Origin of the sequence: Streptomyces sp. NPDC048057, from assembly GCF_040653095.1 — a bacterium.
Classification (GTDB): Bacteria; Actinomycetota; Actinomycetes; order Streptomycetales; family Streptomycetaceae; genus Streptomyces.
Genome location: NZ_JBEZNF010000008.1, coordinates 221,030 through 273,199, shown reverse-complemented (window position 1 = coordinate 273,199; position 52,170 = coordinate 221,030). Strand labels below are relative to the sequence as shown.

The following is a 52,170-nucleotide window of genomic DNA, read 5'->3' as shown; positions in this document are numbered from 1 at the left end:
TTACATTCCGAACCCGGAAGCTAAGCCTCACAGCGCCGATGGTACTGCAGGGGGGACCCTGTGGGAGAGTAGGACGCCGCCGAACAATATTTGAGGAGAGGGCCCCACACTTCGGTGTGGGGCCCTTTTCGCATTTCCGGAGACTTTTTCGGACCGCAGTCCGAAGACGGCCCGGCCAGGGACGAGCCACGGGTCAGGCCGGGCGGACCATTTTTGTGTCGTACGCCAGGATGACGGCCTGGACCCGGTCACGGGCTCCCGTCTTTGCCAGGATCCTCGAAACGTGGGTCTTCACGGTGGATTCGGCGAGGTGGAGGCGGGTGGCGATCTCGGTGTTCGTCCAACCCTGGCCGATGACCGTCAGGATTTCCTTCTCCCGCTCCGTGAGGGTGGCGATGCGCTGGTCGGGCGCGGGGGTCTCCCCCGGATCCGTCGTCGGGAGGTGGTGGGCGAAGGTGTCCAGCAGCCGGCGGGTCAGGCTCGGAGCGACCACGGCGTCGCCCGTGGCGACCGCGCGGATGCCGGCCAGCAGCTCCTCGGGGAAGGCGTCCTTGACGAGGAAGCCGGACGCGCCCGCGCGCAGGCCGTCGTAGGCGTACTCGTCCAGGTCGAACGTGGTCAGGATGAGGACGCGGGTGCGGTCGCCGGCCGCGACGATGCGGCGGGTGGCCTCGATGCCGTCCAGTCCGGGCATGCGGATGTCCATCAGCACGACGTCGGGGTGGAGTTGGGAGACGAGGCGGACCGCCTCGGCGCCGTTCGCCGCCTCGCCGACGACCGTCATGTCGTCCTGGCTCTCCACGAGCATGCGGAAGCCGAAGCGCTGCATGGGCTGGTCGTCGGTGATGAGCACGGTCGTCACGGGGTGGTGTCCTCGGGTATGGGGAGGTGGAGGTGGACGCGCCAGCCGCCCCGCGGGTCCGGGGCGGCTTCGAGGCTGCCGTCGTAGAGCGCGGTGCGTTCGCGCATGCCGGTGATGCCGCGACCGCCCGCCCGCGACGGCTCCTTCAGGGGCGGGCCGGTGTTCGTGACCGTGGCGGTCAGCGAACCGGGGGCGTGGGTGAGCCGGACGGTGGCGGTGGCGTCCGGGCCGGCGTGCTTGAGGGTGTTGGTCAGGGCTTCCTGGATGACGCGGTACACGGTGAGCTGCTGTCCGGGTGGCAGCGGCTGCGGGCGCCCGTGGGCGACCAGGCGGACCGGGAGGCCGGCGGCGCGTACTCCGTCGACGAGCTGGTTCAGGTCGCTGAGCGCGGGCTGGGGCGCACGGGGCGTGGACTGCGGCTCCCAGGGGCCGGCGCCCGCCGTGGCCGCGACGTCCTCACGGAGGACGCCCAGCAGCCGACGGAGTTCGGTCAGGGCGGTGCGGCTGGTGGTGGAGATCGCGTCCAGGGCTTCCACGGCGCGCTCGGGGGACTTGGCCGCCGCGTAGCGACCGCCGTCGGCGAGGCCGGTGATGACGGAGAGGTTGTGGCCGATGATGTCGTGCATCTCCCGGGCGATCCGGGTGCGTTCGGCTGCCGCGGCGAGCTGGGCCTGCTGGTCGCGTTCGACTTCGAGGCGCTGGGCCCGCTCCATGAGGGAGGCGGTGTACTCCTGGCGGGAGCGCACGGCGATGCCGAAGAGCGCGACGATCGTGAAGGCGTACAGCATGGGGACGACCTGCATGTCCCAACTGCCCACGGGGTACCGGAAGGTGCCGACCACGGGAGGCACGATGATCGCGCCCAGGACCATGACCAGGATCCTCAGCCGGAGCCGGAGGGCGATGCCGAAGACGAAGACCAGCTGGAGCAGGGCGGCTTGCAGATTGGCTCCGGTCCAGGCGCTCAGCAGCGCGAACGGGAGCACCAGCAGCAGGGCCGCGAGCGGCCGGCGGCGGCGCACGTAGAGCGGGAGGGCGAGGCCGAAGGACATCACCCACACCAGCCACAGGGGTGTGTCGTCGTTGTTGTGCGGGATGCGCTGCCAGCCGCCGCTGGTGACGTCGATCAGGGCCGCCAACAGCCAGAAGCCGGTGACGGCGCCGTCCCACATCCAAGGGCGGCGGGAGTCCGCGGCGCGGATCCGACGGGTGAGGACGGTGAGCCGGTGGGTGAGCGGATGGGCGTCCGCGGACTGTGCGCCCGCCTGCTGTGGCACGTTCTCCACCCGCTCCCCCTCTCCGTCGTTCACGCTCGGCCCCCGGGCTCCTGCTGCCGCCTGCTTGCGGCCCTTCATCCTCGTACGCAGGACGGTCACACGTCACGCCTCTTCAGCAGGAACCCCGCCAGGACCAGGGATCCCGCCGCCCACAGGACGAGGGAGAGCAGCGCCGTGCCGGGGGAGGCCGCGTCCGTGAGGGGCTGGGCGGTGTTGAGCGAGGCGAAGGCGCGGGCCGGGAAGTAGTCGACGACGTCGTCCAGGACGTCGAACGGCAGCATCATCAGGACCTCGGGAAGGATCAGCAGGAGGCCGATGAAGGCGCCTATGGCACCGGGGACGGAGCGCACGAGGGCCCCGAGGCCGAGGGCCAGCACGCCCAACAGGGTCAGCCCGGCGGCGCTGCCGAGGACGCCGCGCAGGATCCCGGTGTCCCCCAGGGCCGCCTCCTGGTCGGTGCCGGAGAAGAAGACCTGGGCGGCGAGGAAGGTGACGAAGGTGGTCGCGAGGGTGACGGCGAAGGTCGCGGCGCCGTAGACCGCCGCCTTGGACCACAGGACGGGGGTGCGGCGGGGGACCGCGGTCATGGAGGCGCGGACCATGCCGGTCGCGTACTCCCCGGCGGTGACGAGGACGCCGAGGACGGCGATGGCGACCTGGGCGAACTGGAAGCCGATGAGGCTGAGCGTGAGGACGTCCATGTCGGCGTCGCCGCCGCCGTCCTCGTAGGTGGCGCCCATCGTGATGCCGAGGCCCAGGGTGAGGGCGACGGCGACCAGCAGCGTGATCCAGGTGGACCGCAGGGTCCACAGCTTGTGCCACTCGGAGCGCAGCAGGCCCGTCGTGCTGAGGCGGTACGCGGTGCTCATGCGGCGGCTCCTTGCGGGGTGGGGGCGGACGCCTGGTACTCCACGGAGCTGTGGGTGAGGTCCATGAACGCCTGCTCCAGGGAGGCGGTCCGGGGCGTCAGCTCGAACAGGGGGAGGGCGTGGGCGGCGGCGGTGCGGCCGATCTCCCGGCTGTCGACGCCCTGGACCTCCAGGGCGCCGGGGACGTCGGAGGTGATCTGGATGCCGGGGCCGGCGAGCAGCTCCGCGAGCCGGCCGGCCTCGGGGGTGACGACGCGGACGGAGGTGGCGCCGGCGGAGCGGATGAACGCGTCGACCGTGGTGTCCGCCAGCAGTCGGCCGCGGCCGATGATGACGAGGTGGTCCGCGGTCAGCGCCATCTCGCTCATCAGATGGGAGGAGACGAGGACCGTGCGCCCCTCGTCGGCGAGGGACTTGAGCAGGGTGCGGATCCACAGCACGCCCTCCGGATCGAGGCCGTTCACCGGCTCGTCGAGGATGACGGCGGCGGGGTCGCCGAGGAGGGCGGCGGCGATGCCCAGGCGCTGGCCCATGCCGAGGCTGAAGCCCTTGACGCGGCGGTGTGCGACCTCGGTCAGGCCGGTGAGGTCCAGGACGTGGGCGACGCGGCTGCGGGGGATGCGGTGGGTGTGGGCGATGGCCGTCAGATGCTGGTGGGCGCTGCGGCCGGGATGGACCGAGCGGGCCTCCAGGAGGGCACCGACCTCGTGCAGCGGGGCGCCGTGCGCGGCGTACGACCGGCCGCCGACGGTGGAGTGGCCGCGGGTGGGGGCGTCCAGGCCGAGGATCATGCGCATGGTGGTCGACTTGCCGGCGCCGTTCGGCCCGAGGAAGCCGGTGACGGAGCCGGGCTGGACGGTGAAGCTCAGGTCGTCGACGACGGTCTTGCCGCCGCGGCGCCCGCCCTTGCCGCCTTTGCCCTCGGCTGCGTCCCCGCTCTTTCCGGCGCCGCGTGTGCGACCTGGACCGTACCTCTTCGTGAGTCCGTGTGCTTCGATCATGCAATCGATGGTGATGCCGCGGCTCCGACGGATCGTCCGCCCACGGATGACACCTGATCCCCCGCACGTACAACCCGGGTACTACGTGCCGTAATCGCTTTGCCTCAGCGTTCGGGCATCGGACAGTATCCGTGGATGGAGCATGTGATTCGGGCCGTGCGGGCCGACGAGTGGGCGAAGGTCAAGGACATCAGGCTGGCGTCCCTCCGGGACCCCGTGGCGCACCTGGCCTTCCTGGAGACGTACGACACGGCGGCGGCGCGGCCGGACTCGTTCTGGCAGGAGCGGGCGGCGCGGGCGGCCGAGGGGGTCGCGGTGCGGCAGTTCGTCGCGGAGGCGCCCGCCGGCCGGTGGGACGGCACGGTGACCGTGCTGGTGGAACGGCCGGGTGAGGACTCGGTGTTCGGCGAGCCGACGACGATGGACCAGACGCACGTCGTGGCGGTGTTCGTCCGTCCCGAGGCCCGCGGTGCCGGCCTCGCGGACGAGTTGTTCCGTATGGCCCTGGAGTGGTCGTGGGAGCTGGCGGGGCCGCCCGTCCGACGCGTACGGCTGTACGTCCACGAGAAGAACGAACGGGCCGACGCCTTCTACCGGAAGTTCGGCTTCTTGGCGACGGGCCGCCGGGTCGACGAGCCCGGGCAGCCGGGCGTACAGGACCTGGAGTACGAAGTGCGGCGTCCCGCGTCCCGATCCGCCTGATCCGGCCGCCATCGGTCGACTGCCCGCTCAGGGGCCGCTACTGGGGGAGCGGCTCCTGCCAGCGCGCGCGGGCCTGTTCCATCGAGCGGAGCAGGACGAACGTCGACAGGCCCTGGTCCGGGCCGGTGGTCAGCAACTGGGGCAGGCGGGGGAGCGGGGCGACGGCTGCCGCGTCGTCGAGGACGAGCGTCATTGGTGGGTCGAGCCGGCCGGCGGATGACCGTGCGGCCATGCGGCGGCCGTGCTCGACCACGTCTGACGCCAGTGCGGTGAGCAGCGGCATCGCTCCGGGGTGGGCCTTGGGATCCTCGATGGGTTCGCCCACCAGATACAGGGTTCCCCCTTCGTTGATAAATGATTCCAAGGCGAGCGCATCAGTTCGGTTCGGAGTGCACGCCTCGCGGATGTGGATCGAGGAGAGCGAGGACAGCGCGCGGGCGACCAACTGCTGGGCGATCTCCCGCCGTTCCGGGTACGCGGTCAGGGCTGCTTCGAGCAGCCCGGCGAGCCCGCTGGTGGCCTTGGCGTGGGTGCGGAGTATCCGTACGGACTCCTGCGCGTTGATGCCCTGGGCCCAGCGGTGCACCTGCTTGAAGGGCCGGCCGGCCACGGCGGCGGCGTGCAGCCAGCAGCGCAGCAGGGTCTCCGCGGTGTCGACCATCGCCGCGTCGATGCGGGCGTGCGGGCGCACGGGCGCGAGGAGGGCGACGGCCCGCTCCTGGGCGCGGGCCACGTCCTCGCAGCCGACCGTCGGGTTCCAGTGCAGACGGGCGGGGGTGTCGCAGAGGTGGCCCGGGTCGTACACCAGCACAGGGCCGTACTTCGCGCGGGCGTCCTTGGTGTCTGCCCAGACCGTGGGGTCGGAGGTGACGACGAGGGCGGGGCCGGCCGCGTCCTGGAGGGCCTGGAGGGCGGCGGGGCGGCGCGCGGTGGGGTCGCCGAAGAAGACGCGGGGGGTGCGGCGGGGGGCCGGCACGGACCCGACCGGAGACGGGGCGGGGGCGTCCGCGCCGTCCACGGGGGCGGTGGGTTCCTGGTCGGCCGTGCTCGGCGTCTCCTGGGGCGGGTACGCGACGGGTTCGTGGACGGGTGCGGAGGCAGGTCCGTGCGGGTCTCGGGAGGGCTGGACCGGGATGCCGCCGGGGGTGGCCCTGTGGTGCACCGGGGGCTCCTGAGGCACGGGTTGAGGTGCCTCGTACTCCGGGGGAACCTCCTGCCGCGCCCCCGTCGCCCGCTCCGCCTTCCGCGCCGCGCGCACCGTCTTCCAGCGCGCCAACGTCCCCACGACGAAGACCGTCAGCACGGCGAGGACCATCAGCAGCCCGATCGCCAGACCCCAGAACAGCCCGTACTCCGACAGGTGGTCGGCCGGGGTGTTCGGCCAGGCCGCGGGGAGGTCCTTCGGATCGCCCGCGAGCGAGCGCAGCGCCTGCGGCGTCCTGCCGAACGTGACGCCGTCGGGCCAGGAGCCCTGGGCGAACAGACCCGCGAGGCCCGTGGCCGCCCAGACCACGAACAACAGGCAGAGGCCGAGCCCGAAGACTCCGACGATCAGCCCGTCCGGGACGCCGCCGCCCGAACGGCGCGGACCGGGGCGCCCGCCGTTCGGCCCGTACCCCTGTCCGTAACCGTGGTCGTTCCGCACGTCAGGCGACCGTGGACTCGGAGGAGTCGTTGTAGCGCTGTCGCTCGATGAGCGCGGCCCGCTGCTCGGCCTCCCACTCCGCCGCCTCGATCTCCGCCGGGAGCGGATGGGACGATTCCGTCATGGCGCGGTCGGTGAAGACCAGGGGCCGTTCGGCCTCCGTGACCAGGTGTTTGACGACCTGTACGTTGCCGTTGACGTCCCAGACCGCGATGCCGGGGGTGAGCGTCGGAATGATCTCCACGGCCCACCGCGGCAGCCCGAGCACCCGCCCCGTCGCCCGTGCCTCGTCGGCCTTCTGGGCGTAGATCGTGCGCGTGGACGCCATCTTCAGGATCGCCGCGGCCTCCTTCGCCGCCGCCCCGTCCACGACGTCCGACAGGTGGTGGACGACCGCGACGAAGGAGAGGCCGAGCCGTCGGCCGAACTTCAGCAGCCGCTGGAAGAGTTGGGCCACGAACGGGCTGTTGATGATGTGCCACGCCTCCTCGACCAGGAAGATGCGCTTCTTCCGGTCGGGGCGGATCCAGGTGTGCTCCAGCCAGACGCCCACGATCGCCATCAGGATGGGCATGGCGATGGAGTTGCGGTCGATGTGCGAGAGGTCGAAGACGATCAGCGGGGCGTCCAGGTCGATGCCGACGGTCGTCGGCCCGTCGAACATCCCGCGCAGGTCACCGTCGACGAGCCGGTCCAGCACCAGGGCGACGTCGAGCCCCCAGGCCCGTACGTCGTCTATGTCGACGTTCATCGACTCGGCGGACTCCGCCTCCGGGTGGCGCAGTTGCTCGACGATGTCGGTGAGGACGGGCTGCCGGTCGGTGATGCACTCGTTGACGTACGCGTGGGCGACCTTCAGCGCGAAGCCGGAGCGCTCGTCGAGGCCGTGCCCCATGGCGACTTCGATGATCGTGCGGAGCAGCGCGAGCTGGCCCGTGGTGGTGATCGACGGGTCGAGGGGGTTGAGGCGGATGCCGCCGTCGAGCGCGGTCATCGGGTCGAGTCGGATGGGCGTGATGCCCAACTGCTCGGCGACCAGGTTCCACTCGCCGACGCCGTCCTCGCCCTGCGCGTCCAACACGACGACCTGGCGGTCGCGGAACCGGAGCTGGCGCAGGACGTACGTCTTCTCCAGCGCCGACTTGCCGTTGCCGGACTCGCCGAGCACCAGCCAGTGGGGGGCGGGGAGCTGTTGTCCGTACAGCTGGAACGGGTCGTAGATGTAGCCCTTTCCGCTGTAGACCTCACGGCCGATGATCACGCCGGAGTCGCCGAGGCCGGGGGCCGCGGTGGGCAGGTAGACGGCCTGCGCCTGGCCCGTGGAGGTGCGCACGGGCAGTCGGGTCGTCTCGACCTTGCCGAGGACGAAGGACGTGAACGCCTCGGTGACGGCGGACAGCGGATCTCGCACGGTGGCCCCTAACGGCGGATGCCGGTCGCGAACGGCAAGGTGTTCACAAAGGCCCGGTGGTGCTCCCGGTCGCACCATTCGAGCTTCAGATACGACTTGCCGGCCGAGGCCCGGATCGTCCGCTTGTCCCTGGCCAGGGCCTCGGGCGTACGGGACGACACAGTGATGTACCCGACGAGGTTGACGCCGGCCGCACCGCTGGCGAGATCTTCACCCCGCTGGTCGAGGCGGCCGTGGGCGGCGACGTCGCGCGGGTCGACGGTGCGGTTCATCTTGGCGGCGCGGCTGGCGTCGGCCTCGTCGTTGGTCTTCTCGGTGAGCATGCGCTCGATGGCGACCTCGGTGGGTTCGAGGTCCATGGTGACCGCGACGGTGCGGATCACGTCCGGGGTGTGGACGAGCAGCGGGGCGAGGAAGTTGACGCCGACGGGGGTCATCGGCCACTCCTTCACCCAGGCCGTGGCGTGGCACCAGGGCGCGCGGGTGGCGGACTCGCGGGTCTTGGCCTGGAGGTACGTGGGCTCCACGGCGTCGAGTTCCGCGGGCCAGGCGTTGCGCTTGGTCATCGCCTGGATGTGGTCGATGGGGTGGTCCGGGTCGTACATCGAGTGCACCAGGGACGCGAGCCGGCCCTGGCCCAGCGGCTGGCGGACCCGGATGTCGGCCTCGGCGAGGCGGGCGCAGATGTCGGTGAGTTCGCGGGCCATCACGATCGCGAGGCCGGCGTCCTTGTCGAGGCGGCGGACCTTGGTGGCCTGTCGGGTGGCGCGGGCCATGGCGTTGGCCTCGGCGGCGAGTTCGCGCGTGTAGTGCATGCAGGCGACGAGGTACGCGCGGTGCTGCTCGCTGGAGGTGGAGACCATGGACTGGAGCTGCTCGTAGGAGTCACGCAGCCAGCCGGGGGCGCGCTCGTCGCCGCGCTGGGCGACGTCCTTGGCGTGCGCGTCGGGGTCCGCCGGCAGGGTGCGGGCGAGCATCTGGATGCGGGTGACGAAGCCGTCGCCGTTGGCGACGTGCTTGAGGAGGGTGCCGAAGCGGTCGACGAGCGCTTCCTGGTCCTCACTGTCGCGCAGGCCGACGCCGGGGCCCTCGATCTCGATCGCGGCGGTGACGGTGCGCCGGTCGGCGTGGAGCAGTACGGCGATCTCGTCGGGGCCGAAGGGCGCGGCGAGCCAGCTGATCCGGCCGATGCCCGGCGGCGGGCCGATCTCCACCTCGCGCCCGTCGAGGCGGGTGCCGGCCTCGGCGGCGGAGGAGCGGTAGGCGGCGTTGGAGCGCACGGTGCGCTTGAAGCTGCGGTTGATCTCGAACCACCGGTAGAAGGTGCGCTGTTTGTACGGGAGGTAGACGGCGGCGAGCGCGAGCATCGGGAAGCCCGCGAGCAGCACAATCCGCGGTACGAGGTAGGGCACCAGCAGGCCGCTCATCATGCCGAAGAACGCGCCGGCGACGATCAGGGCGATCTCGCCCGTCTCGCGGTTCTTGCCGATGATCGCGTTCGGCCGGGCCCGGCCGATGAGGTACGTGCGGCGGGGCGCGATGGGATGGGACTGGGTGGTCAACGCCCTCCACCTCCTGTGCTCTTGCGGTTGCCGTGCGGGGTGCTGCTGCCAGCCACGCCGGAGGGGCTGCTACGGGGCGGGGGAGCGGCGGCCGGCGCCGCGCCGCCCGTGCCGCCGCCGGTGGGGCGGCTGCCGTGGGCGGCGACGCCGGTGCCGACGGGGTTGGCGGGGCGGGGCGTCGAGCTGCCGCCCTCGGCCTGGGCGCCGCCCGCGCCGCCGCGGGCGCTGTGGGTCTTGATGCCCTGGGAGACGAGGGCCGCGGGGGAGCTGATGACCGCGGCGGCGCGGCCTTCGACGGCTCCTTGGATGCGGTTGTTGCGGGAGGCCACGATCTCGTCGCCGAAGCCGGGCACGAAGCGGTAGATCATCGCGGAGGCGACGATCGCCAGGATGATGATGGCGAGTCCGGAGACGACGGCGGAGACGGAGTCGGGGCCGTCCTGGCCGGCGAGCGCGCCGGCGAGTCCGAGCACGATCAGGATGACCGGTTTGACCAGGATGATCGCGATCATGAGGCCGGCCCAGCGGCGGACGTGTCCCCACATGTTCTTGTCGACGAGGCCGGCGTAGACGACGACGCCGAGGAGCGCGCCGACGTACAGCAGCACGGCGCGGATGAACAGCTCCAGGTAGAGCACGCCGGCGGCGATGATCGTGACGAGGGAGACGACGATCAGCATGATCGGGCCGCCGCCGATGCCGGTGCCCTTCTCCAGCGCTTCGGAGAAGGTGCCGAAGAACTGGTCCGTCTGGTCCTTGGTGCCGCCGGCGACGACGTTGGAGATGCTGTCGGTGGCGGAGACCAGGGTGTAGAGGATCAGCGGGGTGAAGGCGGAGGCGAGGACCGTCAGCCAGAGGAAGCCGACGGCCTCGGAGATCGCGGTGAGCAGGGGGACGCCGCGGATGGCCCGCTTGGCGACCGCCAGCAGCCAGATGATCAGCGTCAGGACGGTGGAGGCGGCGAAGACGACCGCGTACTGGGAGAGGAACGTCGTGTTGGTGAAGTCGACCGTGGCGGTGGACTTCACGGCCTTGGCGAGGGTGTCGACGGTCCACGACGCGGCGTCGGCGCAGCCGCGGGCCAGCACGGTCAGCGGGGTGAGTTCGTCGACAGGGTTGTTGGTGGTGCTGGCGCCGCCTTCGCCGGAGCCGTTCTCGCACAGGTCCCTGGCCTGGCCCTGGATGAGGCCGCACTGGTCGTTGCCGCCGCTGGGGCGGGGGCTCGGGGAGTTGCTGGGGGGCGGCGTCGGCTCCGCGGCGGCGGACGGCGCGAGCACGACGGCCGCGACGACGGACGTGTGGAGGGCCGCGAGGCCGACCAGCGCGCGCGCGTGGGTGCGGCGGAGCAGTTGGGGGGTGCGGCTACCGGGCATGGGTGAAGCCTCCGTATCCCGCGACGGCACTGGCGATCTCCTCGGCCGTGGAGGCGCGGTTGTCGCCGTTGACCGGCGTCGGACCTTCCTTCTGGGAGGACGAGGTGATCTTCCAGTCGCCGTCGACCCACTTCAGGTTCTGGGTGAGGGTGAAGTAGGAGGAGGTGACCGGCTTGGTGGACTCCGGTCCCGCGAGTCCGATGAGTCCGGTGCACCACACCTCGACCGTGACCGTGTCGTCCTTCTGGTCGGTCACCTTGGTCCCGATGGGGATGGTGCGGGAGACGAAGGCGAGGCCGTCCGGGGCGGTGCCGTCCTGCGCGAGGCCGACGGCGCCGAGGAACTCGGTGGAGTACGCCTTCGCCAGGTTCGTCAGCAGTTCCTCGGCGACGGCCGGATCGTGCACGGTCCGCACGATGTCGCCGCGGCTCTTCGCCTGGAACATGCCGTCGGAGCCGAGGGCGACGGAGTAGTTGGCCGCCGCGCTCTGTGCGCCCTGGGCGTCCTTCGCGTACCCCGTGGGGATGCCCGTGCCCTCCGCCTTGCCCTTCACGGGCTTGACGCCCGTCGGTGCGGTGGGGGCCGCCTCCCGGCCCTTGGCGCTGCCGCCGTCGCCGTCCCCGCCGTCGTCCCCGCCCCGGTTGGCGAAGGCGATCGCGGCGATGAGCAGCACGACGACGCCGACGACGGTGATGAGGGAGCGGGAGGTGCGGACGGGGCGGCGGGCGGTGCCGTAGCCGTCGTCCCCCGTGCCGGGCAGGCGGGTGCGGGTCTGGCCCGTCCCGCCGTAGGAGTCGTCCGGGTCGCTCCCGCCGGTGCGGTACCCGTGATCGTCGCCGTGGTTCATGGCGCGGCCTCTCCCTCGTGTCCCTCGTGCTCGCCCGCGCGTCCGGGGACGCCGTCGTGCCCGGTGCGCGCTCCGTGCCCGAGGTGGGACGTCGTACGGCACGGTTCGGTGCCCGTGCCGCCGTCGTACGACGCCGGTGGTCGTACGACGGTGCGCGCGGGCGCGCTGTGGTGACTCGACGTCAAGCGCAACGGGGACGTCGGCTCGGACGTCGGCTGGGACATCGGCTGGGACATCGGGGGGACGCAACCTCTGAGGGTGGGCCGGGCTCGCTCGGGGAGGAGTGCGGATGGGGGAGTGCGGTCTGGGTCTACGGACTGATGGGGAGTGAGGTCACACGGCCATCCCGTAGACGATGGTGAACAGGGTCCCCAGGGAGCCGATGATGAAGACGCCGGCCAGTCCCGCGACGATCAGGCCCTTGCCCTGCTCCGCGCTGAACGTGTCCCGGAGCGCGGTCGCGCCGATGCGCTGCTTGGCCGCCCCCCAGATCGCGATGCCGAGGCAGATCAGGATGGCCACGGCCATCACCACCTCGATCATCACCCGTGCTTCGTTGCCCAGACTCCCGAACGGGCCCCAGTTCGGGGCGATACCGCCGATGATGGTGTTGATGTCGCCCTTTTCGGCTGCCAGGATCATGTGTAACTCACCGCCCCTGTCGGGTCTTTCGCCGCCCGTGCCCCTCGGCATGGGCCATCGCTCTATCTTCGCTGATGAAACCGCCCGCGTATGCCGACTTGGCGGGTCTCTTTACCCGATCTCCGCACGTATGACCGATGATCGCCGCTCTGACCTGCGGCGCAGCGGATCGGAGCGGGTCGAGGTCATGGCGAGGAGCCCGTATTGTCACTCTGTGTATCACGCTGCGTGACTCCGGGCAATGACTGTCGTTGTTCCACCTTTGGGGCGCTCCTCACGTTTCGGACGGGCGGTGTCCGCTTTGGTTGCCGTGCTGGCGCACGGTCATGTGGTGAACGGGCCGGGGGCGGTACGGGTGCCCGGGGGTGCAGCGGTGCCCATGGTCGCGCCGCCCCGGTGGCCGGGACAGGGCGCACGGGGAGCGCAGGGTGGGAGGCGGCGGGCGGGCGCCGCCGGACGGGAGCGGGGCGAGGTGGTCGGCGTGCGAAGGCGCGCTTCCCCGGCCGCCTCCTGAAAGCCCGGCCGCCGACCTACACTGGCGCGGAGCGTACTCCGGTGGCGGGAAGGGCGGTTGACGGTGCGTAAGGCATGGGTTGTCGCGGGCCTCTCCATCGGGGTGTGCATGGCCTTCCTCGCGCTGCTCTTCGTCGGCACCTTCACCATCGCGGGCGGGGCCTTCGGGGCCGGCGCCGGAGCGCAGGGCAAGTCCGTCGCCCTCGCGAAGGGCGCCGTCCCGGCGCGGTACCAGGCCCTGGTGCAGAAGTGGGGCAACCTGTGCCCCGCGATCAATCCGGCGCTGCTGGCCGCGCAGCTGTACCAGGAGAGCGGGTGGAACCCCCGGGCGCAGAGCCACGCGGCGGCCCAGGGCATCGCCCAGTTCATCCCGGGCACGTGGGCGGCGCACGGCATGGACGGCGACGGGGACGGGGACCGGGACGTCTGGGACCCGGCCGACGCGATCCCGTCCGCCGCTTCGTACGACTGCAAGCTGGCCGGGTACGTGAAGAAGGCGCCCGGCGACCCGACGGCGAACATGCTCGCCGCGTACAACGCGGGCGCGTACGCCGTCATCAAGTATGGCGGGGTGCCGCCGTACAAGGAGACCCAGCACTACGTCAAGATCATCCGCACCTTGGAGAAGAGCTTCGCGAAGCCGGTCGGGCGGGTGGATCCGTCCCGGCAGGCCGCGGGGGCGATCAACTTCGCGCAGCAGAAGCTCGGCACCAAGTACCTGTGGGGCGGCAACGGCACGCCCGAGCAAGACGGGCGGTTCGACTGCTCGGGGCTGACCCAGGCGGCGTACCGGACGGTGGACATCGAGCTGCCGCGGGTGGCGAACGACCAGTACAACGCCGGTCCGCACCCCTCGCGGGACGAACTGCTCCCGGGCGACCTGGTGTTCTTCTCGGACGACTTGACCAATTCGCGTGCCATCCGGCACGTGGGGCTCTACGTCGGTGGCGGGTACATGATCAATGCACCGCGACCGGGGGCCGTGATCCGCTTCGACAAGATCGACACTCCGGACTACTTCGGGGCCACCCGGGTCACCGAGGAGGGCGCGAAAGCGCTGCCCAAGCACCCACCGGCGGCCTGACGGCCTGACGGGGCGTCCGCCGTGGCCGGAAGTCGCCCGAGGGGCACGGTCCTGAGCTGCGGCGATCTATCTCTCTTCGGTAACGTCATGGTGATCGTTCGGTGGAGAGTGGAACGCGGGCGGCCGGTCGACCGTTCCCTGGGAACGGAGGCACCGCAAAAGACGGTGCAGGATCCGCGACGGACGTGCGACCGTCACCACACGCTGATCACGGGGGTGCAGGGCGAGCGGCGCGCGCGGGCGCGCCGCCGTTCAGGACACAGGGCAATTCAAGGCCGGTAGAAGGCCGAGACAAGGCAAGGGGCCGCATCAGATGGCTGGACTCGCCCCGGGGTTCTCCCCGGCGGAGTCGGAGGTGGGTTTCTCCCTCGCGGAGTCGAGTGGGGCCTCGGGGCCCGACGTCGACCTGCTCCACGGCATCAACGACCTCGCGAAGGCCGCTCCGCCGTGGTTCGACCGGATCATGGGCTTCGTCGGCGAGTTCGGCATCATGTTCGGGCTCGTCGCCCTCGGCTTCTGGGCCTGGTGGCTGCTGCGCTCCCGCGGCACGGTCGAGGACTCGATCTCGGGCGCCGCCGCGGTGGTGTGGGCGCCGCTGGCCGCCGCGGTCGCCCTGGTGATCAACATCCCCATCCGCGAGTTGGTGGAGCGACCACGGCCGTTCGTGAACGACAAGTCCCTCGAAGTCCTCGTCGAGGGCAAGACGGACTTCTCCTTCGTCAGCGACCACTCGACGATGGCGATGGCCATCGCCGTCGGCATCTTCCTCGCCCACCGCAAGCTCGGCTTCGTCGCGCTCGGGCTCGGCTTCCTGGAGGGCTTCCTCCGGATCTACATGGGCGTGCACTACCCGACCGACGTGATCGGCGGCTTCGCGCTCGGCACGGCGGTCACCCTGCTCCTCGCGCCCCTCGCGCAGCTCCTGCTGACGCCGGTGACGCGGGCGATCGCCGGGTCGAACAAGGCGGGCTGGATGGTGCGCTCCAAGAAGGCGGCGGCCGGCTCGGACGGCCGACGCCAGGCGGAGCCGCTCGGCATCCCGGAGCCCCGGACGGACGGCCCGCGCGACAAGGGCCTCGCGGCGTAGCCGCCTGCGGCGGGCTCGGCCGGGGCGCCTCGGGGTGCCCCCGCAATGCCCCGCCCGGCTGGCCGGGGCTGGCACCGCGCCTCTTCTCTGTGGCCTCCCCGGGAGGGCCGTCGCCCTGCCTTCGCGGGCACGGGAGCGCCGTGAGGCGCGTGCGGTGACGGCGCCTGCGGCAGGTGCGTGGCCGGTGAGGCTGCAGCGAAGCTGCCGCTGCCCTCGGGTGGCGCGGTTTCGCCGTGCGGCGGGCCGTGCCGTCGCGTCTGCAGGCCGTCTGTGGCTGTTCGCGCAGTTCCCCGCGCCCCTGATGTGCTTCCCCCGTCGTTTGCCTGCGGGCTGGGGGCGGGGGCTTTTAGGGGCGCGGGGAACTGCGCGAACAGCCCACCACCGGGCCGCGGAGACCAACGCTCCCGCAGGGGAACGGCGGCTACGTCCAGAGGCCCAGAAAATCAGCGGCGGTTGCGGTGGCGGCGGATGATGTAGACCGCGCCGGCCGCGCCGAGGATCCCCGTCGCGCCGACCGAGAGCGAGCTCTCTATCGGACCCTCCGGCTTGGACGCGAGCGGCGCCGTGGCGTCGCCGCGGTCGGCGGGCGGCCGGCGCTCGACCGCGGTGGCGGTGCCGGTCAGCAGGGGAAGGGCGAGCGCGGTGGAGGCGGCGGCGATGGCTATTCGACCGGCCGTGGCCAGGGGTGCGGGCATGGGGCGTCCTTAGAACGACGTGACGGTACGAGGGAGCGGGACGGACCGGGGGTACGGGGCGTGAACGGCCCCGTCATCCAGATGTCCCCGTAATCCAGAGCACCCGCCCCCGCCCCGCCCGGCCATCCAGCCGCGCCCGTCCGGGCGATGGAGCGCCGTCCGCGCCCCCGGTCAGAGCGACTGGGGGTGGGCGAAGACGCCCTCGGGGTCGTACTCCTTGCGCAACCGCCCCAACCGGTCCGCCGCCGGACCGTAGTACGCCGTGCGCCAGCCGGTCAGCGCCGCGTCGGCATAGTTCTGGTACGCCGCCCCGGAGACGTGCCGTCGCATCGCGCCGTGGGCGTCCCGCAGCCAGGAGCGTTCGGCGGTGCCCGCCGTCCCCGGCGCCCACGAGGCGAGGTACTGCACCACCACCCGCGAACGCCGGTGGACGAAGGCCGTGGCCAGCGGATCCACCCGGTTGACCGCGCCGCCGAGCGCCGTCAGCTGGATCGACCCCTCGCCGCGCCCCGCCGGGAGCCGGGTGAACCGCTCGGTCCGCGCGACCAGTTCCCGTACCGCCGCGGTCGACACCGCGCGGTCGAAGAAGTCGGAGGCGGCGGCGTACGTCTCACGGCCGAGCGCGCCCGCCCGGCTGCGGCCCGGCACCGCCCCCGGCAGCGCGCACTCCTCCGCGCTGCGGGTGGAGCAGCCCGCGTACCCGAGCATCGCGGCGAGGTGCGGTCGGGTGCGCAGCGACACGGACGACGCGCTGGAGCCCGCGGCGTCGGCGAGCCGGTCGACCGCGTTGCGCACGACGTCCTCCGTCCCGAAGGAGCACACCGCCACCGACAGCCGCGGCGCCGCCCCGCCCGAACTGCCCGCCGTCAGGTGCGCCGAGGACCACGTCTCGTCCGGCTGGTCGGGTCCCCAGCGCTGCCAGGCCGTCAGCACGGCCGCCGCCGAGCGCCACGGCCAGCTGAGCAGGGCGACGACGAGCGGCGGCGCCGGATGCGTACGGAACCGCAGCTCCGTCACGACGCCGAAGGAGCCGTGGCCCGCGCCGCGCAGCGCCCAGAAGAGGTCCGCGTCCCGGTCGGTGCCGGTCCGCCGCACCTGCCCGTCGGCGGTGACGACCGTGGCCCCGGTGAGGCTGTCGCAGGTCAGCCCGTACGCCCGGGAGGTCACCCCGTGCCCGCCGCCGAGGGCGAGCCCGGCCACGCCGACGGACGCGCAGGAGCCGGCGGGCAGGGTGCGGCCCCGGGCGCCCAGCGTGCGGTAGACGGAGACGAGCCGTGCGCCGGCGCCGATCGTCGCGGTGTCGGAGCCTGCGACGGTGATGCGGTCCAGCGATGAGACGTCGATGACGAGCCGGCCGTTGCCCGAGGAGTGGCCGGCGTAGGAGTGGCCGCCGCTGCGGACGGAGACGGGGACGCGGTGGGTACGGGCGTAGCGCAGGCACTCCTGGACGTCGGCGGGGCCGGACACGTACGCGACGGCCGCGGGCCGCAGGGAGTCGAAGCGGGTGTTGTAGAGCTGGCGCGCGGTCGGGTAGTCGGCGTCGTCGGGGAGTACCAGCCGGCCGTCGAGGCCGCGGCCGAGCGCCCGCAGGTCGCGGGCGGGGGACGGGGAGGGGCGGGAGCCCTGAGGCGGGGACGGGGACGCGCGGGGCGACGGCACGGCGGTCGCGGGGGTGGACCCCGACGGGGGCGCGCCGGCGCCGGCGCGCTCCTTGGTGCAGGCGGCGGTCGTCGCGAGGGCGACCGCGGTCGTGAGCAGCGCACGCCGATCCATCGGACCTCCTGGGCGTCCCGGGCGTTCTGGTGGTGCTCTTCGTGACCAGACGCACCGAGGGCGCCGTGAGGTTTCGCGGTCCGGCCACGGGCGTCTGGCCGGACGTCTTCCGGCCGGACGTCTTCCGGCCGGAGGTGTTCCGGGCCGGAGCGTCCGGGCGGAAGCCGTCGATCCGGATGTCAGGCGGTGAGCTGGGCTGCGGCGTGCGCGGTGGCGTCCGTACGGGCCCGTTCCCGCGAGCGGCGGGCCGGCCCGCTCCAACCGCAGTCGCAGCGGGCGAGCGCGAAGGAGCCGCGTTCCGTCGTCGTGGTGCGGTGGGGGGACGTGGAGGTGGGGGCGGGGCCGTCTTCCGTGGGGGCATGCGGTGGCACGGTTCCACCGTACTGGCCGCCGGCGCCCGGCAGACAGGGGAGTGCCGGTGGCGCCGCCGGCGTGACGGCGGCCCCGCGCGGTCGTTAGGGAGGACGGGTGGAGGTCTCTCGCAAACGAACGTGTCGAATCAGCGATCAGCGGTTCCGGTGTTGGTTGGGGGTCACAGACCATGGTGGAGCAGCGGCAGGGGCGCAAGGGCGGGGCGGTCGTCGTCTCCGCGGTCGTCTTGGGAGCGTTCGCCGTCACCGGCTGCGCGGGCGGCGGCGGTGCTTCGGGCCAGGCCGTGGCGGACGACAGGCCCAGCTCGCGCACGGTCAGCGACGACGCGGTGCTCGGCGCCGCCGACGCCCTCGTCGCGGCGGGCAGCGCCCGGGCGCGCACCTCGATGGAGACGGCGTCCGGCGGCACCCGGGTCACGATCCAGGGCGAGGGCGGCTACGACTTCCGCCGGTTGGTGGGACAGCTCACGGTGGTGTTGCCCAAGGACCCGGCCGGCACGGAGGAGCACCGCCCGGTCACCGAGCTGATGACCCCGGACGCGCTCTACATGAAGAACCGCGGTGCGGGGGTCCCCGCCGACAAGTGGGTGCGGATCGACACCGCGACCCTCCAGGACGGGAACCTGGTCACGGGCGGTGCGACGGATCCGCTGGCGGCGGCGGAGCTGCTGCGGGGCGCGCGCGAGGTGTCGTACGTGGGCAGCGAGCGCATCGAGGGCGTGTCGGTGCGGCACTTCCGGGGGCGTACGGACATCGCGGAGGCGGCGCGGGCGGCCAGGTCGCCGGTGCGCACGGCGCTGGAGGCGGCGGCGAAAGGGTTCACCACGGTGACCGTGCCGTTCGACGCGTACGTGGACGAGGAGGGGCGGCTGCGGAAGGTGAAGCACCGCTTCAGCTTCAGCAACGGCAGGACGACGGTGGCCGTGACGTCGACCACCGTGCTGTTCGACTTCGGCGCGCCGGTGGCCGTGCGGCTGCCCGACCAACGGGACATTTATGCGGGAAGAATCAGGGCCTAAATGGTCCGGACGTGCCATGCGCGGTCCGTGCATCGCTCCCTACGCTAGGAAGTCGACACCGGAGGAAGAGGTGAATGCACGTGGCTCCGCCCAGTACGACGTTGGTCCAGGACCACGTGGCCCTCGCCGAGATCGACCTGTGTGGTGAGTTGATCATCGCGGCGTCCGCCGCGGACGGGGAGCGGCTGAGCCCGGCCCGTATCGACGAGGTGCTGAAGGTCGCCACCGAGCGGGCGGCGCTCGGCCGACAGGACTGACGGCGACCGGAACTGACGACCGGAACGGCTGATGGGCGGGGACGCACTGCGTCCCCGCCCATCGGTGCGTGCGGGCCCCGCCGGTGCGGGCCCCTTCCGTGCGTACGGCCCCGTCGGTCCGGGCGTACGGAGGCGTCAGGTGCGCATCATCCGCGCGATCGCCTTGGTGGCCTCCTCGACCTTCGCCTCGATCTCGTCGCCCCCCTTGACCGCCGCGTCGGCGACGCAGTGGCGCAGGTGCTCCTCAAGGAGCTGGAGGGCGAAGGACTGGAGGGCCTTCGTGGACGCCGAGACCTGGGTGAGTATGTCGATGCAGTAGACGTCCTCGTCGACCATGCGCTGGAGGCCGCGGATCTGGCCCTCGATCCGGCGCAGCCGCTTGAGGTGCTCGTCCTTCTGCTTGTGGTAGCCGTGGATGCCGCGGTCGTGGTCGGTGACCGGGGCGTCGGCGGCAAGGGTCTCGGTGACCGGGGGGCCGGCCGCCTCGGTGGTCGTCATCGGGTCCTCCCGTTGTCCTGGCGTGCTTCGTGTGCTGCTGCTGCGGGTGCGGGCTGGTGTGTGGTGTCTCCGACTGTTCCGTCGGATGCGCCGCATACGTCGCCCGCATCGGGGTTCGTATACCCCTCATGGGTATATGGTACCGGGTTGTGCGTGATCACGGAGGAAAGCGTTTCACGAGCCGCCGGCCCGGCGTGCGGCTTCGTGACCTGCTCGGTGGAGTGCTTCGGGGGTCGATGGGGAAGGTGCCACGGGGGGCCGTGCCGGTCGGGGCCGCCCATCGGCGACACTGAAGAACGCCGGTTGGCCGCGGCCGGATGAATGCGCCTAGCATCAGCCTGTCCGAATCCAGCGCACCACAGGGACCTCACGTGCGATTTCGTCTGACCCCACGGGAGACGAGCTTCTACGACATGTTCGCGGCCTCCGCGGACAACATCGTGACGGGCTCCAAGCTCCTGATGGAACTGCTCGGGGCCGACGCTTCCTCCCGGAGTGAGATCGCGGAGCGGATGCGGGCCGCGGAACACGCGGGTGACGACGCCACCCATGCCATCTTCCACCAGCTCAACTCCTCCTTCATCACGCCGTTCGACCGTGAGGACATCTACGCCCTCGCATCGTCCCTCGACGACATCATGGACTTCATGGAGGAGGCCGTCGACCTGGTCGTCCTCTATCAGGTCGAGGAACTCCCCAAGGGCGTCGAGCAGCAGATCGAGGTGCTGGCCCGGGCCGCCGAACTGACGGCCGAGGCGATGCCGCACCTGCGGACCATGGAGAACCTCACCGAGTACTGGATCGAGGTCAACCGGCTGGAGAACCAGGCGGACCAGATCCACCGCAAGCTCCTGGCCACGCTCTTCAACGGCAAGTACGACGCCATCGAGGTGCTGAAGCTGAAGCAGATCGTGGACGTCCTGGAGGAGGCGGCGGACGCCTTCGAGCACGTCGCGAACACCGTGGAGACCATCGCGGTCAAGGAGTCCTGAGCTCCGTGGACACCTTCGCGCTGGTCGTGACGATCGCCGTCGCGCTCGGCTTCACCTACACCAACGGCTTCCACGACTCCGCGAACGCCATCGCGACCTCCGTCTCCACGCGCGCGCTGACCCCGCGCGTCGCGCTGGTGATGGCCGCGCTGATGAACCTCGCGGGGGCGTTCCTCGGGCAGGGCGTGGCCAAGACCGTCAGCGAGGGGCTGATCGAGACCCCGCAGGGCAGCAAGGGGATGGGCATCCTCTTCGCCGCCCTCCTCGGCGCCATTGTGTGGAACCTCGTCACCTGGTACTTCGGGCTGCCGTCGTCGTCCTCGCACGCCTTGTTCGGCGGCATGGTCGGGGCGGCCCTCGCCGGTGGCACGGAGGTGATCTGGTCCGGTGTGCTGGAGAAGATCGTCATCCCGATGTTCGTCTCTCCGCTGGTCGGGCTGGTGGTGGGGTACCTGGTGATGGTCGCCATCCTGTGGATCTTCCGCCGGGCGAACCCGAACAAGGCCCGGCGCGGTTTCCGGATCGCCCAGACCGTCTCCGCCGCGGCGATGGCCCTCGGGCACGGCCTCCAGGACGCCCAGAAGACGATGGGCATCGTGGTGATGGCGCTGGTCATCGCGGACGTCCAGCAGTCCGGCGACGAGATCCCGGTCTGGGTCAAGATCGCCTGTGCGGTGATGCTGTCGCTGGGCACGTACGCCGGTGGCTGGCGGATCATGCGGACGCTGGGGCGCAAGATCATCGAGCTGGACCCGCCGCAGGGCTTCGCCGCGGAGACGACGGGCGCCTCGATCATGTTCGGATCGGCGTTCCTCTTCCACGCGCCGATCTCCACGACGCACGTCATCACCTCGGCGATCATGGGCGCGGGCGCCACGAAGCGGGTGAACGCGGTGCGCTGGGGCGTTGCCAAGAACATCGTCATGGGGTGGTTCATCACCATGCCGGCCGCGGCGGCGGTCGCCGCGCTGAGCTACGGCGTGGTGTGGCTGGTGTTCGGCTGAGGCGGAGCCCGGAGCCCCGGGGCTGGGGCCTGGCGCGCGCGGAGGCGTACGTACGGGCGTACGGGCCTGGCCGGGGCGTACAGGCCGGGGCGTACGACATTCCGGGGACGCGTGCGAGGCGCGCAACCGGCGCGTACGGATCGAGCCACGCCCCCTGAAGACGCAAGTGGGCCCGCCCCCGGGAAGGAAGTGGGGGCGGGCCCTTCGTCGTGCGGTGGCACCGCCATGCAGCACCGCAGGACGGCTGGAGCGGCTGGCGCGCACGGCCCCGCGGATGCGTCGACCGCGTCCGCGGGCCCCACGCGCCGGGGCAGCCGGAGCTTGCCCGGGCCGGGGCCGGCTCAGCCGAAGCGGCCGGAGATGTAGTCCTCGGTGGCCTGGACGGACGGGTTGGCGAAGATCCGCTCCGTGTCGTCGATCTCGATCAGCTTGCCGGGCTGGCCCACGGCCGCCAGGTTGAAGAAGGCGGTGCGGTCGGAGACCCGGGCCGCCTGCTGCATGTTGTGGGTGACGATGACGATGGTGAAACGCTCCTTCAGCTCCCCGATCAGGTCCTCGATCGCGAGGGTCGAGATCGGGTCCAGCGCCGAGCAGGGCTCGTCCATCAGCAGCACCTCGGGCTCGACCGCGATGGCGCGGGCGATGCACAGCCGCTGCTGCTGACCGCCGGAGAGGCCGGAGCCCGGCTTGTTGAGCCGGTCCTTGACCTCGTTCCAGAGGTTCGCGCCCCGCAGCGACTTCTCCACCACGTCCGCGAGCTGGTTCTTCTTGTACGAGCCGTTCAGGCGCAGCCCCGCCGCGACGTTGTCGAAGATCGACATGGTCGGGAACGGGTTCGGGCGCTGGAAGACCATGCCGACCGTGCGGCGCACGGCGACCGGGTCCACGGAGGAGGCGTACAGGTTCTCGTCGTCGAGCATCACCTTGCCCTCGACCCGGCCGCCGGGGGTGACCTCGTGCATCCGGTTGAGGGTGCGCAGGAACGTCGACTTGCCGCAGCCGGAGGGGCCGATGAAGGCCGTCACCGAGCGGGGCTCCACGGTCATCGAGATGTCCTCGATCGCCTTGTGGGAGCCGTAGTAGGCGGTCAGTCCGCTGACGTCGATTCGCTTGGCCATGAGTTCAGTTCACTTCCCAGTTGCCGCGCGTCAGCGGCCGGTCTTCGGGGCCTTCCAGCGGGCGATGCCGCGGGCCACCAGGTTGAGGATCATGACGAAGGCGATCAGGACCAGGGCGGCGGCCCAGGCGCGGTCGTACGACGCCTCGCTGCCGACCCGGTACTGCTCCCAGATGTAGAACGGGAGCGAGGACTGGGCCCCTTCGAACGGGTTGGTGTTGATCAGCTGGCTGCCGAAGACCAGCAGCATGATCGGGGCGGTCTCGCCGGCGATGCGGGCCACCGCGAGCATCACGCCGGTGGTGATGCCGCCGAGCGCGGTCGGGATGACCACCTTCACGATGGTGCGCCACTTCGGGACGCCGAGGGCCAGGGACGCCTCGCGCAGCTCGTTCGGCACGAGCTTCAGCATCTCCTCCGTGGAGCGGACGACGACCGGGATCATCAGGATCGCCAGCGCCAGCGCGCCCATCAGGCCGGACGGGCTCAGCTCGAACATCAGCATGATGGAGAGGAGGAAGAGGCCGGCGACGATCGACGGGATGCCCGTCATGACGTCGACGAAGAACGTCACGGCCTTGGCGAGCGCGCCCTTGCCGTACTCGACCAGGTAGATCGCGGTCAGCAGGCCGATCGGCACCGAGATGAGGGTGGCGAGGCCGACCTGCTGGAGGGTGCCGACGATGGCGTGGTACACGCCGCCGCCCGCCTCGAAGCCGGGCACGCCGGCCATGGAGTGGGTCAGGAAGTACCCGTCGAGGACCTTCACGCCCCGGCTGACCGTCACCCAGATCAGGGAGAACAGCGGGATGACGGCGAGGATGAAGCAGACCCAGACGACGCTGGTCGCCAGCTTGTCCTTGGCCTGTCGCTTGTTCTCCACCACGGAGGTCGCCACGTAGGAGATGGCCACGAAGAAGAGCGCGGAGAGCAGACCCCACTGGATCTTGCTGTGCCAGCCGGCGACCGCGCCGAGGCCGCAGCCCAGGACGATGCCGGCGACGGCGAAGCCGGCCGGGGCCCAGCGGGGGAGCGACCGTCCGGTGAGGCGGGCCGGGGCGATCGCGGTGGCGGGCGCCGGCGTGCTGTCGTGCAGTGCTGTCTGGCTCATGCGTTGGCCCCCGAGTACTCCTTGCGGCGGGCGATGATCATGCGGGCCCCGCCGTTGACCAGCAGGGTGAGGATGAAGAGGACGAGACCGGAGGCGATCAGGGCGTCCCGACCGAGTTCGTTGGCCTCGTCGAACTTCGCGGCGATGTTCTGGGCGAAGGTGCCGCCGCCGGGGTTGAGCAGGTGCCCGGAGATGATGAAGCTCGGCGACAGCACGGTCGCCACCGCCATCGTCTCGCCGAGCGCCCGGCCGAGGCCCAGCATCGAGGCCGAGATCACGCCGGAGCGGCCGAAGGGCAGCACCGACATCCGGATGACCTCCCAGCGGGTGGCTCCGAGCGCCAGTGCGGCCTCCTCGTGCATCTTCGGGACCTGGAGGAAGACCTCGCGGCTGACGCTGGTCACGATCGGCAGGATCATGATCGCGAGCAGGATGCCCACGGTGAACAGCGAGCGGGCGACGCCGATCTCGGTCTTCTCGAAGACGTACGTCCAACCGAAGTACGCGTCCAGCCAGAGGTTGAGCCCCTCCAGGTACGGCACCAGGAAGAGCGCGCCCCAGATGCCGTAGATGATCGACGGCACGGCGGCGAGCAGGTCGACGACGTACGCGAGGGGCGCGGCGAGCTTGCGGGGCGCGTAGTGCGAGATGAAGAGCGCGATGCCGACGGCGATCGGGACCGCGATCACCATCGCGACGATCGAGCTGACGACCGTGCCGAAGAGCAGCACCGCGATGCCGAACACCGGCGGGTTGCCCGCGGGGTTCCAGTCGAACGTGGTGAGGAAGTTGCCCTCGTTCTCGGAGAGCGCGATGGCGGCGCGGTAGGTGAGGAACGCCGCGATCGACGCCATGATCACCAGGAGCAGGATGCCCGAGCCGCGGGACAGGGCGAGGAACACCTTGTCGCCGGCGCGCCCGGTCGATGAGCTCTTCGCGGCGAGGGAGCCGGCGGGGCCGGTGCCGGACGGGCCGGCATGGCCGGGGGGCAGGGGGTCCTGGGGTTCTATGGGTGTCGTGGAAGCCATGGTCTTTCCGGTCTGTGTGGGGGAGCGGGCTCCCCTGGCGGCGGTGCACCGGATGGGCGGACGGGTGCGGAGGCGGACACGGAGCGGGTGGGGGCGGACGGTGGGTGGGGGGCGTCGTACGGGCGGGGCTCCGTCGGCCGGCGCGGGTGCGGGGCTTCGTGGCGGCCCGGCGGGCGCGGACAGGCGGAGGGTGGTCGAGCCCTCCCCCCGCCTGCGCTCTCTCGTTGTGGTCCTGCGCGGTCCTGCCCGGCCGGCGGGTCCGCGGCGTCCGGCCTACGGCCCGTCGGTCCGGGTCAGTTCAGGCCGGCGACGGTCTCGCGGACCTTCGCGTTGATCTCGGCCGGGATGGGGGCGTAGCCCGCGTTCGACAGGACCTTCTGGCCCTCCTCGCTCGCGGTGTACGTCAGGAAGGACTTGACCGTGCTGAGGGTCTCGGGCTTGTTGCCGGTGTCGCAGACGACCTCGTACGTGACCAGGATGATCGGGTAGGCGCCGTCGGCCTTGGTGGCGTAGTCCAGCTCCAGGGCGAGGTCCTTGCCGGTGCCCTTGACCTTGGCGGCGGCGATGGCCTTGGAGGCGTTCTCCGAGGTGGCCTTGACGGGGGCCGCGGCGCCCGTCGAGATGTCGACCGTCGGGATGGACTGCGAGGTGGCGTACGAGAGCTCGAAGTAGCCGATCGCGCCGTCGACCTGCTTGACCTGGGCCGCGACGCCGGAGGAGCCGGAGGCGGCCTGGCCGCCGGGCGCGGGCCACTTCTTCTCGGCCTCGTACGGCCAGTCGGCCTTGGCGGTGGCGCCCAGGTACTTGCCGAGGTTCTGGGTGGTGCCGGAGTCCTCGGAGCGGTGGAACGCCTGGATCGCCTTGTCCGGCAGCGACTTGCCCTCGTTGAGCTTGACGATCGCCGGGTCGTTCCACTTGGTGATCTTGCCGTTGAAGATCTTGGCGACGGCGGAGGCGTCCAGGGTCAGGTCGTCGACGCCGGGCAGGTTGTAGCCGATCGCGATCGGGCCGCCGACCATGGGCAGGTTGATGCCCTGGCCGTCCTTGCACATCTTCTTGGACTCGGCGACCTCTTCGGGCTTGAGCGCCGAGTCGGAGCCGGCGAAGCCGACGGTGCCCTGGTTGAAGGCGACGATGCCCTCGCCGGAGGAGGAGGACTTGTAGTTGATCTCCACGCCGGAGCAGGCGGCCATGTAGTTCTTCACCCACAGGTCCATGGCGTTCTTCTGCGCGCTGGAACCGGAAGCGAGGAGCTTGCCCTTGGCGCCGTCGCACGAGATGTTCGACGCCGCGTTGCTCTTGCTGCCGCTGCCGCCCGTGCTGGCCGAGTTGTCGTCCGAACCACACGCCGTGAGGACCAGGGCACCGGTCACAGCGAGGGCACCGAGCGCGGTGGCGCGAAGCCCGTTCTTGCGCTGAAGCTTCACTTTCGGGTGTTTCCTTCCAGGAGCCGCCTGGACGCTGGCCGGGGCCGGGACGTTGGGCGGCGTGTGTCGGGGGATGGGGTTCCCGGCCCTGTGCCGGTCACCTCGTAGGGCCGAAATTAAGCAGATCAGGTGAAGTGCCCCAAGGTGGAGAGTGAACGGGAGGTGAACCGTGTCGGGCGGCTGGGTAATCGTGCCGAGCCACCTTGAAAGGGGGCGGTTCCCGCCTGTGGCCTGGGGTGTTGTCGGGCTACGGGTAAGTGCATGGTTCACGCGGTTCGTACGGGGCAGCGGGTGCCGGAGGTGTCACCGAGCGCAACCTAGCGCGCTGCGGGGGGTGTCGTGCCGGCCGTTACCCGTACGAGTGGCGGGCGTTCGGGCGAGGCGCTCGCACGTGTTGACGCGGCGTTTGGGTGGGGGCTGCGCGGGATGGTACGGCGCGGTGCGCGGGTGGGGGAGGGCCTGCGCGGTCAGGCGTGTACGGCGGAGGGCCTGCGGTCAGGCGTGTACGACGCACAGCAGGGCCGTGACCAGTTCCCGGTCCCGCTCCTGCGTGAGCTGCGCCCGGGCCTCGTCCGGGGTGAGCCAGACCAACAGGTCCACCTCGCGGTTGGGCGCGAAGGCGCCGCCCGTCGCCTCGGCGGCCCAGTAGCGCACCTCTTTGGGGCGTCCTTCGACCGGGTAGTACGCGGTCGGCAGCGCGGGGCCGAGTGCGCACGTCATCCCGGTCTCCTCCAGGACCTCCCGGCGTGCGCCGTCGTGCGGGGACTCACCGCGCTTGAGCTTGCCCTTGGGGTGCGACCAGTCGTCGTACTTGGGGCGGTGGACGACGCAGACCTCCAGGTCGTGGGCGGTGCCGCGGGGCGCGCGGCGCCACAGCACGCAGCCGGCGGCGAGGATCGGCGCGCTCCGGGCGGGGCCGTCGGCTCCGGTCACGGGAGCCGTGCCCGGAGTGCGACGGTGCCCGGCCAGACGTGCTGGAAGGCGAACCGCGCCGCTTCGACCTCGTGGCGCTGGTCGGCGTGGAGCACCCCGAGGGCGTACGCCGTGGCCGGGGAGATGCGCGGGGTGCGCGCTGCCGCCGCGGCGGCTTCGGCCGCCTCCGCCGCGTCGCGGTGCCGGTCGAGCAGCCGCCCGGCGCGGACGAGGACGTCCGCGGTGGGGTTCGGGCGCAGCGGCACCAGCACCTCCAGCGCGTAGCGGTGCAGCCGGAGCAGTCGGCGGACCTGGTGCCAGGGGGCGTCCTGGGCCTCCCCGGCGGGCGCCGGTGCCAGGCCGTACACCAGCGCGTCCGCGTTGTACGGGTGGCCGGCGCGGCTGAGGGGGAGCGTGGTCACCGCCTCCAGGAGCCGGCGCTCGGTCGTCTCGGCGGCGGGGAAGAGGGAGTCCTCGGCGCGGGCGGTGGCGACCGGTCCGAGGGGGAGTTCGGAGGCGAGTACGGCGACGGCGTCGGCGACGGCGTGGAAGCGGGCGGAGCCGAGGGCGTGCAGGGCGGCGGAGTGGGCGCGGGTCCTGGCCAGCGTCAACTGGCGCTCCAGGAGGGCGCCGGCGCGGGTGGCGCCGACGGTGAGGGCGCCGGTGCGGGACGCGGTGGCGGTCGTGGTCGTGGCCGCGGTCGTGGTCGCCGGGGGTTCGCCGTGGGCCGGCGGCTCGTCGTCGGGCGCGACCTCGTTGCGGGCGGCGGGGAGCGGGGCCGGGGCGGCGCCGGACAGCCGGGTGAGGGCGTCGAGGAGGCGGGTCAGCCGGGACGTGCAGGCGTGTTCCTGGGCGAGCGTGGTGGACAGCCACGCCAGTTCGGTGCGCAGCCCGTCCGCCCAGGTCGGGTCGAGGAGGGGGCGGAAGGTGTGCAGCGTGCCGCTGATGCGGCGGGACGCCGTCCGCAGCGAACGCGCGGCTTCGGCGACCGCCGCGGTGTCGGCGCCGCTCTCCTCGTACAGCCGCAGGCTGCGGAGGAAGTCGCCGGCACGGGTGTGCAGATAGACCGCGAGCACCTCGCCGGTGCTGCTCGGCGCGGTCGGGTCCCGGGGCTCCGCCGGGTCCTGCGTCTCCGGCACCGGCACCGGCCCGGGCGGCTCCGGCGTCGCGCTCGCGACGGGACCCGTGGTCGTCACGGGTCCCGTGGTCGTGGTGCGCGCCGGACCGCCGCGGGCCGACAGTTCAGGGTTGTGCACGCCTGCGCCTCCGGGCGTCGATGAGCATCTCCTGGACGTTCTGCAACGGCCGCCCGTCCGCGTCCGTCGAGTGCCGGGTCCAGGCGCCGTCCGGGCCCAGGTGCCAGGACGACGTGCTGTCGGACATCCCCGTCTCCAGCAGACGGGTCAGGGCCGCGCGGTGCGCCGGGTCGGTGACCCGGACCAGCGCCTCGATGCGGCGGTCGAGGTTGCGGTGCATCATGTCGGCGCTGCCGAACCAGACCTCGGGCTCGCCGCCGTTGCCGAAGGCGAAGACCCGGGAGTGCTCCAGGAAGCGCCCGAGGACGGAACGCACCCGGATGTTCTCTGACAGACCGGGCACACCGGGGCGCAGTGCGCAGATGCCCCGTACCCAGATGTCCACCGGCACGCCCGCCATCGCCGCGCGGTAGCAGGCGTCGACGATCGCCTCGTCGACCATCGAGTTGACCTTGATGCGGACGTACGCGGGCCGTCCGGCGCGGTGGTGCGCGGCCTCCTTGTTGATCCGTGAGACCAGCCCGTCGCGCAGCGACTTGGGGGCGACCAGGAGCCGGCGGTAGGTCTCGCGGCGGGAGTAGCCGGAGAGGCGGTTGAAGAGGTCGGAGAGGTCCGCGCCCACCTGCGGGTCGGCGGTGAGCAGGCCCAGGTCCTCGTAGAGCCGCGCGGTCTTGGGGTGGTAGTTGCCGGTGCCGACGTGCGAGTAGCGCCGCAGGATCTCGCCCTCCTGACGGACCACGAGCGAGAGCTTGCAGTGGGTCTTGAGGCCGACGAGTCCGTAGACGACGTGGCAGCCGGCCTCCTCCAGCTTCCGCGCCCACTTGATGTTGGCCTGCTCGTCGAAGCGGGCCTTGATCTCGACGAGGACCAGCACCTGCTTGCCCGACTCGGCCGCGTCGATCAGCGCGTCCACTATCGGCGAGTCGCCGGAGGTCCGGTACAGCGTCTGCTTGATGGCGAGCACGTCCGGGTCGGCGGCGGCCTGCTCCAGGAACGCCTGCACGGAGGTGGAGAAGCTGTCGTACGGGTGGTGCAGCAGCACGTCGCGCTCGCGCAGCGCCATGAAGATGTCGGGTGCGGACGCCGACTCGACCTCGGCGAGGTCACGGTGCGTGCCCGCGATGAACTTGGGGTACTTCAGCTCCGGCCGGTCCAGGGCCGCTATCCCGAACAGACCGGTGAGGTCCAGCGGGCCGGGGAGCGGATAGACCTCGGCGTCCGTGATCTTCAGCTCGCGCACCAGCAGGTCGAGCACGTACGGGTCGATGGACTCCTCGACCTCCAGTCGCACCGGAGGCCCGAAGCGCCGCCGCATCAGCTCCTTCTCCAGCGCCTGGAGCAGGTTCTCGGCGTCGTCCTCCTCGACCTCCAGGTCCTCGTTCCTGGTGACCCGGAACATGTGGTGCGCCAGCACCTCCATCCCCGGGAACAGCTCCTCCAGATGGGCCGCTATCACGTCTTCGAGGGGGACGTAGCGCTGCGGCGAGGCTTCGAGGAAGCGGGAGAGCAGCGGCGGCACCTTGACGCGGGCGAAGTGGCGGTGCCCGCTGACCGGGTTGCGCACCACCACGGCGAGGTTGAGGGAGAGGCCGGAGATGTACGGGAAGGGGTGCGCCGGGTCCACGGCCAGCGGCGTCAGCACGGGGAAGATCTGCTGGCGGAACAGGGTGAAGAGGCGGGCCTGCTCCTTCTCGGTCAGATCGGGCCAGCGGATGAGGTGGACGCCCTCTTCGGCGAGCGCGGGGGAGACGTCCTGCTGGTAGCAGGCGGCGTGCCGGGCCATGAGCTCGCGCGAACGGGTCCAGATCAGGTCCAGCACCTCGCGCGGCTGGAGGCCGGAGGCGGAGCGGGTGGCGACGCCGGTGGCGATGCGGCGCTTGAGGCCGGCGACGCGCACCATGAAGAACTCGTCGAGGTTCGAGGCGAAGATGGCCAGGAAGTTAGCCCGTTCGAGTAGCGGTGTGGCCGGGTCCTCGGCCAGCTCCAGCACCCGTTCGTTGAACGCGAGCCAACTGCGCTCCCGGTCCAGGAAACGGCCCTGGGGGAGTTCGGCGCCGTTGCCGCCGTGGTCCTCCTCGTAGCCGTCGAGATCCGCGTCGAGGTCGGGCTCCAGATCGGACACCGTGGCGGCCACGGTGTGCGGCCGGTGCGCCGCGATGGAACCGACGGACGGCTGGGGGTGCTGGACCGATGCCTCGGCAGGCTGCTGACTCATGAACCCATTCTTCCGCGTCTGGGGCGCGATGGGCGCGTCGGAGCGGGGTACGAGGGTTCGTACGGAATCCGCTCCTGAGCCCGATACGGGATCGGGTACGGCTGACTGCATTGAGTGATCGTCGCAGGGCAGTCTGAATGGCCGGTAACGACGACATGACGTCCGGGAATCGACGGCGGGACCGTGCGGGGCCCCACCGCCGACCTGTCACCCTCCTGCCCGGGTGCCGGGTGCCGGGTGCCGGGTGCCGGGTGTCCGTGGGCGCCCGGGTCCCGGGGTACAGGTCCCGGGGCTCGGGCTCCCGGGGTCAGGACTCGGTGCGGTACATCAGGTCCACCTCGTGCGTCTTGAAGCCCAGCCGCTCGTACACGGTGACCGCGGCGGTGTTGTCCGCGTCGACGTAGAGCATCCCCGTCGGCAGCCCCTGCGCGGCGAGGTGGCGCAGCCCGATCGCGGTGAGGGCCTTGCCCAGGCCGCCGCCCTGTGCGTCGGGGCGCACTCCGACGACGTAGACCTCGCCCAACTGCTCGGTGGCGTGCACCTTCGTCCAGTGGAAACCCACGACGACGCCTTCGCGCTCGGCCAGGAAGAACCCCTTGGGGTCGAACCAGGGCTCGGCCATGCGGTCGTCGAGGTCCCGCTGCGTGAGGGCCCCCTGCTCAGGGTGGTGGGCGAACGCGGCGGCGTTCACCGCGAGCCACGCGGCATCGTCCTCCCCGGGAACGAAGGTGCGCACGGTGACACCGGGCGGGAACACGGGCTCGGGGATGTCCAGCGGCGCCAGCGGACGCCGCATCTGCCGCAACTCCCGGAACAGCGTCAGCCCGAGGACCTGCGCCAGGTGCCGGGCGGCTGACTTCCCACCGTGCGCCCACACCCGCAGCCGCTTGCCCGACGCGGCGAGCAGCGCGCTGCCGAGCGCCCTGCCGTGCCCGCGCCCGCGGTGGCCGGGGTGGACGACCAGCTCCGCCGCGGGGGCCTCGACGGGGTCGGTGTCCTCCAGCTGCGCATAGCCGACCAGCTCCCCGCCGACGGTGAGCAGGAAGTGCCGGACGCCTTCGCGCGCTCCGCCGCGCAGCTGGAGCCGGCCCTGCTCGGAGACGGCCTGCGTCCCGTCCGCGGCTGCGGCCTCGGCGAGCACGGCGAGAACGGCGTCCGCCTGGTCGGGAGCCAGTGCGTCGAGGCTCTCGATCTGCCGGCCGGGCTCCGGAATCACTGCGTCAGTCGTCATGGTGGAAGCCTACGGCGGGGGCGTGGCCAGGCGGTGGGACAGGCGTGCACCCAGGTCCGGCGGGGCGTCCGCCGGTGTCGCCACCCGGTGCGCACGACGGCAGCGCGGTGATTTGCCGATTTCGCAAAGGAGGCTCGCGCGCCCGGGAGGCCGGTCGCATCATCGAGCCGCAGGCACCGCACTCGTGCACGGAACCCGAGGAGTACTCATGGCGCAGCTCACCGTGGCATCCACGACCGGGGGGACGCACCGTCTGGTCACGTCCCCGGCAGGTCGCACCCATGTCGTCGAGCAGGGCTCGGGCCCGCTCGTCCTGCTGGTGCACGGCTTCCCCGAGTCCTGGTACTCGTGGCGCCACCAGCTGCCGGCGCTCGCCGCGGCCGGGTACCGCGCGGTGGCGATGGACGTCCGTGGCTACGGCCGCTCGTCCCACCCGACCGAGGTCGGCGCCTACCGGTTGCACGAACTCGTCGAGGACGCCGTCGCCGTGGTCGAAGGCCTCGGGGAGTCCTCGGCGGTGATCGTGGGCCACGACTGGGGTTCGACCATCGCCGCCAACTCGGCGCTGCTGCACCCGGAGGTCTTCCGCGCGGTGGGCCTGCTGAGTGTGCCCTACGCTCCCTGGAACGGACCCCGCCCCTCCGAGGTCTTCGCGCAGATGGGGGGCGGCGGGGAGTTCTACGTGTCCTACTTCCAGGAGCCGGGCCGCGCCGAGGCCGAGACCGAACCGGACGTGCGGGGCTGGCTCGCCGGCTTCTACGCCGGGCTCTCGGCCGACACCATGGTCTCCGACGACGTGTCCTCCTTCTACTTCGTGCAGCCGGGGGCGAAGCTCTCCGACGGCTTCCCGACGGGGCGACGTCCGTCGTGGCTGACGGACGACGTCTTGGACGTGTACGCGGGGGAGTTCGAGCGGACCGGGCTGACCGGAGGGCTGAACCGCTACCGGAACATGGACCGGGACTGGGAGGAGTTCGCCGACTGGCGCGGCGCTCCGCTGCCGCAGCCCTCCCTCTTCATCGGGGGCTCCGAGGACGCGTCCATCGGCTGGCTGTCGGAGGTGATCGCCGCCTTCCCCACCACCCTGCCCGGGCTGGTCGGCTCGCACATCATTCCGGGGCGCGGCCACTGGATCCAGCAGGAGGCCAGCGACGAGGTCAACACCCTGCTCCTGGAGTGGCTCACCGGGCTCTGACCACCGACCCGCCGCCGCTACGACGACGGCGCGGACGGCCCGACGCCGATCGCGGAACGGCGTGCGCACCTGCGCGCGCCGTTCCGCTGAACGTGCCGCATTCGCTCCCGTTGGTGCAGAGTTCAGCACCGATCTCTCCGGCCGAAGGTCCTTTCCTCTCGACGACGGCCCTGGAATTGCGTAACCCAGACAGTCCGGAGTCCGCTCTGGTAGGAACAGGGGATGACCGCACAGGACGAGGAAGCTCCCTCGGTGGAAGACCTTGTGTGCTGTGTCCAACTCGGCCCCGGATGGGTCGACTTGACGCTTGCCACAGGAGCGAGATCCGAGGCGGAGGCACTGGCCACGAGGACCGTGGAACGCTACGGGCCCCGTGGACTGGCCATCGAGAAGAAGGCGCTCTTCGAGGACGTGGCCAACCGGGCCACCGCGCTCAACGCGGACGGACCGATCATGGCCGCGGTCTTCTACTCGGGCACCGGTGAAGCAGTTGTCGACTTCGTCATCGACTCCTATCTGGACGACGTGGACGGGGACGGCCAGGGTCCGCCGCGACCCGATCTCGACGAGGCCCGCTCGCTGCTGCTGGACTGGGTGGGCAGCGACACCACGGGCGAGCCCGAAGTGACCTACCCGGACCTGGACGCAGGACCGGCGGTACGCCTTCGATCGCAGGTCAGCACCAAGCAACTGCTCGGGCTCTGGCGCCAGGACACCGGCTCCCTCACCTACGCGGTGCTCCCGCCGGGAGTCAGGAGCATCGTCCTCGCGTCCTTCACCTGGCGCAACATGGCCCAGACCGAGAAGGTCGCCCAGCTCGCCGGCGAGTTGATGGCCACCTTGCAGGTCACCCCCGTCGAATCCGGGCCCTAGAAGCCGACGGAACGGCCAGCGCGCGAGAAACCGCGTGATCCACCACATCTCTTCTCCCGTCCGAGCAGTTCATTCAGGGGACTGATCAGGCGCCGACACTCCGCATGCGTCGCAGGGCCATCGCGAGCGCACCGCATATCGCGCCCCAGAGTGCGTTCACGAGCAGCATCGGAACGATGGCGTAAGGACGGGTGAGGGGACCTTCGAACTGCCCCGAAAGGATGGGGGAGAGGACGGCGCTGAGGACCACGGCCGCCACGGCGTATGTCACGCCCGTGGCGACCAGGGTCAGCAGCGGGTCGTGCACCGGGCGGAGTGCGACGGCCCCTATCCACACCAGGGAGATGGCGGCCGTGAGGACCAGCGGTGTGGCCGGCTTCCCCAGGGCCTCGCTCAGGCCCGCGGTGGAGAACAGCGGGCGGATGAGCGCGACGAGCGTGAGGACGCCGATCAGCGGCCAGGGCAGAGCACGCAGCCGCTGGGTGAGCGGGAGATCGGAGTGCGTTGCGTTCATGCGCTTCAGGATCGGCTTAGGCCGACCCTCACCGCGTCCCCCCACGGCTGACACCTCACGTACTCCGCCAGTTGCGGGTGGGGCAGTCGCCCCTACCCCAGCGGTTGCGGAAGGGCGGCGGAAAGTGCCATCGCTGGGGTGAAGGCGCAGGTGGCGGGCTCGACCTACGCTGGCTGCATGCCTGCTGGTGCTGTTGTCTCCCGAGTGCGTCGCCGGTTGTCACGCAGCTTTCGCGCGGATGTAGCGGTCAGCGTCGGGGTCGTCGTGGTGGTGGCGATCGGTGCGCTGAGACCCCTCATGGGCGCGCGGTTGGAGCCGTGGCCGCTGACCGTCGTCGGCTGGCTGCTGTCCGCCGTCGTGTGCGCCGCGCTGTTCTTCCGACACCGTCATCCGGTCGCGGTCGCCGGCGTCGCCCTCGTCGGCACCGGTGCGTTCTATCTGCTGAGCGATTACGACGGACCGCTGCTGATCGCGTTCGTGGTGGCCCTGTACCAGATCGCCGCCGACGGGCGCCTCCAGGCCGCGGTCGGCCTCGCCTCGCTGGCGCTGGTCTCCACCGGATTCGGCACCCTCGCGGGAAACGGCGACGTCAACGGTGTTGCGCTGTTCATGTTCACCGGCTGGCTGATCGGTGTCGTCGCGCTCGGCTGGGCACGCCACAGCCGCCTCGCGTACGTGCGGGAGGTGGAGCAGCGCGCGGCGGGCGAGGAGCGGATGCGTATCGCCCGCGAGTTGCACGACATCATCGGACACCACATCTCCCTCGTGCACGTGCAGTCGTCTGCCGCCCTGCGCCGATTGACGAAGGACCAGGTGGCAGGCGCCGTCCTGGCCGAGGAGGCCCTGACTGCGATCAAGGACTCCAGCCGGGAGGCGCTGCGCGAGCTGCGGACCACCCTGGGCGTGCTGCGGCAGGGCGACGAGGCGGAGCCGACGGCGCCCCTCCCTGGCCTGGACCGCATCGACGACCTCGTGGACGCCGCCCGGTTGGCCGGTCTCGACGTGCGGAAACGGGTCCGGGGCGAGCAGCGGGAGCTGCCGACCGAGGTCGAGCTCGCGGCGTACCGGATCGTGCAGGAGTCCCTGACGAACGTCACCCGGCACGCGGTGCGGGTCACGGAGGCCACCGTGAGTGTCGAGTACGGGGAGCAGGAGTTGACGATCGAGATCGCGGACGATGGTCGCGGCGCGGCGGCGCACGGCTTCAAGGGTGTCGGCAGCGGGGTTGCCGGCATGCGCGAACGCGCTCGGGCGCTGGGGGGAGAGCTGTCGGCGGGCACTTATCCACAGGGCTTCGCGGTGCGGGCCAGTCTGCCCTACGGTTCCGATCACGGCTCCCAGCGGAGCCGCTCGTAGCCCTCTGGGAGAACGGGAGCGACCTGCGCCGTGATCAAAGTCTTGCTCGTCGATGACCAGCGCCTGGTGCGCGCCGGATTCCGCTCGATCCTGGAAGACGAGGACGACATCGAGGTCGTCGGTGAGGCCAGCGACGGGGCCGAGGCGGTGACCGCCTGCCGTCAACTTGCCCCGGACGTCGTCCTGATGGACATCCGCATGCCCGAGGTGGACGGCCTGGAAGCGTCCCGCCGCATCGCCGCGGACAGTCGGCTCGCCGAGGTCAAGGTCATCATCCTCACCACGTTCGACGCGGACGACTACATCTACAGCGCGCTCCGCGCCGGGGCGAGCGGCTTCCTCGTGAAGGACGCCGAGACCACGGAACTGCTCACGGCGATTCGGGTGGTGGCCCGAGGGGACGCGCTGATGAGTCCGGGCGTCACCCGTCGGTTGATAAAGGAGTTCGCGGCCCGGGTGAAGGCGCCCGAGCCCGATCCACGACTGAAGGCCCTCACCGAACGCGAGTGTGAGGTCATGTTGTTGGCGGCCCAAGGGCTGACGAACGACGAGATCGCCGAGCGGCTGGTCCTCAGCCCTGCGACCGCGAAGACCCACGTCAGTCACATCATGACCAAGCTGGGCCTCCGCGACCGGGTCCAACTGGTCATTCTTGCCTATGAGTCGGGGATGATCAGGCCCGGCTGGCTGACTACCTGAGCCCGTTGTGCACTTCCGTGCTTCTGTGGGCGCTTGACCGGCGCCGTCGGCGGGGTGGGCACGGGTCGGTGGGGGGCCTGGAGTGCTCGGGACTTGGGCAACCGCAACTGCGGGTGTATGCCGGGCCGTCGGGCCGCAACTGGCGATGTACGACAGGTGCCCGCCACGGGCTGATGCCCTCGGGCATACCTTCGCCCGACGCTGAATCCCATGAGCACACACACGCACTTCCCGCCCGGCACGGCGGGCCGGGCCGTCGTCGGGCTGCTGGCAGGAGGCGCCGCAGGGTTCCTCCTGGCGCAGACCGCGGCGGCGTTCCTCGACTTCCTCTTCGGCCGTGATTCCGGCGCGAGCTTCCTCGCACCGGCCCTGCTGTCCGTCGTCGCGCCCGCGGTGTTCGCGGTCGTGGGTGCGTTCGTCGGTTCCCGGTGGGGGAAAGGCGGGTGGCCGTCATGACGCAGCACGCCTCCCCTTCGCCCGCGCGTCGCGGCCGTTTCGGCACGGGCGTCTTCGCGGGGCTCGCCACCTGGTCGCAGCGCAGGCGCTGGCTCGCGCTGTTGCTGTGGGTGGTGGCCATCGCGGCGATCACGGTCGGCTCACAGGCCCTCGGCAGCCGCTATCAGAACGACTTCTCCTTGCCCGGTACGGAATCGCAAGCCGCGACGGACCTGTTGGAGAAGCACGGATCGCTCCAGGCCGGCGGCAGCGTGGAGATCGTCTTCAAGGACGAGCAGGGCCTGACCGGTGATCGCGAGGGCATCGAGAAGATGCTCCAGGAGGTCAGGGAGCTTCCCGGAGTGGCGGACGTCCGCAGTCCCTACGAGGACCGCTCCGCCCTCTCCGAGGACGGGACCGTCGGATATGCGACGGTCACCCTCGACGGCAAGGCGGAGGAGGTGCCGAAGGAGGACGTCACCGACATCATCGACGTTGCGAAGGCGGCCGGGACGGACCAGTTGGAGGTGCAGCTCGGCGGAGAAGCGGTGCGCGGGGCGGAGGAGGAGTCGGGAGGCGGTGCGGAGGGCGCCGGGATGCTGGCCGCTCTCGTCATCCTGGTGCTGCTGTTCGGATCGCTGCTGGCGGCGGCCGTGCCGCTGGTGACGGCGCTGTTCGCCGTGGGCGGTGCGATCGGGCTGATCACCCTGGCGTCGCGGGTCTTCACCGTCGCGGACTTCACCCCGCCGATCATGATGCTGGTCGGCCTCGGGGTGGGGGTGGACTACGCCCTGTTGATCTTCTACCGCTATCGCCACGAGTTGACCGGCGGCAGCGATCGGGAGAGCGCCGTGGCGACCGCGCTCGCCATCGCGGGGCGCACGGTCTTCTTCGCCGGCTGCACGGTCATCATCGCGCTGCTGGGACTTGTGGTCCTGGGCCTGGGATCGCTCCAGGGCGTGGCGCTGGCGGTGGCCCTCACCGTGCTCGTCACCATGGTCGCCTCGCTGACGCTGCTGCCCGCGCTGCTGGCCGTGTTGGGGACCCGGATCCAGAAGACGGTGCTGAAGCGGGCGACCAAGGCACAGGCCAAGGGGCGTGAGGAGGGGCGTCGTTGGCGGGCGCTCTCCGGCGCCGTCCAGCGCAGGCCGCTGCCCGCGCTGCTGGCGGCCGTGGTGGCGCTGCTGGCGCTGTCCGCCCCCGCGTTGGGGCTGCGGCTGGGGTTCGCCGACGCAGGCAACGACGCACCCTCGACGACCACGCGGAAGGCGTACGACCTGCTGGCGGAGGGCTTCGGCCCCGGGTTCAGCGGCCCGCTGGTCGTTGTCAGCCAGGGCGACCGGGCGGCGGCGGAGGAGATGCGGTCCGCCCTGGAGCGTACGGACGGGATCGCGGCGGTCACGCCGCCGCTGCCCACCAAGGACGGCGCCGTGTCCACGGTGATCGCCTATCCGACGACCGCGCCACAGGACGCGAAGACCACCGACCTGGTCCATGCCCTGCGTGACGACGTGCTGCCGCCGCTCGCGGAGAAGACGGGGGCGGAGTATCTGGTCGGGGGATCGACCGCGGCGACGCAGGACTTCGCGGACGCGGTGTCCTCCCGGATGCCGTTGTTCGTCGCCATTGTGGTGGGGCTGTCCACGCTGCTGCTGATGGCGGTGTTCCGGTCGCTGCTGATCCCGTTGAAGGCCGCGTTGTTGAATCTGCTCTCCGTCTCGGCCGCGCTGGGCGCGATCACGCTGGTCTTCCAGCACGGTTGGTTCGGTGTGCAGCCCGGGCCCATCGAGGCGTTCATCCCCGTGATGATCTTCGCGATCGTCTTCGGGCTGTCGATGGACTACGAGGTGTTCCTCATATCCCGGATCCAGGAGGAGTGGGAGAGCGCAAAGGATCCCTCGCAGGCGGTGCGGGAGGGGCTGGCCGCCACGGGCAAGGTGATCACGGCGGCTGCGGCCATCATGATCGTGGTGTTCGCCGCGTTCGTCCTCAGCCCGGACCGGATGCTCCAGCAGTTCGGACTCGGCCTGGCCGTGGCCATCTTGTTGGACGCCGTCGTCATCCGCTGCCTGATCGTGCCGGCCGTGATGCAGCTGTTGGGGGCGCGGGCGTGGTGGTTGCCGGGGCCGCTCGCGAAGGTGCTGCCCAAGGTGGCCTTGGAGCGGTCCGCCGCCGGGTGACCGGACCCCGCCCCCCGGCGGGAGGGCGTCCCGCCGGGCCGGGGCCCTGCTCCCCCGTGGTCCGTCCGAGGCCCCGGTCAGGGCGCGGGCTTGGCCTCGCCGCAGTACTGGGCGTTGAGGACGAGGCCCAGGCCGTCCTGGAGCCAGTCGCCGTTGGTGTTGTAAGCGAGGGAGTGGCCGCCGTCTTCGGTGGTCACCGCGACGGAGAGCGAGCCGATCCAGCCGCCGGTGTGGCCCCACAGTTCGGTGCCGCACCGGGTGGTGAAGCGTTCGATGCCGAGGCCGTACCCCTCGGAGGTGGTGGTCTTCATCGCCCGGAGTTGCTGGGGTGGCAGGACCTTGCCGCGCAGCAGGGCGCTGAAGAAGCGGTTCAGGTCGGCGGCGCTGGAGATGATGTCGCCTTCGGCCCAGGTCTGGGACGCGTTCTGGAGGGTGACGTCGTAGGTCTTGGTCGCCGCGGGGTCCGCCGACAGCCGGGAGTACGCGCGGCTGCTGGGGCGGGGCATGTGGCTGTTGTTGCCGGGCATCGTGGTGGAGCGCAGGCCCAGCGGTTTGATGATGCGCTGGCGCACCTCGTGTTCGTAGGTGTTCCCGCTGACCTTCTCGATGATCAGGCCGGCCAGGACGTAGTTGGTGTTCGAGTAGGAGTGCTTGCTGCCGGGCGGGGAGAAGACGGGTGCGTGCCGCATCGCGACGCGTACGGCGGCCTGTGGTGTGCGGTCGTCGAAGCGGTGGGCCAGGAATCCCGGCGCCAGGACGTAGGTGTTCCGGTACGTGGTGTCGTCGAGGAAGTCGTAGACGCCGCTGGTGTGGTTGAGGAGTTGGCGGACGGTGATGGTGCGGCCGTCGTGGCCGTTGCCGCGGACGAGGCCGGGGAGCCACTTCTCCACGGTGTCGTCGAGGTCGAGTGCCCCTTCGGCTTCCAGTTGGAGCAGGACGGTGGCGACGAAGGTTTTGGTGATGCTGGCGATGCGGAAGCGGTCGTCGGCGCCGCGGGGGGTGCCCGTCTTGAGGTTGCCGACGCCCGCGGTGCCCTTCCAGACGCCGTGCCCGTCCGTGGCGGTGGCCGTCACCCCGGGGATGCCGCCGGCGACGACGGCTTCCAGGGCCCGTTGGGTGGCCTGGTGGTGCCCGTTGGACCCCAAGGCCGTGCCGGTGCTGGTGCCGGGGGTTGCGGCGGTGCCGGCCTCGGCATGGGTGGCGGTGCGGATGGTGGTGGGGGTTGTGGGGTCGGCCTGGGCGGTGGGGGCGGTGAAGGCCGTGAGGGCCACCGCGCCCGCGATCAGTCCCACAGCGCCCGTACGTCTCAGTCGTCGTCCCGTCATGCCTGCGCTCCTTGCTGCCGACTGGCCATCGGTGGAAGGGACCCGGAAGCGATGGAGACGGTTGACCGGGGGGTGTCGATGGCCGAGTTGTGACCCGTGCCCCCCTGTCGTGCTACGCGCGTTGACCCTAGGCTGCCGGGGCAGCCACCGTCGTTCGTTGAAAGATCAAGGGGAGAGATGTCAGCCAGCTCGCACGCGACGAGTTCGCCGGGGCCCGAGGGCCCTCGCGTCCACAGAGCGACGCGCCCCCGCAAGGACCGCAAGTACCGTCGGGTCCTCGCTGCCGTCGCCGGCCTCACCACCGTCGGCGCGCTGTTCGCCGCGCTGCCCGCAGGGACCGCCGGCGCCCATGAGCGCGACAAGGCGGAGAAGGGGAGCCAGGGCGACCGGGGCCACGGCCACGGGCGCACCGTGGACGTCCAGTTGCTCTCGTTCAACGACTTCCACGGCAATCTCCAGCCTCCGTCCGGCTCGGGCGGCCGGGTCACCCACACCAACCCCGACGGCAGCACCAAGACCATCGACGCGGGCGGCGCCGAGTACCTGGCGACCCATCTGCGTGAGGCCCGCAAGGGCAAGCGCTACTCGGTGACCGCCGCGGCCGGTGACCTCATCGGCGCCACGCCCATGCTCTCCGGCCTCTTCCACGACGAGCCGTCCATCGAGGCGCTGAACGAGCTGGAGCTCGACGTCTCCTCCGTCGGCAACCACGAGTTCGACGAGGGCGCCCGCGAGTTGGCCCGGATCCAGAACGGCGGGTGCCACCCCACCGAGGGCTGCTACGAGCAGGGCAGGAAGTTCAAGGGCGCGGAGTTCCCCTATCTGACCGCCAACGTGACCCACGAGAAGTCCGGCAAGCCGCTGCTCGACCCGTACTTCATCTGGGAGCGCGGCGGGGTGCGCATCGGCTTCATCGGAGTGACCCTGGAGGGCACGCCTGACATCGTGAACGCCGAGGGCATCAAGGGCCTGAAGTTCGGCGACGAGATCGAGGCGATCAACAAGTACGCCAAGGTCCTGGAGCGCAAGGGCGTCAAGTCCATCGTCGCGCTGCTGCACGAGGGCGGGGCCCCGGCCTCCTCCTCGTACAACTACAACTGCGACAGCCCCGGCCCCGGCGACGGGATCTCCGGGCCGATCGTGGACATCGCCAAGAAGGTCAGCCCGCAGGTCGACGCGCTGGTCACGGGCCACACGCACCAGGCGTACGCGTGCACGATCCCCGACCCCGCGGGCAAGCCGCGCACGGTGACGTCCGCGGCCTCGGCCGGCCGGCTCTACACGGACACGACGCTGACGTACGACCGGCGCACGAAGGACATCGTCCGCACCTCGGTGGCCGCTGCGAACCACGTCGTCACGCGTGACGTGCCGAAGGCGCCGGACATGACGCGGCTGATCGACCGTTGGAACGCGCTCGCCGCGCCGATCGCCAACCGGCCCGTCGGACACGTCTCCGCGGACATCGACAATCCGCTGGTGGAGGAGCGGCCGCTGGGGAACCTGATCGCGGACGCGCAGTTGGAGGCGTTCGCTCCGGCCGACAAGGGCGGTGCGCAGCTCGCGCTGATGAACCCGGGCGGCATCCGTGCGCCCCTGGTGCACGCGCCGTCCGGCAGTGAGGCGCCGGGCACGGTGACGTACGGCGAGGCGTTCACGGTCCAGCCGTTCACCAACATGATGAACGTGGTCGACCTCACCGGAGCACAGCTGGTCACCGCGCTCCAGCAGCAGGTCAGCGGGTCGAACCAGGCGTCCCCGAAGATCCTCCAGGTCTCGAAGGGCTTCACGTACACCCTGGACATGACCAAGGCGGGCGCCGACCGGGTGGTGGTGGACTCGATCCGGCTCGACGGCCAGCCCATCGACCCGGCGAAGACCTACCGGGTGGCGATGAACGAGTTCCTGACGGGCGGCGGTGACGGCTTCGCCGTGTTCAAGGAGCACAAGAACAAGCTCGTCGGCGCGTCCGACCTGGACGTGCTGATCGCCTACCTCGGGGCGCACTCCAGCCCGACGGCTCCGTTGGCGCCGCCGGCGCTGGGCCGGATCACCGTGGTGAAGTGACGCCGACCGTTCGGCTTCCGCATCACCCGTCCGGGCCTGGTCGCGCATCCGACCGGGCCCGGACGCGGGCGGGCCGAGCCATGAAGGGCTCGTCGCTACGAAAGGCTCGTCGGCGGGGGAGTGGTGGCGCCCGGGAGGGTGAGCACCGCCGTCGTGCCGCCGCCCGCCGCCGGCTCCAACCGGACCTGGCCGCCCGCCTGCTGGACCGTGCGCGCCACGATCGACAGCCCGAGCCCGGAGCCGGGCAGGGCCCGCGCCGAGGGCGAACGCCAGAACCGTTCGAAGACGTGCGGCAGTTCCTCGGTGGGGATGCCGGGCCCGTGGTCGCGCACCGTCAGTTCGCCGTTCCGCAGCCGCACCTCGACCGTGGCGCCCGGCGGGGAGAACTTCACCGCGTTGTCCATGACGTTCACCAGGGCCCGCTCCAGCGCCGCCGGTTCGGCCCGTACGTACCAGGGCGCCAGCTCCTCGACGAAGGTCAGCTCCGGTCCCCGCAGCCGGGCGCGCCCCAGCGCCGTCGCCGCGACCTCGTGCAGCCCGACGATCGACAACTGCTGACCGCCCTGCGCCGCGTCCGGCCGGGACAGCTCCTGGAGGTCGCCGATCAGCGAAGCCAGCTCCACCATCTGCGCCCGTACGCTCTCCAGCAGCGCGCGCCGGTCGGCGGGCGGAATGGCCCGGCCGGTGCGTTCGCTGCGGACGAGCAGGTCGATGTTGGTGCGCAGCGAGGTCAGCGGGGTGCGCAGCTCGTGGCCGGCGTCCGCGATCAGCCGGGCCTGACGGTCGCGGGAGGAGGCGAGCGCCGCGGTCATCGCGTTGAACGAGCGCGAGAGCCGGGCGATCTCGTCGTCCCCGTCGGACGGGATCCGTACGGTCAGATCCTCCGTGCGGGCCACGTGTTCCACGGCCTCCGTCAGTCGGTCCACGGGCTGGAGGCCCGCCCGGGCCACCCACAGCCCGGCCGCGCCGGCGCCGAGCACGCCGAGCCCGGCGAGTGCGGTGAGCAGCAGCGCGAGACGGTTGAGCGAGGTCTCGATCTCGTCGAGGGGCCGGGACACCGACACCGCGACCGGCCCGCTCCCCGGGACGACCTCCTGGATGGTGTGCACCCGCACGGGCTGGCCGTTGTCCGTCACGCTGTCGTGGAGCGTGCTCTCCCGCTGGCCGTTGGCGACGGCGACGTCCAGCGTCGTGACCTTCACCGGGACGTTGTACCGGGCCACGCAGCGCGTGCCGTCCGGCCCCACGATCTGGGTGTACGCGAAGGACTGCTTCTCGGTGACGTGGATCTGGGTGCCGTTGTCGCACTGCTTCAGGGCGTCGACGACGACCTGCGTCGGCGCGCTGACGTTCTTCAGGGAGGTGTTCAGCTCGTCGTTGAGCTGGGTCCGCACCAGCAGCCAGGCGACGACCGCGACGGCGGCGACGGCGACGGCCACCGCGGTCGCCACCAGCAGCGCGAGGCGCGAGCGCAGCGGCAGCCGGCGGAACCGGCGCACCAGGCGCCACCCCAGGCCCTCGCCCGTACCGCCCGTACCGCCCGGCCCGCCCGGCCCGGTACCGCCTGGACCCGCGGCCCTCGCGCCCGCGCCCGGTCCCGTACCGCCGAAGCCTGAAGGTCCGTGCGCCGGGCCGCTGGGGCCCCCGGCCTGCGTCACGCCTCACCGCCGCCCTGGCGCAGTACGTATCCGACGCCGCGCACCGTGTGGACGACGCGCGGCTCGCCGCCCGCCTCCGTCTTGCGGCGCAGGTACATCACGTACACGTCCAGGGAGTTCGAACTGGGCTCGAAGTCGAAGCCCCAGACCGACTTGAGGATCTGCTCGCGGGTGAGCACCTGGCGCGGATGCGCCAACAGCAGCTCCAGCAGGGTGAACTCGGTGCGCGTCAGCTCGACGGCGCGGCTGCCGCGGTGCACCTCGCGGGTGCTCAGGTTCATCGTCAGATCGCCGAAGCTGAGCACGTCGCCGGCGTCCTCGGCGTCCCCGACCGCCTCCGCGAGCTGCGCGGCGGCGTACGAACTGCGGCGCAACAGCGCACGGATCCGGGCGAACAGCTCGTCCAGCTCGAACGGCTTGACCAGGTAGTCGTCGGCGCCCGCGTCCAGGCCCGTGACCCGGTCGCCGACGGTGTCGCGGGCGGTCAGCATCAGGATCGGCACGGTCGAGCCGCCGGCGCGGATGCGGCGGGCGGCGGTGAGGCCGTCCATCCGCGGCATCTGGATGTCGAGGACGACCAGTTCCGGACGGTACGACGCCATCTTGTCGAGCGCGTCGAGACCGTCGACGGCGACCTCCGTCGCGTACCCCTCGAAGGCGAGGCTGCGCTGGAGGGCCTCCCGGACGGCGGGCTCGTCGTCGACGATCAGGATGCGCTCGTCAGTCATGCTGACAGCCTCGCACGTCGCGTCCCCGGCGGGCCGGTCGTCGTCGGCGGGCGCCGAAGCGTGGTCCGCTGGTCCGCCCGGGTGCATGCTCGCGGGTCCGTCCACCGAGCCCCTAGCTGCCGGCGCGGAGGGCATCGAGGCTGGCCTTCACGGTGTCGACGGGGATGGCGAAGCCGAGGCCGACGCTGCCGGCCGTCGAACCGCTCGCCGCGCTCGGGGAGTACATGGCGGAGTTGATCCCCACGATCTCCCCGTTCATGTTGATCAGCGCGCCGCCGGAGTTGCCCGGGTTCAGGGAGGCGTCCGTCTGGATGGCCTGGTACGTGGTCGTGGACTCGCCGGTGTCGCCGTTGAACTGCCGGCCGCCGTACTCGAAGGGCCACCCCGTGTCCGGCCGGCGCTGCCCCGGGTCCGTCGCGACGGTCACGTCCCGGTCGAGCGCGGAGACGATGCCGCTGGTCACCGTGCCGGTCAGCCCCTCGGGGGAGCCGATGGCCACGACCTCCTCGCCGACCTTCAGCTTGCCGGAGTCACCGAGCGGGGCGGCCTTGAGGCCGCTCGCGCCGCGCACCTTCACCAGGGCGAGGTCCTTGTCGGGCGCGGTGCCGACGACGTCCGCGGTGTACGTCTTGCCGTTGTCGAGGCGCACCTGCACGGTGTCGGCGCCCGACACGACGTGGTTGTTGGTGATGATCTCGCCGCTGGACGTGATGATCACGCCGGAGCCGGTGCTGGCGCCGTTGCCGCCGGCCGCCTTGATCTCCACGATGCTCGGGGACACGGCCTCCGCGACGCCCGCCACGGTGCCCTTGTTGCTGGTGGAGACGTTCGTGCCGCTGATGCCGGAGCCGGCGCTCGCACCGGTGCCGCCGCCGTCGCCGGTGAACCGGTCCACCAGCGCGGACGCACCGCCGCCGACGGCCGCGGCGGCGATCGCCACGGCCACGAGCAGCGCGACCGGGCGCTTGGTGCGGGTCGCCCGCGGCGCGGCACCGCCCGACCAGGCAGCGGCCTCCGGGGGCCAGACGGGCGGGGACGGCGGAGGCGGCGGCGCCTGGTGCGCGTACGGCTCGGTCGCGTCGTAACCCGTGGTGTCGTAACCCGTGGTGTCGTGGCCCGAGGCGTCGTGCCCCGTCGCCTCGTACCCCTGTGCGTACGTCGGCGTCTGCGGCTGCGCCTGTGCGTGCGGGAACTCCTGCTGGGCCTCGGGCCCGGGCCCCGGCTGCGGCTGTGCGTCGTTGCGGTTGCGCGAGAAGTCCGTCATGGAACGACTGTCGCCGCGCCAGATGAGAGGAGTCTGAGGCAGCACTGAGAAGCCGCGCAGAGTTCTGTACGGGCCGCGTAAAAGCGGGCCGCAAAGATCCGGGCCGCAAAGAGCCGGGTCGCGTAGAGCAAAGCGCCGCGCGGCCGGGCCCTACCCGACGTACGTCAGCCGCACCCGCACGAGCGACGGATGACCAGGCCCGACGGGAACTGCCGCACCCGCTCGCGGCGCGACCCCGCGACCCGCAGGCTGTCGTCGAGCACCAGGTCCACCGCCGCCCGCGCCATCGCAGGCCGGTCGGAGGCGACCGTGGTCAGCGGCGGATCGGTCAGATGCGCTTCCTTGACGTCGTCGAAGCCGGCGACCGCCAGCTCCCCGGGCACGTCGATCCGCAGCTCCCGCGCCGCCCGCAGCACCCCGATCGCCTGGTCGTCCGTGGCGCAGAAGACCGCCGGCGGGCGGTCCGGCCCCGACAGCAGCTTCAGCGCGACCTGGTACGCGTCGTAGCGGTTGAACGGCGCCTGGAAGAGCCGGCCCTCGACCGACCTGCCGGACTCCAGCATCGCCCGCCGCCACCCCTCCACGTGGTCGGTGACGGGGTCGCCGACGGCCGGGGTGTCGTCCGGTCCGCCGAGGCACGCCACGTACTCGTGTCCGTGCTCCAGCAGATGGCGGGTGGCGAGCTGGGCACCGCCGATGTCGTCGGTGACCACGGCCACGTCGTCGATCGCCTCGGGCCGCTCGTGCAGCAGCACGACCCGCGCCTCCCACGCCTCGATCTCCGCCGCCGCGCTCTCGGTCAGCCCCTGGCTGACGAGGATCAGCCCGGAGACCCGCATGCCGAGGAAGGCCCGCAGATAGTGGACCTCGCGCTCGCGCCGGTAGTCGGAGTTCCCGACGAGGACCATCTTTCCGCGCTCGGCGGCGGCCTGTTCCACGGCGTGCGCCATCTCCGCGAAGAAGGGCTGACGGGCGTCGGGAACGACCATCCCTATGAGGTCGGTGCGCCGGGAGGCCATCGCCTGGGCGACCCGGTCGGGCCGGTAGCCCAACTCCTTGATCGCGGCGAGCACGCGCTCCCGCGTCGCCGGGGCGACCGGCCGGGGTCCGTTGTTGATGACATAGCTCACGACGGCGGTGGAAGTCCCCGCCAGTCGCGCAACGTCGTCCCGCGTCACCTTGGCCACGCGCGGCAGTCTACGCGTGGTGACCCCGCTCTGGGCAGGTCGTACGAGGGATCCCAACAGGTGGACAGAGGGGGCTCGCGACCGCCTTCCGGCGCGGGTCCTACGCGCGGGCGCCCGCGCCCGGAACCGCCGTCCCGGACGCGCCCGCCGCGCCCGTTGCCCGCGCCGCGCTCCCCGGCTTGTCGAACCGCTCCGCCCTTTCCGACCTGTCCAGCTTCTCCAGTTTCTCCAGCTTTTCCGGCTTCTCGGGCTTCTCCGGCGAGACGAAGCGATATCCCACGTTCCGTACGGTCCCGATCAGCGACTCGTGCTCCGGGCCCAGCTTGGCGCGCAGCCGCCGCACGTGGACGTCGACCGTCCGCGTGCCGCCGAAGTAGTCGTACCCCCACACCTCTTGGAGGAGCTGGGCGCGGGTGAAGACCCGGCCGGGATGCTGCGCCAGGTATTTCAGCAGCTCGAACTCCTTGAAGGTCAGGTCGAGGACCCGGCCCTTCAGCTTCGCGCTGTACGTCGCCTCGTCGACCGACAGGTCGCCGTTGCGGATCTCCATGGGGGAGTCGTCGGAGCCGAGCTGCTGCCGGCCGGTCGCCAGCCGCAGCCGCGCCTCGACCTCGGCCGGCCCCGCCGTGTCCAGCAGGACGTCGTCGACGCCCCAGTCCGCGGTGACGGCCGCGAGGCCGCCCTCGGTGACCACCAGGATCAGCGGACAGCCCGGGCCGGTGGAGCGCAGCAGCTGGCACAGCGACCGCACCTGCGGCAGGTCGCGGCGCCCGTCGACGAGGATCACGTCGGCGCCGGGGGTGTCCACCAGCGCCGGGCCCTCGGCGGGGGCCACGCGCACGCTGTGCAGCAGCAGTCCGAGGGCGGGGAGCACCTCGGTGGACGGCTGGAGGGCGTTGGTGAGCAGGAGCAGTGAACTCATCGGGGGTCACCTGCTCCCGTCCTGGCTGTTCGCCGGTGGTGCACGGTTCGCTCGCCCATGACGTCGGTTCCTCCTCGGTCCCTGCGAGGACGTGGTGGTGCTGCGGCCCTGTGGTCATTCGCCATTCCGGGTCCGTTCGTCCGGCCGGTTCGTTGGTTCCGTTCGGTTCGTTCGTTCGTTCTCGGAATGCGGAAATGCTGCGTGCTTGCGCGTCCGTTCCGTTCACGTGCCTGTAACAACGGGCCGGAAACGCAAAAGGACCCGGGGGCTGCTTCGCCCGGATCCTCTTCGCAGCACAATAGCCCACATGCGTTCTGAGCCAGAGGGTGAATTTCACACTGTGGACGTATCCAGGATCACGTCCCCGGCCCGGCGCGCATGGCTCCGGACTTCCGATGGTGTCCGTATTGAGGCGAATTATCAACCGTGTGCGGCCGTACCGGGGACGGCCGCCCCGAGCGCGGGAGCCGTGGTCCTCGCGCACGGTTTCACCGGCTCCGTCGACCGGCCGGCGGTCCGCCGCGCGGTGGCGGTGCTGGCCCGTCGCACGGCCGTCATCAGCTTCTCCTTCCGAGGTCACGGCCGGTCCGGCGGGCGTTCGACGGTCGGCGACCGCGAGGTGCTGGACCTGGCGGCGGCGGTCGAGTGGGCCCGGGCGCTGGGGCACGAACGCGTCGCCACGGTGGGCTTCTCGATGGGCGGCTCGATCGCACTGCGCCATGCGGCCCTGTACGCCTCAGGGCGCGGGGGGCGCACGGAGGCACGTTCGGACGCCGTGGCCGCCGTGAGTGCTCCCGCGCGCTGGTACTACCGGGGTACGCCGTCGATGCGCCGGGTCCACTGGGTGGTGTCGCGCCGCCTCGGGCGGGCCGTCGGACGCTACGGACTGGGCACCCGGATCGACGACCGGGGCTGGGACCCCGTCCCCCTCTCCCCGGTCGAGGCGGTGCCGCTGATCGCGCCGACGCCGCTGCTGATCGTGCACGGCGACCGCGACCCCTACTTCCCGCTCGACCACCCCCGCATGCTGGCCGCGGCCGGACCTGCGGAGCTGTGGCTGGAACGGGGGATGGGGCACGCGGAGAACGCGGCCGACGAGGCGCTCCTGGCCCGCCTGGCGGACTGGCTCACGGACCCCCGGGCCGCCGCCGATGGCTCATGATGGTCCCCGACGGAACCACGGAGTACGACACGGAGCACGAGGGGAGCGGCGGATGCCGGCGGGGACGATCCGCTACTGGGCCGCGGCCAAGGCGGCGGCCGGGGTCGCGGAGGAGCAGTACGCGGCGGGCACGCTCGCCGAGGCGCTCGCCGCGGTGCGCCGGAGCCACCCCGGTGAGCTGACGCGCGTGCTGGAGCGGTGCTCCTTCCTCGTCGACGGCGCTCCCGTCGGGACCCGTGACCATGAGACCGTACGGCTTGCGGAGGGCGGCACGGTCGAGGTGCTGCCGCCGTTCGCAGGAGGGTGAACCGGACAGCATGAGCAGCGACCAGCAGTATCCGTACGACCCGTACGCGTCCCCGTCACCGTCGCCGTACGGGCGGGACCAGGAGCAGGAGCGGGGGGCGTCGCAGCCGCAGCCGCAACCTCAGCCGTACGCGCAGCCCCAGCCCCAGCAGTACGGGCAGCCCCAGCCGCACCCGCAGGCGGGGGCATACAACCCGTACGCGGGGGCGGAGTACGGGCAGCAGCAGGGTCACGGTGGCCACCCGGGTCACGCCAGCCACCCCGGCCAGCCGGGCAACCCCGGCCCCGGCCACCCTCAGGCATACCCGCCACAACAGCCATACCAGCAGCCTCAACAGCCGTACCGGCAACAGCAGCCGTACCAACAGCACCCGCCTCAGCAAGCGCAGCAGCCCTACCCGTCGCACCAACAACAGCCCCAGGGATACGGGTACCCGCAGCAGGCGGCGCACCAGGACGTCGGGCAGGCCGCGCAGACCTGGCAGGGCGAGACCTGGGACACCCAGTACCAGCCGGGCTTCACCCAGCACGGGGCCGCCCGGCAGCCCGCGGGGCCCGCCGAGGAGACGGCGTACCTCCCGCCGGTGCCGTCCGCCGCGGAGCAGACGGCGTACCTCCCGCCGGTTCCGTCCGCGCCGTCCGGTCCCACCCCGTCGGCCGCGCCGGCGAGCGCCGCCGAGGAAACCGCGTACCTGCCGCCCGTGCCGGCCGCGCCGGCGAGCGCGGCGGAGCAGACGGCGTACCTGCCGCCCGTGCCCCCTGGGCCGTCGGCCGGGGCTCGCAGGCACGGGCGTACGCCCCAGGGCGCGTACCCGCTGCCGCCCGAGGCGCCGCACGCCGCGGCGCCCCCGCCCGTCGTGGCGCTCACCCCCGAGGTGGTGCCCGCCTCCGCCGACACCGGCTACAGCCCCCCCACGACCAGCGGCAACACCCGGATCACCGACGCCCAGCGCGCCCGCGCCGAGGGCCGGTCGCCGATCATCGCCCCCGGCATCCAGCCGGCCGGGCTCACCGCCGCGCTCGGCCTGCTGCTCGCGGGGGGCGCGGCGATCGGGTCGTACGCCCTCCTCGTGCCGCTCGTGCTGCTCCAGGCGGTCACCGCCGCCGGCTGGTTCCGGCTCAACGGCATGTGGCCCGCCCGTCAGGGCATCGCCCTCGCCTTCCTGGGCGGCTTCGTGGCCGACGTGGTCCTGCTCGCCGTCGGCCGGGAGCACGGGCCGGCCGCGATCACCGGCACGCTGGGCGTGTGGGTGCTGCTCACCGTGGTGCTCCAACTGCGCAGCCACGCCGGCGCCGACGAGCGGATGTACGGCCTGATGGCGACGGTCGCCTCCGCCGCGCTCGCCGTCGTCGCGGCCGGGTACCTGGCGGCGTCCTCCGACGCGGTCGTGGTCGGCGGGGTCGCCGTCGCCGTGGCCGTCCTCGCCCGGGCGCTGCCCGTGCCGGGCGTCGCGTCCCTGGCGCTCGGCCTGCTGGGGGCGGCCGGTACCGGTGCGGTCGTGGGCGGGCTGACGGACCTGGGCGCGCAGGGCGCACTCCTCGGGCTCGCGGCCGGCGTGCTCGCGCTGGTGGGCCTGCGGGCGGCCAGCTACGACTACCCGTCGCGGTTCGTGCACTTCACGGCGGGCGTGGCGCTGCCGCTGGCCCTGGCGGCCCCCGCGGTGTACCTGGTCGGCCGGGTGCTCGCCTGATCCGTACCGCACGAAAGCGCAGGTCGGGCCCGGACCAGCGCAGCTCGGGCCCGGACCAGCGCAGCTCGGGCCAGAGCCGCAGCGCGTGATGGGGCGGGTGAGCCTTGCCACCCGCCCGTCCGGAACCATCGTCCCCGGTCGCACGTCAGCTCTAATCGATGGGTCTCGACGGGTTCTCGTCGACGACTTCCGGCCGGACGACTTGGGGGCCCTGGGCCATGCGCGCGTTGCGAATACTTCTGATCACCGCGGTCGTACTCGGCGGCCTGTTCATCGCCGTCGACCGCATCGCGGTGAACGTGGCCGAGTCGGAGACGGCGGACAAGATCCGCAGCAGCCAGGGCCTCTCCCGGACGCCGGACGTCTCCATCAAGGGCTTCCCCTTCCTCACCCAGGTCCTGGGCAAGCAGCTCGACGAGGTGGGCGTCAGCGTCGAGGGCGTCACCGCGAAGGCCGACGGCCGCACGGTGAACGTCACCGAGGTGAAGGCCGACCTGCGGGACGTCAAGATCGGCAGCGACTTCTCGTCCGCGGTCGCGGGCCGGGCCGACGGCTCCGCCCGCATCTCGTACGCGGACCTCGCGAAGGCGGCGCCCGAGGGCGCGACCGTCGGCTACGCCGGCCCGGAGCGCGCGGCGAAGGGACAGGTGAAGGTGACCGGCACCCCGAAGGACCTGCTGAAGAGCGCGGGCCGGGACCTGGGGAGCAGCCGTCTGGAGTCCCTGCTGACGGGTGAGGTGACCATCTACAGCACGGTCGAGCTGGTCGAGGGCAAGACGGTCCGCTTCAAGGCCGAGTCCCTGCCCGGGGGCATTCCGCTGCCGGGC

48 protein-coding genes and 1 rRNA gene (1 of these 49 running past the window's edge) are annotated in these 52,170 nt (G+C 71.7%); 19 read left to right on the top strand and 30 right to left on the bottom strand.

Going from position 1 to position 52,170, the window contains the following annotated elements; translation table 11 throughout:
- Positions 1–85: ribosomal RNA gene (gene rrf, locus AB0E05_RS12110) — 5S ribosomal RNA — on the top strand; the annotation flags it as partial.
- A gap of 108 nt (positions 86–193) precedes the next feature.
- Here rrf and AB0E05_RS12105 read toward each other — a convergent pair.
- The 4 genes from AB0E05_RS12105 to AB0E05_RS12090 all read right to left on the bottom strand — a co-directional run bounded on the left by AB0E05_RS12105 (position 194) and on the right by AB0E05_RS12090 (position 4,009).
- Positions 194–862, bottom strand: coding sequence for a response regulator transcription factor (locus AB0E05_RS12105; protein WP_361962049.1), 669 nt, complete (start codon positions 860–862; stop codon positions 194–196).
- Positions 859–2,064 carry a histidine kinase gene (locus AB0E05_RS12100; protein WP_361962093.1) on the bottom strand — a complete coding sequence of 402 codons (1,206 nt, stop codon included), beginning with the start codon at positions 2,062–2,064 and terminating at the stop codon, positions 859–861. The genes AB0E05_RS12105 and AB0E05_RS12100 overlap by 4 nt, the downstream gene beginning before the upstream one ends.
- Before the next feature lie 170 nt (positions 2,065–2,234).
- Complete coding sequence (locus tag AB0E05_RS12095) at positions 2,235–3,008, bottom strand: ABC transporter permease (RefSeq protein ID WP_361962047.1); 774 nt, start codon at positions 3,006–3,008, stop codon at positions 2,235–2,237.
- Positions 3,005–4,009, bottom strand: a complete 1,005-nt coding sequence (locus AB0E05_RS12090) for an ATP-binding cassette domain-containing protein (RefSeq protein WP_361962045.1) — start codon at positions 4,007–4,009, stop codon at positions 3,005–3,007. The genes AB0E05_RS12095 and AB0E05_RS12090 overlap by 4 nt, the downstream gene beginning before the upstream one ends.
- Before the next feature lie 135 nt (positions 4,010–4,144).
- Between AB0E05_RS12090 and AB0E05_RS12085 the strand changes: the two genes are divergently transcribed.
- Positions 4,145–4,711 carry a GNAT family N-acetyltransferase gene (locus AB0E05_RS12085; protein ID WP_361962043.1) on the top strand — a complete coding sequence of 189 codons (567 nt, stop codon included), beginning with the start codon at positions 4,145–4,147 and terminating at the stop codon, positions 4,709–4,711.
- Positions 4,712–4,748: 37 nt separating this feature from the next.
- Here the strand turns inward: AB0E05_RS12085 and AB0E05_RS12080 are convergent, their stop codons facing one another.
- The 7 genes from AB0E05_RS12080 to AB0E05_RS12050 form a co-directional block, all read right to left on the bottom strand.
- Positions 4,749–6,266, bottom strand: a complete 1,518-nt coding sequence (locus AB0E05_RS12080) for a type VI secretion protein (RefSeq protein ID WP_361962091.1) — start codon at positions 6,264–6,266, stop codon at positions 4,749–4,751.
- Positions 6,267–6,357: 91 nt separating this feature from the next.
- Entirely contained in the window at positions 6,358–7,767 is a 1,410-nt protein-coding gene (locus AB0E05_RS12075) for an ATP-binding protein (RefSeq protein ID WP_361962040.1), read from the bottom strand.
- A gap of 8 nt (positions 7,768–7,775) precedes the next feature.
- On the bottom strand, positions 7,776–9,329 hold the full coding sequence (locus AB0E05_RS12070) for an SCO6880 family protein (RefSeq protein ID WP_361962038.1): 1,554 nt from the start codon (positions 9,327–9,329) through the stop codon (positions 7,776–7,778).
- A complete protein-coding gene (locus AB0E05_RS12065) occupies positions 9,326–10,702 on the bottom strand; it encodes a hypothetical protein (protein WP_361962036.1) in 1,377 nt (458 codons plus the stop codon). The genes AB0E05_RS12070 and AB0E05_RS12065 overlap by 4 nt, the downstream gene beginning before the upstream one ends.
- Positions 10,692–11,549, bottom strand: coding sequence for a hypothetical protein (locus tag AB0E05_RS12060; protein WP_361962034.1), 858 nt, complete (start codon positions 11,547–11,549; stop codon positions 10,692–10,694). Before AB0E05_RS12060 ends, AB0E05_RS12065 begins: the two co-directional genes overlap by 11 nt.
- Positions 11,546–11,785, bottom strand: coding sequence for a hypothetical protein (locus AB0E05_RS12055; RefSeq protein ID WP_361962032.1), 240 nt, complete (start codon positions 11,783–11,785; stop codon positions 11,546–11,548). Before AB0E05_RS12055 ends, AB0E05_RS12060 begins: the two co-directional genes overlap by 4 nt.
- A 97-nt stretch (positions 11,786–11,882) precedes the next feature.
- Positions 11,883–12,191 carry a hypothetical protein gene (locus tag AB0E05_RS12050; RefSeq protein WP_361962030.1) on the bottom strand — a complete coding sequence of 103 codons (309 nt, stop codon included), beginning with the start codon at positions 12,189–12,191 and terminating at the stop codon, positions 11,883–11,885.
- A gap of 577 nt (positions 12,192–12,768) precedes the next feature.
- Here AB0E05_RS12050 and AB0E05_RS12045 point away from each other — a divergent pair.
- Positions 12,769–13,788, top strand: coding sequence for a bifunctional lytic transglycosylase/C40 family peptidase (locus tag AB0E05_RS12045; RefSeq protein WP_361962028.1), 1,020 nt, complete (start codon positions 12,769–12,771; stop codon positions 13,786–13,788).
- A gap of 313 nt (positions 13,789–14,101) precedes the next feature.
- The gene (locus AB0E05_RS12040) at positions 14,102–14,875 is read left to right on the top strand and encodes a phosphatase PAP2 family protein (RefSeq protein WP_361962026.1); all 774 of its coding nucleotides are present in this window, start codon (positions 14,102–14,104) and stop codon (positions 14,873–14,875) included.
- A gap of 443 nt (positions 14,876–15,318) precedes the next feature.
- On the opposite strand, the gene AB0E05_RS12035 is transcribed toward AB0E05_RS12040, so the two are convergent.
- The 3 genes from AB0E05_RS12035 to AB0E05_RS12025 all read right to left on the bottom strand — a co-directional run bounded on the left by AB0E05_RS12035 (position 15,319) and on the right by AB0E05_RS12025 (position 17,714).
- Complete coding sequence (locus AB0E05_RS12035) at positions 15,319–15,570, bottom strand: hypothetical protein (protein WP_361962024.1); 252 nt, start codon at positions 15,568–15,570, stop codon at positions 15,319–15,321.
- Positions 15,571–15,741: 171 nt separating this feature from the next.
- Positions 15,742–17,343 carry an FAD-binding oxidoreductase gene (locus AB0E05_RS12030; protein ID WP_361962022.1) on the bottom strand — a complete coding sequence of 534 codons (1,602 nt, stop codon included), beginning with the start codon at positions 17,341–17,343 and terminating at the stop codon, positions 15,742–15,744.
- 179 nt (positions 17,344–17,522) lie between these two features.
- Positions 17,523–17,714, bottom strand: a complete 192-nt coding sequence (locus AB0E05_RS12025) for a hypothetical protein (RefSeq protein WP_361962020.1) — start codon at positions 17,712–17,714, stop codon at positions 17,523–17,525.
- A gap of 170 nt (positions 17,715–17,884) precedes the next feature.
- On the opposite strand from AB0E05_RS12025, the gene AB0E05_RS12020 reads away from it, so the two are divergent.
- Together AB0E05_RS12020 and AB0E05_RS12015 are read left to right on the top strand one after the other, a co-directional pair.
- Positions 17,885–18,733, top strand: a complete 849-nt coding sequence (locus tag AB0E05_RS12020) for a hypothetical protein (protein WP_361962018.1) — start codon at positions 17,885–17,887, stop codon at positions 18,731–18,733.
- Between the two features lie 74 nt (positions 18,734–18,807).
- Entirely contained in the window at positions 18,808–18,990 is a 183-nt protein-coding gene (locus AB0E05_RS12015) for a hypothetical protein (RefSeq protein ID WP_361962016.1), read from the top strand.
- A 135-nt stretch (positions 18,991–19,125) separates the two neighbouring features.
- Here the strand turns inward: AB0E05_RS12015 and AB0E05_RS12010 are convergent, their stop codons facing one another.
- Entirely contained in the window at positions 19,126–19,488 is a 363-nt protein-coding gene (locus AB0E05_RS12010; RefSeq protein WP_361962014.1) for a metal-sensitive transcriptional regulator, read from the bottom strand.
- Between the two features lie 371 nt (positions 19,489–19,859).
- On the opposite strand from AB0E05_RS12010, the gene AB0E05_RS12005 reads away from it, so the two are divergent.
- Both AB0E05_RS12005 and AB0E05_RS12000 read left to right on the top strand, forming a co-directional pair.
- Positions 19,860–20,480 (top strand): DUF47 family protein, encoded by a 621-nt coding sequence (locus AB0E05_RS12005; protein WP_361536458.1) that lies wholly within the window; start codon positions 19,860–19,862, stop codon positions 20,478–20,480.
- Positions 20,481–20,485: 5 nt separating this feature from the next.
- Positions 20,486–21,484 carry an inorganic phosphate transporter gene (locus AB0E05_RS12000; protein WP_361962011.1) on the top strand — a complete coding sequence of 333 codons (999 nt, stop codon included), beginning with the start codon at positions 20,486–20,488 and terminating at the stop codon, positions 21,482–21,484.
- Between the two features lie 341 nt (positions 21,485–21,825).
- On the opposite strand, the gene pstB is transcribed toward AB0E05_RS12000, so the two are convergent.
- From pstB to mshD, 8 genes are all read right to left on the bottom strand, one after another.
- On the bottom strand, positions 21,826–22,602 hold the full coding sequence (gene pstB, locus AB0E05_RS11995; RefSeq protein ID WP_361962009.1) for a phosphate ABC transporter ATP-binding protein PstB: 777 nt from the start codon (positions 22,600–22,602) through the stop codon (positions 21,826–21,828).
- A gap of 30 nt (positions 22,603–22,632) precedes the next feature.
- Positions 22,633–23,712, bottom strand: coding sequence for a phosphate ABC transporter permease PstA (gene pstA / locus AB0E05_RS11990; RefSeq protein ID WP_361962007.1), 1,080 nt, complete (start codon positions 23,710–23,712; stop codon positions 22,633–22,635).
- Positions 23,709–24,740, bottom strand: a complete 1,032-nt coding sequence (pstC, locus tag AB0E05_RS11985) for a phosphate ABC transporter permease subunit PstC (protein ID WP_361962004.1) — start codon at positions 24,738–24,740, stop codon at positions 23,709–23,711. Before pstC ends, pstA begins: the two co-directional genes overlap by 4 nt.
- Before the next feature lie 293 nt (positions 24,741–25,033).
- Complete coding sequence (gene pstS, locus AB0E05_RS11980; RefSeq protein ID WP_361962002.1) at positions 25,034–26,167, bottom strand: phosphate ABC transporter substrate-binding protein PstS; 1,134 nt, start codon at positions 26,165–26,167, stop codon at positions 25,034–25,036.
- A 495-nt stretch (positions 26,168–26,662) separates the two neighbouring features.
- Complete coding sequence (locus AB0E05_RS11975; RefSeq protein WP_361962000.1) at positions 26,663–27,100, bottom strand: NUDIX hydrolase; 438 nt, start codon at positions 27,098–27,100, stop codon at positions 26,663–26,665.
- Positions 27,097–28,218: a CHAD domain-containing protein gene (locus AB0E05_RS11970; RefSeq protein WP_361962089.1), complete on the bottom strand. Its 1,122-nt coding sequence runs from the start codon at positions 28,216–28,218 to the stop codon at positions 27,097–27,099. The genes AB0E05_RS11975 and AB0E05_RS11970 overlap by 4 nt, the downstream gene beginning before the upstream one ends.
- A 103-nt stretch (positions 28,219–28,321) precedes the next feature.
- Complete coding sequence (locus AB0E05_RS11965; protein ID WP_361961998.1) at positions 28,322–30,550, bottom strand: RNA degradosome polyphosphate kinase; 2,229 nt, start codon at positions 30,548–30,550, stop codon at positions 28,322–28,324.
- 307 nt (positions 30,551–30,857) lie between these two features.
- Complete coding sequence (mshD, locus tag AB0E05_RS11960) at positions 30,858–31,781, bottom strand: mycothiol synthase (protein WP_361961996.1); 924 nt, start codon at positions 31,779–31,781, stop codon at positions 30,858–30,860.
- Between the two features lie 208 nt (positions 31,782–31,989).
- On the opposite strand from mshD, the gene AB0E05_RS11955 reads away from it, so the two are divergent.
- Together AB0E05_RS11955 and AB0E05_RS11950 are read left to right on the top strand one after the other, a co-directional pair.
- Entirely contained in the window at positions 31,990–32,976 is a 987-nt protein-coding gene (locus AB0E05_RS11955) for an alpha/beta hydrolase (RefSeq protein ID WP_361961994.1), read from the top strand.
- A gap of 354 nt (positions 32,977–33,330) precedes the next feature.
- On the top strand, positions 33,331–33,849 hold the full coding sequence (locus AB0E05_RS11950) for a hypothetical protein (protein WP_361961992.1): 519 nt from the start codon (positions 33,331–33,333) through the stop codon (positions 33,847–33,849).
- Between the two features lie 85 nt (positions 33,850–33,934).
- On the opposite strand, the gene AB0E05_RS11945 is transcribed toward AB0E05_RS11950, so the two are convergent.
- Entirely contained in the window at positions 33,935–34,363 is a 429-nt protein-coding gene (locus tag AB0E05_RS11945) for a hypothetical protein (protein WP_361961990.1), read from the bottom strand.
- Between the two features lie 177 nt (positions 34,364–34,540).
- On the opposite strand from AB0E05_RS11945, the gene AB0E05_RS11940 reads away from it, so the two are divergent.
- The 4 genes from AB0E05_RS11940 to AB0E05_RS11925 all read left to right on the top strand — a co-directional run bounded on the left by AB0E05_RS11940 (position 34,541) and on the right by AB0E05_RS11925 (position 39,033).
- Positions 34,541–35,719, top strand: a complete 1,179-nt coding sequence (locus AB0E05_RS11940) for a sensor histidine kinase (RefSeq protein ID WP_361961988.1) — start codon at positions 34,541–34,543, stop codon at positions 35,717–35,719.
- 30 nt (positions 35,720–35,749) lie between these two features.
- Positions 35,750–36,418, top strand: a complete 669-nt coding sequence (locus AB0E05_RS11935) for a response regulator transcription factor (RefSeq protein WP_361961986.1) — start codon at positions 35,750–35,752, stop codon at positions 36,416–36,418.
- 210 nt (positions 36,419–36,628) lie between these two features.
- Positions 36,629–36,874 (top strand): hypothetical protein, encoded by a 246-nt coding sequence (locus tag AB0E05_RS11930; protein ID WP_361961984.1) that lies wholly within the window; start codon positions 36,629–36,631, stop codon positions 36,872–36,874.
- A complete protein-coding gene (locus AB0E05_RS11925; protein ID WP_361961982.1) occupies positions 36,871–39,033 on the top strand; it encodes an MMPL family transporter in 2,163 nt (720 codons plus the stop codon). Before AB0E05_RS11930 ends, AB0E05_RS11925 begins: the two co-directional genes overlap by 4 nt.
- Before the next feature lie 77 nt (positions 39,034–39,110).
- Here the strand turns inward: AB0E05_RS11925 and AB0E05_RS11920 are convergent, their stop codons facing one another.
- Positions 39,111–40,358, bottom strand: coding sequence for a serine hydrolase domain-containing protein (locus AB0E05_RS11920; protein ID WP_361961980.1), 1,248 nt, complete (start codon positions 40,356–40,358; stop codon positions 39,111–39,113).
- A gap of 177 nt (positions 40,359–40,535) precedes the next feature.
- Between AB0E05_RS11920 and AB0E05_RS11915 the strand changes: the two genes are divergently transcribed.
- Positions 40,536–42,425, top strand: a complete 1,890-nt coding sequence (locus AB0E05_RS11915) for a bifunctional metallophosphatase/5'-nucleotidase (RefSeq protein WP_361961978.1) — start codon at positions 40,536–40,538, stop codon at positions 42,423–42,425.
- 95 nt (positions 42,426–42,520) lie between these two features.
- On the opposite strand, the gene AB0E05_RS11910 is transcribed toward AB0E05_RS11915, so the two are convergent.
- From AB0E05_RS11910 to AB0E05_RS11890, 5 genes are all read right to left on the bottom strand, one after another.
- On the bottom strand, positions 42,521–43,927 hold the full coding sequence (locus AB0E05_RS11910; protein WP_361962087.1) for a HAMP domain-containing sensor histidine kinase: 1,407 nt from the start codon (positions 43,925–43,927) through the stop codon (positions 42,521–42,523).
- Positions 43,928–44,079: 152 nt separating this feature from the next.
- Positions 44,080–44,811 (bottom strand): response regulator transcription factor, encoded by a 732-nt coding sequence (locus AB0E05_RS11905; RefSeq protein WP_361961976.1) that lies wholly within the window; start codon positions 44,809–44,811, stop codon positions 44,080–44,082.
- Between the two features lie 112 nt (positions 44,812–44,923).
- Positions 44,924–46,075 carry a trypsin-like peptidase domain-containing protein gene (locus AB0E05_RS11900; protein ID WP_361961974.1) on the bottom strand — a complete coding sequence of 384 codons (1,152 nt, stop codon included), beginning with the start codon at positions 46,073–46,075 and terminating at the stop codon, positions 44,924–44,926.
- Between the two features lie 164 nt (positions 46,076–46,239).
- The gene (locus AB0E05_RS11895; protein WP_361961972.1) at positions 46,240–47,262 is read right to left on the bottom strand and encodes a LacI family DNA-binding transcriptional regulator; all 1,023 of its coding nucleotides are present in this window, start codon (positions 47,260–47,262) and stop codon (positions 46,240–46,242) included.
- A gap of 100 nt (positions 47,263–47,362) precedes the next feature.
- The gene (locus AB0E05_RS11890) at positions 47,363–48,184 is read right to left on the bottom strand and encodes a response regulator transcription factor (RefSeq protein WP_361961970.1); all 822 of its coding nucleotides are present in this window, start codon (positions 48,182–48,184) and stop codon (positions 47,363–47,365) included.
- 307 nt (positions 48,185–48,491) lie between these two features.
- On the opposite strand from AB0E05_RS11890, the gene AB0E05_RS11885 reads away from it, so the two are divergent.
- The 4 genes from AB0E05_RS11885 to AB0E05_RS11870 form a co-directional block, all read left to right on the top strand.
- A complete protein-coding gene (locus AB0E05_RS11885; protein ID WP_361961968.1) occupies positions 48,492–49,346 on the top strand; it encodes an alpha/beta fold hydrolase in 855 nt (284 codons plus the stop codon).
- 52 nt (positions 49,347–49,398) lie between these two features.
- Positions 49,399–49,653: a MoaD/ThiS family protein gene (locus AB0E05_RS11880; RefSeq protein WP_361961966.1), complete on the top strand. Its 255-nt coding sequence runs from the start codon at positions 49,399–49,401 to the stop codon at positions 49,651–49,653.
- A 10-nt stretch (positions 49,654–49,663) separates the two neighbouring features.
- Positions 49,664–51,343 carry a hypothetical protein gene (locus tag AB0E05_RS11875; RefSeq protein WP_361961964.1) on the top strand — a complete coding sequence of 560 codons (1,680 nt, stop codon included), beginning with the start codon at positions 49,664–49,666 and terminating at the stop codon, positions 51,341–51,343.
- Between the two features lie 218 nt (positions 51,344–51,561).
- Positions 51,562–52,170 carry the 5' portion of a DUF2993 domain-containing protein gene (locus tag AB0E05_RS11870; protein ID WP_361961962.1) on the top strand. 141 nt of this gene lie beyond the right edge of the window, so only the first 609 of its 750 coding nucleotides appear in the window; the start codon lies at positions 51,562–51,564; its stop codon lies off the right edge, out of view.

Coding starts and splice junctions, on each gene's coding strand:
- AB0E05_RS11900 (WP_361961974.1), bottom strand. CDS start 46,075: ATGACGGACTTCTCGCGCAACCGCAACGACGCACAGCCGCAGCCGGGG.
- AB0E05_RS12095 (WP_361962047.1), bottom strand. CDS start 3,008: ATGAGCACCGCGTACCGCCTCAGCACGACGGGCCTGCTGCGCTCCGAG.
- AB0E05_RS12010 (WP_361962014.1), bottom strand. CDS start 19,488: ATGACGACCACCGAGGCGGCCGGCCCCCCGGTCACCGAGACCCTTGCC.
- AB0E05_RS11945 (WP_361961990.1), bottom strand. CDS start 34,363: ATGAACGCAACGCACTCCGATCTCCCGCTCACCCAGCGGCTGCGTGCT.
- AB0E05_RS12060 (WP_361962034.1), bottom strand. CDS start 11,549: ATGAACCACGGCGACGATCACGGGTACCGCACCGGCGGGAGCGACCCG.
- mshD (WP_361961996.1), bottom strand. CDS start 31,781: ATGACGACTGACGCAGTGATTCCGGAGCCCGGCCGGCAGATCGAGAGC.
- AB0E05_RS12085 (WP_361962043.1), top strand. CDS start 4,145: ATGGAGCATGTGATTCGGGCCGTGCGGGCCGACGAGTGGGCGAAGGTC.
- AB0E05_RS11875 (WP_361961964.1), top strand. CDS start 49,664: ATGAGCAGCGACCAGCAGTATCCGTACGACCCGTACGCGTCCCCGTCA.
- AB0E05_RS12015 (WP_361962016.1), top strand. CDS start 18,808: ATGCACGTGGCTCCGCCCAGTACGACGTTGGTCCAGGACCACGTGGCC.
- AB0E05_RS11915 (WP_361961978.1), top strand. CDS start 40,536: ATGTCAGCCAGCTCGCACGCGACGAGTTCGCCGGGGCCCGAGGGCCCT.
- AB0E05_RS11890 (WP_361961970.1), bottom strand. CDS start 48,184: ATGAGTTCACTGCTCCTGCTCACCAACGCCCTCCAGCCGTCCACCGAG.
- AB0E05_RS12050 (WP_361962030.1), bottom strand. CDS start 12,191: ATGATCCTGGCAGCCGAAAAGGGCGACATCAACACCATCATCGGCGGT.
- AB0E05_RS11920 (WP_361961980.1), bottom strand. CDS start 40,358: ATGACGGGACGACGACTGAGACGTACGGGCGCTGTGGGACTGATCGCG.
- AB0E05_RS11965 (WP_361961998.1), bottom strand. CDS start 30,550: ATGAGTCAGCAGCCTGCCGAGGCATCGGTCCAGCACCCCCAGCCGTCC.
- AB0E05_RS12030 (WP_361962022.1), bottom strand. CDS start 17,343: ATGGATCGGCGTGCGCTGCTCACGACCGCGGTCGCCCTCGCGACGACC.
- AB0E05_RS12055 (WP_361962032.1), bottom strand. CDS start 11,785: ATGTCCCAGCCGATGTCCCAGCCGACGTCCGAGCCGACGTCCCCGTTG.
- AB0E05_RS12065 (WP_361962036.1), bottom strand. CDS start 10,702: ATGCCCGGTAGCCGCACCCCCCAACTGCTCCGCCGCACCCACGCGCGC.
- AB0E05_RS11940 (WP_361961988.1), top strand. CDS start 34,541: ATGCCTGCTGGTGCTGTTGTCTCCCGAGTGCGTCGCCGGTTGTCACGC.
- pstC (WP_361962004.1), bottom strand. CDS start 24,740: ATGGCTTCCACGACACCCATAGAACCCCAGGACCCCCTGCCCCCCGGC.
- AB0E05_RS12040 (WP_361962026.1), top strand. CDS start 14,102: ATGGCTGGACTCGCCCCGGGGTTCTCCCCGGCGGAGTCGGAGGTGGGT.
- AB0E05_RS11885 (WP_361961968.1), top strand. CDS start 48,492: ATGCGTTCTGAGCCAGAGGGTGAATTTCACACTGTGGACGTATCCAGG.
- AB0E05_RS11930 (WP_361961984.1), top strand. CDS start 36,629: ATGAGCACACACACGCACTTCCCGCCCGGCACGGCGGGCCGGGCCGTC.
- pstA (WP_361962007.1), bottom strand. CDS start 23,712: ATGAGCCAGACAGCACTGCACGACAGCACGCCGGCGCCCGCCACCGCG.
- AB0E05_RS12090 (WP_361962045.1), bottom strand. CDS start 4,009: ATGATCGAAGCACACGGACTCACGAAGAGGTACGGTCCAGGTCGCACA.
- AB0E05_RS11955 (WP_361961994.1), top strand. CDS start 31,990: ATGGCGCAGCTCACCGTGGCATCCACGACCGGGGGGACGCACCGTCTG.
- AB0E05_RS11925 (WP_361961982.1), top strand. CDS start 36,871: ATGACGCAGCACGCCTCCCCTTCGCCCGCGCGTCGCGGCCGTTTCGGC.
- AB0E05_RS12020 (WP_361962018.1), top strand. CDS start 17,885: ATGGTGGAGCAGCGGCAGGGGCGCAAGGGCGGGGCGGTCGTCGTCTCC.
- AB0E05_RS11880 (WP_361961966.1), top strand. CDS start 49,399: ATGCCGGCGGGGACGATCCGCTACTGGGCCGCGGCCAAGGCGGCGGCC.
- AB0E05_RS12035 (WP_361962024.1), bottom strand. CDS start 15,570: ATGCCCGCACCCCTGGCCACGGCCGGTCGAATAGCCATCGCCGCCGCC.
- AB0E05_RS11905 (WP_361961976.1), bottom strand. CDS start 44,811: ATGACTGACGAGCGCATCCTGATCGTCGACGACGAGCCCGCCGTCCGG.
- pstB (WP_361962009.1), bottom strand. CDS start 22,602: ATGGCCAAGCGAATCGACGTCAGCGGACTGACCGCCTACTACGGCTCC.